The organism is Nitrospirillum guanabarense (assembly GCF_034653355.1).
Lineage (GTDB): Bacteria > Pseudomonadota > Alphaproteobacteria > Azospirillales > Azospirillaceae > Nitrospirillum.
Map to the genome: position 1 here is coordinate 1,372,501 of NZ_JAYEER010000001.1, position 57,671 is coordinate 1,430,171.

General features: G+C 68.4%; 47 protein-coding genes and 1 pseudogene. 15 read left to right on the forward strand and 33 right to left on the reverse strand.

Going from position 1 to position 57,671, the window contains the following annotated elements:
* The first annotated feature begins 320 nt into the window (after positions 1–320).
* From UAA55_RS05745 to UAA55_RS05770, 6 genes and pseudogenes are all read left to right on the forward strand, one after another.
* Positions 321–1,973, forward strand: a complete 1,653-nt coding sequence (locus UAA55_RS05745; RefSeq protein ID WP_322951688.1) for a ShlB/FhaC/HecB family hemolysin secretion/activation protein — start codon at positions 321–323, stop codon at positions 1,971–1,973.
* Positions 1,906–4,875 carry a filamentous hemagglutinin N-terminal domain-containing protein gene (locus UAA55_RS05750; RefSeq protein ID WP_322951689.1) on the forward strand — a complete coding sequence of 990 codons (2,970 nt, stop codon included), beginning with the start codon at positions 1,906–1,908 and terminating at the stop codon, positions 4,873–4,875. The genes UAA55_RS05745 and UAA55_RS05750 overlap by 68 nt, the downstream gene beginning before the upstream one ends.
* Complete coding sequence (locus UAA55_RS05755) at positions 4,764–11,552, forward strand: beta strand repeat-containing protein (RefSeq protein ID WP_322951690.1); 6,789 nt, start codon at positions 4,764–4,766, stop codon at positions 11,550–11,552. Before UAA55_RS05750 ends, UAA55_RS05755 begins: the two co-directional genes overlap by 112 nt.
* A gap of 23 nt (positions 11,553–11,575) precedes the next feature.
* Positions 11,576–12,892: pseudogene (locus UAA55_RS05760) on the forward strand (beta strand repeat-containing protein); the annotation flags it as partial.
* A gap of 118 nt (positions 12,893–13,010) precedes the next feature.
* Positions 13,011–15,719: a beta strand repeat-containing protein gene (locus UAA55_RS05765; RefSeq protein WP_322951691.1), complete on the forward strand. Its 2,709-nt coding sequence runs from the start codon at positions 13,011–13,013 to the stop codon at positions 15,717–15,719.
* The gene (locus UAA55_RS05770) at positions 15,703–17,532 is read left to right on the forward strand and encodes a tetratricopeptide repeat-containing glycosyltransferase family protein (protein ID WP_322951692.1); all 1,830 of its coding nucleotides are present in this window, start codon (positions 15,703–15,705) and stop codon (positions 17,530–17,532) included. Before UAA55_RS05765 ends, UAA55_RS05770 begins: the two co-directional genes overlap by 17 nt.
* A gap of 91 nt (positions 17,533–17,623) precedes the next feature.
* Here UAA55_RS05770 and UAA55_RS05775 read toward each other — a convergent pair whose 3' ends face one another.
* The 15 genes from UAA55_RS05775 to UAA55_RS05845 form a co-directional block, all read right to left on the reverse strand.
* The gene (locus tag UAA55_RS05775) at positions 17,624–18,250 is read right to left on the reverse strand and encodes a class I SAM-dependent methyltransferase (RefSeq protein WP_322951693.1); all 627 of its coding nucleotides are present in this window, start codon (positions 18,248–18,250) and stop codon (positions 17,624–17,626) included.
* 59 nt (positions 18,251–18,309) lie between these two features.
* Positions 18,310–19,041, reverse strand: coding sequence for a tetratricopeptide repeat protein (locus UAA55_RS05780; RefSeq protein WP_322951694.1), 732 nt, complete (start codon positions 19,039–19,041; stop codon positions 18,310–18,312).
* Positions 19,042–19,051: 10 nt separating this feature from the next.
* Positions 19,052–19,936: an SDR family NAD(P)-dependent oxidoreductase gene (locus UAA55_RS05785; RefSeq protein ID WP_322951695.1), complete on the reverse strand. Its 885-nt coding sequence runs from the start codon at positions 19,934–19,936 to the stop codon at positions 19,052–19,054.
* On the reverse strand, positions 19,926–20,624 hold the full coding sequence (locus UAA55_RS05790) for a TenA family transcriptional regulator (RefSeq protein ID WP_322951696.1): 699 nt from the start codon (positions 20,622–20,624) through the stop codon (positions 19,926–19,928). Before UAA55_RS05790 ends, UAA55_RS05785 begins: the two co-directional genes overlap by 11 nt.
* The gene (locus tag UAA55_RS05795; RefSeq protein WP_322951697.1) at positions 20,617–22,155 is read right to left on the reverse strand and encodes an AMP-binding protein; all 1,539 of its coding nucleotides are present in this window, start codon (positions 22,153–22,155) and stop codon (positions 20,617–20,619) included. Before UAA55_RS05795 ends, UAA55_RS05790 begins: the two co-directional genes overlap by 8 nt.
* The gene (locus UAA55_RS05800; RefSeq protein WP_322951935.1) at positions 22,148–22,795 is read right to left on the reverse strand and encodes a thermostable hemolysin; all 648 of its coding nucleotides are present in this window, start codon (positions 22,793–22,795) and stop codon (positions 22,148–22,150) included. Before UAA55_RS05800 ends, UAA55_RS05795 begins: the two co-directional genes overlap by 8 nt.
* Before the next feature lie 116 nt (positions 22,796–22,911).
* Complete coding sequence (locus UAA55_RS05805; protein ID WP_322951698.1) at positions 22,912–23,637, reverse strand: sensor histidine kinase; 726 nt, start codon at positions 23,635–23,637, stop codon at positions 22,912–22,914.
* A complete protein-coding gene (locus tag UAA55_RS05810) occupies positions 23,604–24,719 on the reverse strand; it encodes a HAMP domain-containing protein (protein WP_322951699.1) in 1,116 nt (371 codons plus the stop codon). The genes UAA55_RS05805 and UAA55_RS05810 overlap by 34 nt, the downstream gene beginning before the upstream one ends.
* On the reverse strand, positions 24,716–25,180 hold the full coding sequence (locus UAA55_RS05815) for a type 2 periplasmic-binding domain-containing protein (protein WP_322951700.1): 465 nt from the start codon (positions 25,178–25,180) through the stop codon (positions 24,716–24,718). The genes UAA55_RS05810 and UAA55_RS05815 overlap by 4 nt, the downstream gene beginning before the upstream one ends.
* On the reverse strand, positions 25,180–26,319 hold the full coding sequence (locus tag UAA55_RS05820; RefSeq protein WP_322951701.1) for a hypothetical protein: 1,140 nt from the start codon (positions 26,317–26,319) through the stop codon (positions 25,180–25,182). Before UAA55_RS05820 ends, UAA55_RS05815 begins: the two co-directional genes overlap by 1 nt.
* Positions 26,320–26,339: 20 nt before the next feature.
* Positions 26,340–27,032, reverse strand: coding sequence for a response regulator transcription factor (locus tag UAA55_RS05825; protein WP_322951702.1), 693 nt, complete (start codon positions 27,030–27,032; stop codon positions 26,340–26,342).
* 129 nt (positions 27,033–27,161) lie between these two features.
* Positions 27,162–27,362, reverse strand: a complete 201-nt coding sequence (locus UAA55_RS05830; protein WP_322951703.1) for a hypothetical protein — start codon at positions 27,360–27,362, stop codon at positions 27,162–27,164.
* 235 nt (positions 27,363–27,597) lie between these two features.
* Entirely contained in the window at positions 27,598–28,467 is an 870-nt protein-coding gene (gene cysE, locus UAA55_RS05835; RefSeq protein WP_322951704.1) for a serine O-acetyltransferase, read from the reverse strand.
* 200 nt (positions 28,468–28,667) lie between these two features.
* Positions 28,668–28,955 (reverse strand): hypothetical protein, encoded by a 288-nt coding sequence (locus UAA55_RS05840; protein ID WP_322951705.1) that lies wholly within the window; start codon positions 28,953–28,955, stop codon positions 28,668–28,670.
* Positions 28,956–29,068: 113 nt separating this feature from the next.
* The gene (locus UAA55_RS05845; RefSeq protein WP_322951936.1) at positions 29,069–30,175 is read right to left on the reverse strand and encodes an MFS transporter; all 1,107 of its coding nucleotides are present in this window, start codon (positions 30,173–30,175) and stop codon (positions 29,069–29,071) included.
* Positions 30,176–30,616: 441 nt separating this feature from the next.
* On the opposite strand from UAA55_RS05845, the gene UAA55_RS05850 reads away from it, so the two are divergent.
* Both UAA55_RS05850 and UAA55_RS05855 read left to right on the forward strand, forming a co-directional pair.
* Complete coding sequence (locus UAA55_RS05850) at positions 30,617–31,066, forward strand: DUF3775 domain-containing protein (RefSeq protein WP_322951706.1); 450 nt, start codon at positions 30,617–30,619, stop codon at positions 31,064–31,066.
* A gap of 131 nt (positions 31,067–31,197) precedes the next feature.
* On the forward strand, positions 31,198–31,704 hold the full coding sequence (locus UAA55_RS05855; RefSeq protein ID WP_322951707.1) for a YciE/YciF ferroxidase family protein: 507 nt from the start codon (positions 31,198–31,200) through the stop codon (positions 31,702–31,704).
* Between the two features lie 3 nt (positions 31,705–31,707).
* Here UAA55_RS05855 and UAA55_RS05860 read toward each other — a convergent pair whose 3' ends face one another.
* The 7 genes from UAA55_RS05860 to UAA55_RS05890 all read right to left on the reverse strand — a co-directional run bounded on the left by UAA55_RS05860 (position 31,708) and on the right by UAA55_RS05890 (position 40,339).
* Positions 31,708–33,207 carry an alpha,alpha-trehalose-phosphate synthase (UDP-forming) gene (locus tag UAA55_RS05860; protein ID WP_322951708.1) on the reverse strand — a complete coding sequence of 500 codons (1,500 nt, stop codon included), beginning with the start codon at positions 33,205–33,207 and terminating at the stop codon, positions 31,708–31,710.
* An 84-nt stretch (positions 33,208–33,291) separates the two neighbouring features.
* Positions 33,292–35,286: a membrane-bound PQQ-dependent dehydrogenase, glucose/quinate/shikimate family gene (locus UAA55_RS05865; protein WP_322951709.1), complete on the reverse strand. Its 1,995-nt coding sequence runs from the start codon at positions 35,284–35,286 to the stop codon at positions 33,292–33,294.
* Positions 35,223–35,858 (reverse strand): hypothetical protein, encoded by a 636-nt coding sequence (locus tag UAA55_RS05870; protein WP_322951710.1) that lies wholly within the window; start codon positions 35,856–35,858, stop codon positions 35,223–35,225. The genes UAA55_RS05865 and UAA55_RS05870 overlap by 64 nt, the downstream gene beginning before the upstream one ends.
* 56 nt (positions 35,859–35,914) lie before the next feature.
* Positions 35,915–37,447: an efflux transporter outer membrane subunit gene (locus UAA55_RS05875; RefSeq protein ID WP_322951711.1), complete on the reverse strand. Its 1,533-nt coding sequence runs from the start codon at positions 37,445–37,447 to the stop codon at positions 35,915–35,917.
* A gap of 2 nt (positions 37,448–37,449) precedes the next feature.
* A complete protein-coding gene (locus UAA55_RS05880; RefSeq protein ID WP_322951712.1) occupies positions 37,450–37,986 on the reverse strand; it encodes an MFS transporter in 537 nt (178 codons plus the stop codon).
* Complete coding sequence (locus UAA55_RS05885) at positions 37,962–39,032, reverse strand: DHA2 family efflux MFS transporter permease subunit (RefSeq protein ID WP_322951713.1); 1,071 nt, start codon at positions 39,030–39,032, stop codon at positions 37,962–37,964. Before UAA55_RS05885 ends, UAA55_RS05880 begins: the two co-directional genes overlap by 25 nt.
* On the reverse strand, positions 39,029–40,339 hold the full coding sequence (locus UAA55_RS05890) for an HlyD family secretion protein (protein ID WP_322951714.1): 1,311 nt from the start codon (positions 40,337–40,339) through the stop codon (positions 39,029–39,031). Before UAA55_RS05890 ends, UAA55_RS05885 begins: the two co-directional genes overlap by 4 nt.
* A 174-nt stretch (positions 40,340–40,513) precedes the next feature.
* Between UAA55_RS05890 and UAA55_RS05895 the strand changes: the two genes are divergently transcribed.
* The gene (locus UAA55_RS05895) at positions 40,514–41,056 is read left to right on the forward strand and encodes a TetR/AcrR family transcriptional regulator (protein WP_322951715.1); all 543 of its coding nucleotides are present in this window, start codon (positions 40,514–40,516) and stop codon (positions 41,054–41,056) included.
* A gap of 2 nt (positions 41,057–41,058) precedes the next feature.
* Here the strand turns inward: UAA55_RS05895 and UAA55_RS05900 are convergent, their stop codons facing one another.
* Positions 41,059–41,919 carry an alpha/beta fold hydrolase gene (locus tag UAA55_RS05900; protein WP_322951716.1) on the reverse strand — a complete coding sequence of 287 codons (861 nt, stop codon included), beginning with the start codon at positions 41,917–41,919 and terminating at the stop codon, positions 41,059–41,061.
* A 59-nt stretch (positions 41,920–41,978) separates the two neighbouring features.
* A complete protein-coding gene (locus UAA55_RS05905; protein ID WP_322951717.1) occupies positions 41,979–42,731 on the reverse strand; it encodes a FadR/GntR family transcriptional regulator in 753 nt (250 codons plus the stop codon).
* A 372-nt stretch (positions 42,732–43,103) separates the two neighbouring features.
* Between UAA55_RS05905 and UAA55_RS05910 the strand changes: the two genes are divergently transcribed.
* From UAA55_RS05910 to UAA55_RS05920, 3 genes are all read left to right on the forward strand, one after another.
* Entirely contained in the window at positions 43,104–43,889 is a 786-nt protein-coding gene (locus UAA55_RS05910) for an enoyl-CoA hydratase (RefSeq protein ID WP_322951718.1), read from the forward strand.
* Between the two features lie 66 nt (positions 43,890–43,955).
* On the forward strand, positions 43,956–44,354 hold the full coding sequence (locus UAA55_RS05915; RefSeq protein ID WP_322951719.1) for a hypothetical protein: 399 nt from the start codon (positions 43,956–43,958) through the stop codon (positions 44,352–44,354).
* A 50-nt stretch (positions 44,355–44,404) separates the two neighbouring features.
* On the forward strand, positions 44,405–44,635 hold the full coding sequence (locus tag UAA55_RS05920; protein WP_322951720.1) for a hypothetical protein: 231 nt from the start codon (positions 44,405–44,407) through the stop codon (positions 44,633–44,635).
* Here the strand turns inward: UAA55_RS05920 and mhpT are convergent.
* Positions 44,632–45,843, reverse strand: coding sequence for a 3-(3-hydroxy-phenyl)propionate transporter MhpT (gene mhpT, locus UAA55_RS05925; protein ID WP_322951721.1), 1,212 nt, complete (start codon positions 45,841–45,843; stop codon positions 44,632–44,634). The two genes, UAA55_RS05920 and mhpT, sit on opposite strands and share 4 nt — an antisense overlap.
* A gap of 175 nt (positions 45,844–46,018) precedes the next feature.
* Here mhpT and UAA55_RS05930 point away from each other — a divergent pair, with 175 nt between their 5' ends.
* Positions 46,019–47,098, forward strand: coding sequence for a branched-chain amino acid aminotransferase (locus tag UAA55_RS05930; RefSeq protein ID WP_322951722.1), 1,080 nt, complete (start codon positions 46,019–46,021; stop codon positions 47,096–47,098).
* A 38-nt stretch (positions 47,099–47,136) separates the two neighbouring features.
* Here the strand turns inward: UAA55_RS05930 and UAA55_RS05935 are convergent, their stop codons facing one another.
* Genes UAA55_RS05935 through UAA55_RS05970 form a run of 8 tightly spaced genes read right to left on the reverse strand, consistent with a single transcriptional unit; the run spans position 47,137 to position 55,074 of the window.
* A complete protein-coding gene (locus UAA55_RS05935) occupies positions 47,137–48,633 on the reverse strand; it encodes an FAD/NAD(P)-binding protein (protein ID WP_322951723.1) in 1,497 nt (498 codons plus the stop codon).
* 41 nt (positions 48,634–48,674) lie between these two features.
* Positions 48,675–49,457 carry an ABC transporter ATP-binding protein gene (locus UAA55_RS05940; RefSeq protein WP_322951724.1) on the reverse strand — a complete coding sequence of 261 codons (783 nt, stop codon included), beginning with the start codon at positions 49,455–49,457 and terminating at the stop codon, positions 48,675–48,677.
* 16 nt (positions 49,458–49,473) lie between these two features.
* Entirely contained in the window at positions 49,474–50,325 is an 852-nt protein-coding gene (locus UAA55_RS05945) for an ABC transporter permease (RefSeq protein ID WP_322951725.1), read from the reverse strand.
* A gap of 4 nt (positions 50,326–50,329) precedes the next feature.
* Complete coding sequence (locus UAA55_RS05950; protein ID WP_322951726.1) at positions 50,330–51,313, reverse strand: aliphatic sulfonate ABC transporter substrate-binding protein; 984 nt, start codon at positions 51,311–51,313, stop codon at positions 50,330–50,332.
* Positions 51,314–51,345: 32 nt separating this feature from the next.
* On the reverse strand, positions 51,346–52,116 hold the full coding sequence (locus UAA55_RS05955; protein WP_322951727.1) for an ATP-binding cassette domain-containing protein: 771 nt from the start codon (positions 52,114–52,116) through the stop codon (positions 51,346–51,348).
* On the reverse strand, positions 52,113–52,901 hold the full coding sequence (gene ssuC, locus UAA55_RS05960; protein WP_322951728.1) for an aliphatic sulfonate ABC transporter permease SsuC: 789 nt from the start codon (positions 52,899–52,901) through the stop codon (positions 52,113–52,115). The genes UAA55_RS05955 and ssuC overlap by 4 nt, the downstream gene beginning before the upstream one ends.
* On the reverse strand, positions 52,898–54,112 hold the full coding sequence (ssuD, locus tag UAA55_RS05965) for an FMNH2-dependent alkanesulfonate monooxygenase (protein ID WP_322951730.1): 1,215 nt from the start codon (positions 54,110–54,112) through the stop codon (positions 52,898–52,900). The genes ssuC and ssuD overlap by 4 nt, the downstream gene beginning before the upstream one ends.
* Positions 54,109–55,074 carry a sulfonate ABC transporter substrate-binding protein gene (locus UAA55_RS05970; protein ID WP_322951731.1) on the reverse strand — a complete coding sequence of 322 codons (966 nt, stop codon included), beginning with the start codon at positions 55,072–55,074 and terminating at the stop codon, positions 54,109–54,111. The genes ssuD and UAA55_RS05970 overlap by 4 nt, the downstream gene beginning before the upstream one ends.
* Before the next feature lie 352 nt (positions 55,075–55,426).
* Between UAA55_RS05970 and tyrS the strand changes: the two genes are divergently transcribed.
* Both tyrS and UAA55_RS05980 read left to right on the forward strand, forming a co-directional pair.
* Positions 55,427–56,686 (forward strand): tyrosine--tRNA ligase, encoded by a 1,260-nt coding sequence (tyrS, locus tag UAA55_RS05975; RefSeq protein ID WP_322951732.1) that lies wholly within the window; start codon positions 55,427–55,429, stop codon positions 56,684–56,686.
* Between the two features lie 168 nt (positions 56,687–56,854).
* The gene (locus UAA55_RS05980) at positions 56,855–57,595 is read left to right on the forward strand and encodes a hypothetical protein (protein ID WP_322951733.1); all 741 of its coding nucleotides are present in this window, start codon (positions 56,855–56,857) and stop codon (positions 57,593–57,595) included.
* Positions 57,596–57,671 lie beyond the last annotated feature (76 nt).

Genomic DNA, 57,671 nt, shown 5'->3' on the forward strand with positions numbered 1-57,671 from the left:
CCAAGATGTGTATTTATCCGTCAAGTCAAGAATAGTGAGACTCAGCTACGATTTTCCAGATCGGTTCCATGATTTCCCCATGGTCAATATCCGCCCATGGTCACTGACCTAACCCTATGGATAGGGGCGCGACGCCTGCTTGCGTCACCGCCATGCGCCATATAGTGGTAAGAATATAATAGTGGCTCCACGCCGTATACGTTTAAACCTTTGGTTAAGAACCTACTGACTATGCTTCTGGCCGATCGTCGCCATTGTAGCTTGGTGTCAACTTGCGGACGTTAAAGGCCCTCGTCGCCGCGATGGTGGTGGTTCCACCGATGGTCGCCAAGCGGGCTGACGCCCAGGATACCGGCCAGATTCTGCGGGATGTGGAGCGGAACATCCCCCGTGAGGCCCCTCGTGCCCCCACCTTGCCGGAGCTGGCGCCGCCGCCCCCCGAAGGGGAGTTCCTGAAGGCGGGTGAGACAGTGCACGTCACCGGCTTTCGCATCATCGCCACCCTGATTCCAGAGTCGGAACTGCGGGCGCAGCTTACGTCCTACGTGGGGCGCGACTGCACCCTGGGCGATTTGCGCGAGGCGGCCGCCCGCATCAGCCGTTATTACGCCCAGCATGACCTTTTGGCCCGTGCCATCCTGCCGCGCCAGGATTTGGAAGGCGGTGTGGTCACCATCCAGGTTATGGAAGCCCGCATGGGCCGCGTGCTCATCGACCCCTCCAGCAACGTCCGCCTGGACGCCGACCAAGCCCAGGACTTCATCTATGCCCAGAACGCCCCGGGTGATCCGCTGCGTCCCAGCGCCGTGGCCACCGGCGTCTCCAACCTGGGCCTGATCCCGGGCATGCAGGCGCTCGGCGTGCTCGACGCCGGCGCGGAAGAGGGGACGACCGACGTCCTCCTCAAAATGCGTGAACCGCCGCTGGTGACCGGCACGACCGTGATCGACAACAACGCGCCGCGCGAAATCGGCGGTGTGCGTGGTCTGATCCTCGCCACCATGACGGACGCGGTGGGGGTTGGTGATCAGGTCGCCTTCACCGGTCAGGTCAGCCAGTCGTCCAAATACGGCCAGGTGATGGTGGGGGGCCCCGTCTGGCATGAGGGACTGTGGCTGGAGGCCAGCGGCGCCGTCCTGCAATACGAGGTGCCCGCCGACATCAACGCCAGCGCGCCTTCGGGTGACGCGCAGACGGCGGCCCTGACCCTGCGCTGGCTGGCGCTCCGCAGTTCCGCGGCGCCTGTGAACCTGGCCTTTGGCCTGGAACACAAATGGACCAATGACAAGCTGGTGGACGTGGTGACGGCGTCCAATCGGTTGGGAGCCGTGATCCTGGCGGCACACCGCCTGATGCGGGACGACTGGCAGGGCGGCGGGGCCTTCACCCTGGATGCCCAGGTCAAGGCCGGCAACGTCGACCTGTCGCACAATGCGGCGAACCAGGCCATCGACCAGGCCACCGCCCGCACCGCCGGGCACTTCGTCAAGGCCACCGCCTCGATCAGCCGAGCGCAGGTGCTGTGGCGGGGCGGTGACGCGCTGGTCACCCTGGCGGCGCAGATCGCGTCAAAGAACCTGAACAGCTCGGAACAATTCTCGCTCGGTGGCCCCAGCGGCGTGCGGGCCTATCCCCTGAACCAAGGCGGCGGCGACCAGGGCGCCATGCTGAATATCGAGATCGGGCAGATGGTGTCCGACAGCGTCCGCTTTTCCGCCTTTTGGGACGGCGGCTGGGTCGAACAGCACAAGACCACTTGGGGCGGCTGGGAGGGCGTGGGTTCACCCCACAATCATTATGTCCTTCAAGGCGTGGGCGCCAGTGTGCAATGGACGCCGGCCAGCAACGTGCAAATGAAGGCCACCGTCGCCCGTCGTATCGGGTCCGACGCGGGCCGCAACGCCGATGGCCTGGATTTGGACGGCCGGCGGCGCGAATTGCGGGCCTGGATGCAGATGGTCTTGTCGGTTTAGGGGGCATCATGACCAGCCGCGCACCTCTCCCCCACCGTTCCTTCCTCCGGGCCCGACTGCTGGGCTGCACCGCCGTTCTGTCGGTGATGCAGGCGCTGACCTTGCCGGCCGTGGCCGCCACGCCCGCGCCGGGCGCGCTGCCCACGGGGGGCAGGTCCAGTCGGGCGCCGCCAGCATCGGCGCCAACGGTCCGGTCATGACGGTCACGCAGACGTCCGACAAGGCCATCATCAGTTGGCAGCAATTCAACGTTGGTGCCGGCGCCACCGTCAATTTCCAGCAGCCCAACAGTTCGGCCATGACGCTGAACCGCGTACGCGGTGGCGATCCCTCCCTGATCGAGGGCGCGATCAAGGCGCCCGGCACGGTCATCCTGGTCAATCCCGGCGGCGTGGTGTTCGGCGGCGGCGCCACGGTGGATGTGGGCGGCCTGGTCGCGTCGACCATGGACATCGCGGACGAGGATTTCCAGAAGGGTCGGCTTGTCTTCAACCGGGGCTCCGCCACCGGGACCGTGGTCAACGGGGGCACTATCACTGCCCATAACGGCTCGGTTGTCCTGTTGGCGGCGCAGATCCGCAATCAGGGCCTGATCCAGGCGCAGCTGGGGTCCGTGGTCCTGGCGGCGGGTGAGACCGTGACGCTGACGCCGGACGGCGGCGCCCCCCTCAAGGTGGATCCCGCCACGGTCGAGGCGCAGATCGAGGCGGGTGGCATCATCCGCGCGCCCGGCGGCACCGTCTACCTCACGGCCCAAGCCCTGAACATCGTGGCCGGCGGCGTCATCAAGGCCACCGGCGTCATCGAGGCCGACTCCCTCACCCGGGAGGGCGGCAAGCTGGTTTTGGACGCCAACGGCCCCATCACACTGCAGGGCGCCACGTTGAGCGCCAAGGGCGCCACCGGTGGCGGCACGGTCACGGTGGGAACGGCGGAGACGGCCTCCGTCACCATGGATGCCGCCAGCCGCATCGACGCCTCCGCCACGGAGACGGGCAAGGGCGGGTCGGTCACGGTCAACAGCCAGCACACCGCCGTGCACGGCTTGGTGCTGGCCCGAGGCGGGACCCTGTGGGGTGACGGCGGCGCCATTGAGACCTCCGGCCACACGTTGGCCTTCGACGGAGCGACGGTGGATGTGGGCGCCGCCCATGGCAAGGGCGGCACCTGGCTGCTGGACCCCGTCGACCTGACGGTGAACGCCGCCTATGCCGCCGCCATCCAGACGGCGCTGGCCAGCGGCAGCGTCACGTTGCAGACCACAAACACCAGCGTGGGGTACACCGGCGTCACCGCCGGCGGGGTCACCAAGGCCAGCGGCCTGGGCGATATCGCGGTCAATGCCGGCATCACCTGGACCTCGGCCAACAGCCTGACGTTGGACGCCTATCACGGCGTGTCCATCAACGCCGCACTGTCCGGCACCAGCCTGGTGGTCCTGACCAATGACGGCGGCAGCGGCGGGGTGTTCCGGGTCACCGCCCCGGTGTCGCTGACCACCGGCCTGACCGTCAACAGCACGGCCTATACCCTGGTCACGTCGGCGGCGGCCCTGGCCGCCATCAGTGGCAGCGGCAACTACGCGCTGACCAGCGACCTGGCGCTGACCGGCGCGTGGACGCCCATCGGCTACAGCGCCACGGGCAACAACGCGTCGCCCACCGCCTTCACCGGCACGCTGGAGGGGCTGGGACACACCATCACCGGCCTGACCGTCAATGCCGCCGGGGGCGGCGCGGGCAATCTGGGCCTGCTCAGCGTCATCGGCGGCGGCGGCCTGGTGCAGAACCTGACGCTGTCCGGCGGCAAGCTGTTTGGCGGCACGGGCGGCAACCTCGGCCTTCTGGCCGGCCAGAACCAGGGCACGGTGCGCAACGTCACCGCCTCCGGCACCGTCACCGCCGGTGATGGCGCCAGCGCCGTGGGCGGCCTGATCGGTAGCAACAGCGGCACGGTCACGGCTTCCTCCGCCGCCGTGGCCGTTTCCGTCGGCAGCGGCGTGTCCAACGTGGGCGGGCTGGTGGGCGCCCAGACGGCAGGCCTCATCGCCAACAGCTCTGTCACCGGGGCCGTCACGGCCGGTTCGGCCGCCACGGCGGTCGGCGGTTTGGCCGGCTGGGTTGGGGGTGGAACGGTATCCGCCAGCTACGCCGACAGCAGCCTGACCGTTGGCGACGGCGGCAACCGCGTCGGCGGCCTGGTCGGCTATGGCGATGCCGTCATTACCCAAAGCTATGCCAGTGAGACCATCTCCGCCGGCGGCGGGGTGCAGTACGTCGGCGGGCTGCTGGGATACGGCGACACCGCCAACACGGTCAGCGCCGTCTATGCCATCGGCCCCATTTCGGTTGGCACCGCGTCCGACAGCGTGGGAGGCCTGGCCGGCTATAACGCCGGCACCATCAGCGCTGCCTACGCCACGGGGTCCATCACCGCTGGCGCCGGCACCACCAATATCGGCGGCTTCGTCGGTTCCAATGCCGGCATGGTGACAGTCGGCTTCTGGGACACGGCGACCAGCGGCCTGTCCGTCGCCTATGGCAGCAATACCGGCACGGTGTCCGCTACGGCCATCGCCGCGAACACGCTGACCACTGCCACCTATGTCGGCTTTGATTTCACCAACGATTGGTATGAGGTCGACGGCCGCACCCGGCCGTTCCTGCGCAGCGAATACGCCACCACCATCACCAACAGCCATCAGCTGCAGCTGATGGGCATGGACCCGACGGCATCCTATGTCCTGGGTAAAAACCTGGACATGAGCGGCACCACGGTGCAGGGCGGCCTTTGGTCCACCAGCGGCTTCACCCCCATCGGGTTCACGACGGTGGGGGGCAACGCTTCCCCACCGTCTTCACCGGTTCGCTGGACGGCCAGGGCTACACCATCAGCAACCTGACCCTGAGGGCGACCACATCCCACGGCGTCGGCTTGTTCTCCAGCATCGGCCCCACCGGCTCGGTCGCCAACCTGGGGCTGGTGAACGGCACGATGATCAACGCCTCCGCGGGGACCCAGGTCACCGGCTGGGGCATGCTGGCCGGCAAGTTTTCCGGCACCGTCACCAACAGCTATGCCACCGGCTCGGTCTTGGTCTCCAAGACCACGGGCGTGGGGGGGCTGGTCGGCTATATGGCGGGCGGCACCATCCTGAACAGCTATACCGGTGTCAGCTTCCTAAATGGCCTCTCGGTGACGGCGGTCGGCGGCCTGGCGGGGCAGGTCTCGGCCCAGCCCTATATCAGCGGCAGCTATGCCACCGGTGGCTTCAGCCTCTCCTCCTTCAACCAGCGCATCGGCGGGTTGGTGGGCGACGCCAATACCATGACGCTGGTCAATTCCTATGCCACCGGCGGCGTCAGCACCGGCAGCAGCGGCGCGCAATATGTCGGCGGCCTGGTCGGCGTCAACACCTTTGGCTCAATCCTGGGCAGCTACGCCACCGGCAATCTGCTGCTGTCGAGTGCCGCGGCGCGCATCGGTGGCCTGGTCGGTTCCAATTCAGGGACCATCAGCGGTAGTTACGCCACCGGAACGATCACCGCCACCGGCACCGGCAACATGTATTTCGGCGGCCTGGTCGGGGTGAACTCCCAAACCACGGCCGGTTCGGCGTCCGCGCTCATCGCCGACAGCTACGCCACGGGCAACCTGTCGGTCGGGGCGGCCACGGGCGTCAGCACGACCACGGCGCAGTATATCGGCGGGCTGCTCGGGCACGAGCAGAATGGCATCATCAGCGGCAGCTATGCCACCGGCACGGTGTCGGTTGGCCGGACCGCCTTCTACGTCGGCGGCTTGGTCGGGGCGTCGGAGGCATTCAACCTCACATCCTCATCGGTGCTGGGCAGCTATGCCACCGGCACGGTCATCGCCGGCACGGCGGGCAACGATATCGGCGGTCTCGCCGGGCGCAACTTTGGCAGCCTGATCAGGGGCGCCTACGCGACGGGGGCCGTCAGGGCCGGCACCCTGTCCAACGGCGTTGGTGGCCTGGCGGGCGAGAACGCCGTCAGCGGCACCGTCATCCCCACGATCGCCCAGAGCTGGGCCAGCGGGTCGGTGTCAGCGGCAGCGGGCGTGAGCGTGGGCGGCCTAGTCGGCAAGATGACCTCCGGCACGGTGATGACCAGCTTCTGGGACACGGTCGCCACCAACCAGACGAACGCCTATGGGACCAGTTCGGCCGGCTCCTTTTCCGCCACCGGCGTCAGTGGCACCGCCGCCTATGCCTCCGCCACGTACAGCGGCTTCGACTTCACGTCCACCTGGTACATGGTGGACGGCTATACCCGGCCCTTCCTGAAGGCGGAAGCCCGGACCACCATCATCAACGCCCACCAGCTTGAACTGATGGGCGCCAACCCGGGCGGAAGCTACGTCCTGGGCGCCAACATCACGATGGCGGAGTTGGCGCTGACCTCGGGCTTGTGGAACACGGCCACCGGCTTCGCCCCCATCGGCATCACCTCCGCCGGCGGCAACGCCAGCCCCACCGCCTTCACCGGCACGTTGAACGGGCGGAGCTACAGCATCAGCGGCATGACCATCGTCAGTGCCGCCAGCGATAACATCGGCCTGTTCAGCGACATCGGCGCCGGCGGCACGGTCGCCAACTTGACGCTGACGAACGCCAGGATCAGCGTCGGCGCCGTCAGCGGCGTCGGCCTGGTCGCCGGGCAGAACAGCGGCACCATCAGCGGCGTTCAGACCAACGGCACGATTCTGGCGGCGTCGGGCGCCCAGCGCCTCGGCGGGGTCGCCGGCGTGAATGCCGGCCTCATCACGGCGGCGTACACGGGCGGCACCGTATCGGCCGTGGCGGCCCAGAGCGTGGGCGGCATCGTTGGCTACAACAGCGCCACCGTCGCCAACAGCCACGCCATCAGCGCTGTCATTGTCGGTGATGGCGCGCAGTCCGTCGGCGGCGCCGTGGGCTATGACGCCGGCACCATCAGCGCCAGCGACGGTATCGGCATCGTCCAGGTGGGCAGCGGGGCGCAGGCCGTCGGTGGCCTGGTCGGGTATGAGGCGGGGTTGGTCACGGCCAGTTATGGCGGCGGCACGGTCACGGTGGGCAGTGCCGCGCAATATGTAGGCGGTCTTGCCGGGACCGTCACTTCAGCGGGCGTCGTCAACGGCGGCTATGGCGCCGCCTCGATCATCGCCGGCGCCGGCGCGGTGGATGTCGGCGGCCTGGTCGGCGCCAACGCCGGCCAAGTGACCGGCGCCTACGCCATTGGCGGCATCCTGGCCGGCAGCGCCGGCACCGCCGTGGGCGGCCTGGCGGGCGCCAACACCGGGACCATCACCGCGGCCTATGCCACCGGAAGCGTCCTCGCGGGCCAGGGCGCCACCGTGATGGGCGGCCTGGTGGGGCAGAACGACGGCGCGGTGTCGGGCTATTGGGACACGGGGACCACCGGCCTGACCGTGGGCTATGGCGCCAATACCGGCAGCGCCTCGGTCACGGGCATCAGCGGCTCCTCGGTCTATCTCAGCGCCACCTACGCGGCCTTCGACTTCACCAGCGTCTGGTACATGGTCGATGGCTACACCCGGCCCTTCCTGCGGGCGGAGTACAACACCACCGTCGTGAATGCCCATCAGTTGGAACTGGTGAACCTGAACCTGACGGCGACCTACACGCTGGGGCGCGATATTGACGTCAGTGAAGCCACTAGCACGGCCGGCTTGTGGGCGACGGCCACCGGCTTCCTGCCCATCGGCTTCAGCACCGCCGGCAACAATGCCAGCCCAGGCAGCTTCACGGGCACGCTGAACGGCCAGGGCCATGCCGTCAACAACCTGGTCATGGCCAACGCTGCGGCCAGCAACATGGCGCTGTTCAGCGCCATCGGCACTGGCGGCGTCGTGCAAAGCGTGGGTGTCTACAACGGCACGGTGGTGGGCGGCGGCGGCAACGTCGCGCTACTGGCCGGCAGCAACGCCGGCACCATCCTCAGCGCCTATGCCACCGGCACCGTCACGGCCGGCAGCGGTGCCCAGTACGTGGGCGGGCTGGTCGGCGGGAACACCGGCACCATCAGCGTGGCCTATGCCACGGCCGACGTCACCGCCGGCGCCAACGCGGCCGACGTGGGCGGGCTGGTGGGCTACAATGCCGGCCGGGTCACCGTGGCCTATGCCAGCGGCGTGGTGACGGCGGGTGCCGGCGTGGGGTCCATCGGGGCCTTCGCCGGCGGCAATGACGGTGTAATCGCGGGCGCCTATTGGGATGGTGGCAGCAGCGGCCAGACGGTGGGGTATGGCGGCGGGACGGGGACGTTCAGCGCCACAAACGTCAGCGGCACGGCGGCCTATGCCTCCGCCACTTACACCAGCTTCGACCTCACCAACACCTGGTACATGATCAGCGGCTACACCCGCCCGCTGCTGCGCATGGAATATGGCACGGTCATCGGTAACGCCCACGAGTTGCAGCTGGTCAACCTGGCCATGACGGCCAACTATGTCCTGGGCGCCAACGTCACGATGAGCGAGCTGGCGCAGGCCGGTGGTCTGTGGAGTTCCGCCGGCTTCGTGCCCCTGGGCCTCAATACCGCCAACTCGAACAACAGCCCGGCCTTGTTCAACGGCACGTTCGATGGCTTTGGCCACAGCATCGTCGGCCTCACCATCAACAACACCGTTTCCAACAATGTCGGCCTGATCAGCTACAACAACGGCACCATCCGCAATTTGAGCGTACTAGGCGCCCGCATCAACGTCGACGCCCCCAACGACGTCGGCATCGTCGCGGGCGAAAGCGTCGCGACCGTCAGCAACGTTTACGCCAGTGGCACCCTCATCGCCTCCGGGGCGGTCTCCTACATGGGCGGCCTGTTCGGATTCATGAGCGGCACCGTGGTGAACAGCGGTGCCGCCGTCACCCTTCAGGTGGGATTCGCCGCGCAACAGGTGGGCGGCCTGGTCGGCATCGATTCCGGCTTTCTGTCCGGCAGCTTCGCCACCGGCACCATCTCCGCCGGCAGCGGTGTGCTGAACATCGGCGGCTTGGTGGGCCAGGTCGCGGGCACCGTCAGCAACAGCTACGCCATGGTCAACGTTTCCGTGGCCAGCGGCACCGCCGGCGGCACGGCCATTGGTGGGTTGGCGGGCGTCAACCAGGGGTTGATCGCCAACAGCTATTCCACCGGCAGTGTCACGGCGGGCCCGTCCGCGGTTTCCGTCGGGGCCTTCCTGGGCGACAATCAGAACGCCGTGACCACCAGCTATTGGGACACGACCACGTCGGGCATGACGGTGGGCATCGGTGGCGGCACGGGCACGGCCGCCGACGCCACCGGCTTGGCCACCACCGCCTGGCTGACCAGCGGGCCCATAGCGCAGTCCGTGTTCAGCACGACGGATTGGTTCAACGGCTCACCCTATCCGCTGCTGAAGTCGCTGCCCTATATCGTGATCACCGGTTCGGGCAGTGGCGTCTATGGCGCCACCACCGTCACGGCGACCACCACCAGCGCCTATGATCAGTTGGGCCGCAGCGTGGGCAGCGGCCTATCCACCTCCGGCATGGTCTGGACCACGAGCGAGGCTCGCTCCGCCGTTGGCTCCTACAGCCTGCTTGGCCTGGGTGGCGCCAGCTATTCCGGCGGTGTCTACCAGTTCTCATCCTCCGGCACGCTGACGGTGACCCCGGCGGCACTGACCATCACGGCCAGCGGTGCGACCAAGACCTACGGGACCAGCGCCAGCCTGACGGGCTACAGCAGCAGCGGGCTGGTGAACGGCGACAGCATCAGCGCCGTAACGCTGGCCAGCAGCGGCAGCGGCACGGCGGCGTCGGTGGGCAGCTACAGCGTTGTGGCCTCGGGCGCCACGGGCACGGGGCTCAGCAACTACTCGGTGAGCTATGCCGACGGCACGCTGACGGTGAACCCGGCGGCGCTGACGATCACGGCCAGCGGTGCGACCAAGACCTATGGCGCCAGCGCCAGCCTGACGGGCTACAGCAGCAGCGGGCTGGTGAACGGCGACAGCATCAGCGCCGTGACGCTTGCGTCCAGTGGTTCTGGCACGGCGGCGTCGGTGGGCAGCTACGGCATCACCGCCAGCGGCGCCACGGGCACGGGGCTGAGCAATTACTCGGTGAGCTATGCCGCCGGCACGCTGACGGTGAACCCTGCCGCGCTGACGATCACGGCCAGCGGCGCCACCAAGACCTACGGCACCAGCGCCAGCTTGACGGGGTACAGCAGCAGCGGCCTGGTGAACGGCGATAGCATCAGCGGCGTGACGCTTGCGTCCAGTGGTTCTGGCACGGCGGCGTCGGTGGGCAGCTACAGCGTCACCGCCAGCGGCGCCACGGGCACGGGGCTCAGCAATTATTCGGTGAGCTACGCCGACGGCACGCTGACGGTGAACCCCGCGGCGCTGACGATCACGGCCAGCGGTGTAACCAAGGCCTATGGCACCAGCGCCAGCCTGACGGGCTACAGCAGCAGCGGGCTGGTGAACGGCGACAGCATTGCGGCCGTGACGCTGGCCAGCAGCGGCAGCGGCACGGCCGCGTCGGTGGGCAGCTACAGCGTTGTGGCCAGCGGGGCGTCGGGCACGGGTCTGAGCAACTACTCGGTGAGCTATGCCGCTGGTACGCTGACGGTGACCCCGGCGGCGCTGACGATCACGGCCAGTGGGGCGAGCAAGACCTACGGCGCCAGCGCCAGCCTGACGGGCTACAGCAGCAGCGGGCTGGTGAACGGCGACAGCATCAGCGCCGTGACGCTTGCGTCCAGTGGTTCTGGCACGGCGGCGTCGGTGGGCAGCTACAGCGTTGTGGCCTCGGGCGCCACGGGGACGGGGCTGAGCAATTACTCGGTGAGCTACACCGACGGCACGCTGACGGTGAACCCGGCGGCACTGACCATCACGGCCAGTGGCGCGACCAAGACTTACGGCGCCAGCGCCAGCCTGACGGGGTACAGCAGCAGTGGCCTGGTGAACGGCGATACCATCAGCGCCGTGACCCTGGCCAGCAGCGGCAGCGGCACGGCGGCGTCGGTGGGCAGCTACGGCGTTGTGGCCAGCGGGGCCACGGGCACGGGTCTCAGCAACTACTCGGTGAGCTACGCCGACGGCACGCTGACGGTGAACCCTGCGGCGTTGACCATCACGGCCAGTGGCGCGACCAAGACTTACGGCGCCAGCGCCAGCCTGACGGGGTACAGCAGCAGCGGCCTGGTGAATGGCGATAGCATCAGCGCGGTGACGCTCGCGTCCAGTGGTTCTGGCACCGCGGCGTCGGTGGGCAGCTACAGCATCACCGCCAGCGGCGCGACGGGCACGGGTCTGAGCAACTACTCGGTGAGCTACGCCGACGGCACGCTGACGGTGACCCCAGCGGCGCTGACGATCACGGCCAGCGGGGCGACCAAGACCTACGGCGACCAGCGCCAGCCTGACGGGCTACAGCAGCAGCGGTCTGGTGAATGGCGACAGCATCAGCGGCGTGACCCTGGCATCCAGCGGCAGCTGGCACGGCGGCGTCGGTGGGCAGCTACAGCGTTGTGGCCAGCGGGGCCACGGGCACGGGGCTCAGCAACTACTCGGTGAGCTATGCCGACGGCACGCTGACGGTGAACCCGGCGGCACTGACGATCACGGCCAGCGGGGCAACCAAGACCTACGGGACCAGCGCCAGCCTGACGGGGTACAGCAGCAGCGGCCTGGTGAACGGCGACAGCATCAGCGCGGTGACGCTCGCGTCCAGTGGTTCTGGCACCGCGGCGTCGGTGGGCAGCTACGGCGTCACCGCCAGCGGCGCCACGGGCACGGGTCTCAGCAACTACTCGGTGAGCTACGCCGACGGCACGCTGACGGTGACCCCGGCGGCACTGACGATCACGGCCAGCGGGGCGACCAAGACCTATGGCGCCAGCGCCAGCCTGACGGGGTACAGCAGCAGCGGCCTGGTGAACGGCGACAGCATCAGCGGCCGTGACGCTGGCCAGCCACCGGCAGCGGCACGGCGGCGTCGGTGGGCAGCTACGGCGTCACCGCCAGCGGGCGCCACGGGCACGGGTCTGAGCAACTACTCGGTGAGCTACGCCGCCGGCACGCTGACGGTGACCCCGGCGGCGCTGACGATCACGGCCAGCGGTGCGACCAAGACCTATGGCACCAGCGCCAGCCTGACGGGGTACAGCAGCAGCGGCCTGGTGAACGGCGATAGCATCAGCGCGGTGACGCTTGCGTCCAGTGGTTCTGGCACGGCGGCGTCGGTGGGCAGCTACAGCGTTGTGGCCAGCGGGGCCACGGGCACGGGGCTGAGCAATTACTCGGTGAGCTACGCCGACGGCACGCTGACGGTGACCCCGGCGGCGCTGACGATCACGGCCAGCGGCGCCACCAAGACCTACGGCGCCAGCGCCAGCCTGACGGGGTACAACAGCAGCGGCCTGGTGAACGGCGACAGCATCAGCGCTGTCACCCTGGCCAGCACCGGCAGCGGCACGGCGGCGTCGGTGGGTAGCTACAGCATTGTGGCGAGCGGTGCCACGGGCACGGGTCTCAGCAACTACTCGGTGAGCTATGCCGCTGGTACGCTGACGGTGAACCCGGCGGCGCTGACGATCACGGCCAGCGGTGCGAGCAAGACCTATGGCACCAGCGCCAGCCTGACGGGTTACAGCAGCAGCGGCCTGGTGAACGGCGATAGCATCAGCGCGGTGACGCTGGCCAGCACGGGCAGCGGCACCGCGGCGTCGGTGGGCAGCTACAGTGTTGTGGTGAGCGGTGCCACGGGCACGGGTCTCAGCAACTACTCGGTGAGCTACGCCGACGGCACGCTGACGGTGAACCCCGCGGCGCTGACGATCACGGCCAGCGGGGCGACCAAGACCTACGGCACCAGCGCCAGCCTGACGGGGTACAGCAGCAGCGGGCTGGTGAACGGCGACAGCATCAGCGCCGTGACGCTGGCCAGCCAGCGGCAGCGGCACGGCCGCGTCGGTGGGCAGCTACAGCGTTGTGGCCAGCGGGGCGTCGGGCACGGGTCTGAGCAACTACTCGGTGAGCTATGCCGCTGGTACGCTGACGGTGACCCCGGCGGCGCTGACGATCACGGCCAGCGGGGCGAGCAAGACCTACGGGACCAGCGCCAGCCTGACGGGCTACAGCAGCAGCGGGCTGGTGAACGGCGACAGCATCAGCGCCGTGACGCTTGCGTCCAGTGGTTCTGGCACGGCGGCGTCGGTGGGCAGCTACAGCGTTGTGGCTTCCGGCGCCACGGGCACGGGGCTGAGCAATTACTCGGTGAGCTACACCGCCGGCACGCTGACGGTGAACCCGGCGGCGCTGACGATCACGGCCAGCGGTGCCACCAAGACCTATGGCGCCAGCGCCAGCCTGACAGGCTACAGCAGCAGCGGGCTGGTGAATGGTGACAGCATCAGCGCCGTGACCTTGGCGTCCAGTGGTTCTGGCACGGCGGCGTCGGTGGGCAGCTACAGCGTTGTGGCCTCGGGCGCCACAGGCACGGGTCTCAGCAACTACTCGGTGAGCTACGCCGACGGCACGCTGACGGTGAACCCTGCCGCGCTGACGATCACGGCCAGCGGGGCGACCAAGACCTATGGCACCAGCGCCAGCCTGACAGGCTACAGCAGCAGCGGGCTGGTGAATGGTGACAGCATCAGCGCCGTGACGCTGACCAGTACTGGCAGCGGCACGGCGGCGTCGGTGGGCAGCTACAGCGTTGTGGCCAGCGGGGCCACGGGCACGGGGCTCAGCAACTACTCGGTGAGCTACGCCGACGGCACGCTGACGGTGACCCCGGCAGCGCTGACGATCACGGCCAGCGGTGCCACCAAGACCTACGGGACCAGCGCCAGCCTGACGGGCTACAGCAGCAGCGGCCTGGTCAATGGCGACAGCATCAGTGCGGTGACGCTCGCCAGCACGGGCAGCGGCACGGCCGCCTCGGTGGGCAGCTATAGCATCAACGCGAGCGGCGCCACGGGCACGGGGCTGAGCAACTACTCGGTGAGCTACGCCGATGGCACGCTGACGGTGAACCCTGCGGCGCTGACCATCACGGCCAGCGGGGCGAGCAAGACCTACGGGACCAGCGCCAGTCTGACGGGCTACAGCAGCAGCGGCCTGGTCAATGGCGACAGCATCAGTGCGGTGACGCTGGCCAGCACGGGCAGCGGCACGGCCGCCTCGGTGGGCAGCTACAGCGTTGTGGCCTCGGGCGCCACGGGCACGGGTCTCAGCAACTACTCGGTGAGCTACGCCGATGGCACGCTGACGGTGAACCCGGCGGCGCTGACGATCACGGCCAGCGGTGCGAGCAAGACCTATGGCACCAGCGCCAGCCTGACGGGGTACAGCAGCAGCGGCCTGGTGAACGGCGATAGCATCAGCGCGGTGACGCTTGCGTCCAGTGGTTCCAGCACGGCGGCGTCGGTGGGCAGCTACAGCGTTGTGGCGAGTGGCGCCACGGGCACGGGTCTGAGCAACTACTCGGTGAGCTACGCCGCCGGCACGCTGACGGTGAACCCGGCGGCGCTGACCATCACGGCCAGGGGTGCGAGCAAGACCTACGGCGCCAGCGCCAGCCTGACGGGGTATAGCAGCAGCGGCTTGGTGAATGGCGATAGCATCAGCGCGGTGACCCTGGCCAGCAGCGGCAGCGGCACGGCCGCTTCGGTGGGCAGCTACAGCATCACCGCCAGCGGTGCCACGGGCACGGGTCTCAGCAACTACTCGGTGAGCTATGCCGCTGGTACGCTGACGGTGAACCCCGCGGCGCTGACGATCACGGCCAGCGGGGCAACCAAGACCTATGGCACCAGCGCCAGCCTGACGGGGTACAGCAGCAGCGGCCTGGTGAACGGCGATAGCATTGCGGCCGTGACCCTGGCCAGCAGCGGGTCCGGCACGGCCGCCTCGGTGGGCAGCTACAGCATCACCGCCAGCGGCGCCACGGGCACGGGGTTGAGCAACTACTCGGTGAGCTATGCCGACGGCACGCTGACGGTGAACCCGGCGGCGCTGACCATCACGGCTAATGACGCGACCAAGACGGCGGGCCTGGAGTTGATTTTGGCGGGCTATGGCATCAGCGGACTGCTGAACAGCGATAGCGTGACGCAGGTAACGTTGAGCAGCCCGGGTGCCACGGCATCGGCGGCCCCCGGTAATTACACCGTGACCCCCAGCGGTGCGGTCGGCACAGGGCTCAGCAACTATGACATCCGCTACCAGAGCGCGGTGCTGAGCGTCACGGCTTCCGCCGTGCTGACCACCAGCACGTTGCAGCGTCAGGTGGTGGCCGCTGTGGTGCCGACCGCCAGCCTTGCGGCGGTTACCCCGATTGTGGCCACCACCTCAAGCCTGGGCAGCACCACGTCGCTGACCAGCACCAACGTCGGGACCACCACGGCGGCGACCACGTCCACCGCCGGCGCGTCAACTAGCACCACCACCGCAACGCAGAGCACGTCGGGGCAGAGCACGTCAGGAACGTCGTCCAGCGGATCGGGGACGAGCGGAACGTCATCCAGTGACAGCGGCTCCTCCTCGTCGTCTGGCACCGCTGTTTCCTCCAGCACCTCGTCCCGCGGCGGAGAGGGGGGCGGGAGCAGCGGTGACGGCCAGGCGGTGGCGCAGACCTTCGCGGTTTCTTCCTCCGGCACCGAGGGCGGTGTCTATAATCAACTGCAAATGACATCGGCCCCCATTCAAGGCACGAAGCAGGATGAGCGTAAGCAATAACGGCGATTTTTCCATTCCCGTGGTGGAACGCAGCGGCGATGTGTTGATGGAGATCGGGCGCCGCGTTCCCGCGTTCGCACAGGGCCTGCATTTGCAATCGTCCGGGCGGACGGCGGAGGCCCGGCAGGTGTTCCTGCAACTGACGGAGCGCCCGGAACTCACCGCACCCAGCCTGCATCAGTTGGGCGTAATGGCGGCCTATGAGGGCGACAACCTGCGGGCCGCCGGACTGTTCGAGCATGCCCTGAAGATAGAGCCGGCGGAGACGCTGTATTACTGCTCCCTGGGCATGGTGTTCGAGCGCATGGGCGATCTGCCCCGCGCGGCGAGCATCATGGTGAATCTGGCCGTGATGTTGCAAACACGGGGCCAGCATGCCGATGCCATTCCGCTTTACCGCCGTATCCTGGCGCTTTCCCCGTTGAACTATTCCGCCTGGGTCAACATGGGTACGGGGCTGGCCTGGATGGGGCAGTCCCGCGAGGCTGTCGTCCCTTTGATCGTGGGTGTCATCCTGTTCGGCCGCGTCTTGCCGGAGGCCCGGGACCTTGGAAAGCTTTTGGTCGAAGAGATTGGTGACCGCCTGCCGGAGCTGACGGCCGCGCTGGCCACCCTGCCGGAGGGGATGCCGGATGGCCGGCTGGAGCGTCTGGAGGAAGTCTTGCAGACCCTGGACAAGGCCCTGCGCACCGCCGGCTTCATCGACGCCACGGTGATGGCGCTGGATGTGGCGCTGAAGCTGGCGCCCGGCAATGCGCTGGCCCGCTGGAACCACTCCTTGGCCTGCCTCGCCCGTGGCGACTTCGCCACCGGCTGGGCGGATTACGAGTGGCGCTGGGTGTGGGACCAGTTCCCCGAGCCCCGGCGCATCCTGGCCGCGTCGCAGTGGCGCGGGGAAGAGCTGGCGGGCAAACGCATCTATGTCTGGGGGGAGCAAGGGTTCGGCGACATCCTGCAATTCGCCCCCCTCGCGCGCATCCTGATGGATCGCCATGCCCCGGCGGAGGTGGTGCTGGAGGTGTCCTCCCCCTTGGTGGGCATCCTCGCCATCGCCCTGGCGCGGCTCGGCATCCGTGTCGTGTCACGGCCCGATAACCCACACCGGTTCGGGGTGGAAGAGGCGTTCGACTACCACATTCCGCTCCTGAGCCTGCCCCATATGCTGTCGCTGCGTGTGCCGGACCTGCCATTGATGCCCGGCTGGCTGGTCCTGCCGGAGGAGCAGGTGGCGCGCGGTCGCGACTTGCTGCCCCCGCCCAGTGGCAAGCGCCGTGTCGGCGTGGTCTGGGCCGGACGGCCGCAGCATTCGGAGGATGCGCGCCGGTCCTTGCCCCTGGCGCATCTGGGCGCCGTGCTCGACGCCATTCCCGACGCCGAGTGGTTTTCCCTGCAGGTGGGCCCGCGCGCCGGCGACGCCCTGGCGTTCAAGGGCCGCCTGCGCGACCTCAGCCCGCAGTTGAAGGACTTCATCGACACCGCCGCCATCATCGCCAATCTTGACCACGTGGTCGCGGTGGACACGGGCGTCGCCCACTTGGCGGGCTCAATGGGCAAGCCGGTGTCGCTGCTGCTGGCCCATTCCGTCGATTGGCGGTGGGGCATCGGCGACACCACGTCCCCCTGGTATCCCAACCACAGCATCCATCGCCAGCCCGCCTTGGGCGATTGGCCCGGGGTCATCGCCTCCCTGCGGGAGGAGCACGCGCAGCTCGCCGCTTCGCCGCATGCCGCCGATGTCCCCCTTCCGGCGGAAACCAAGCGCCGGGAGCGGTCCCGCCGCCGGGCGGCTGTGAAGGAAGCTGCGGAAAGCTGATCCCCCGGCATTGACGATTGAGCCCTGGGGAGGGGCAGGTCCAGCCACCAGTGATAGCCGGGCGCCAGCCCGGCGGAACGGCCCCAAGGCTTCAAGGAGCGGTATTCTCGGCGATGGCGATCAGGCCGATCATTCCATGCCCCAGCGAGACGGATTGGATGGACAGGGCGTGGCCGGGAAAGCCCCCGGCCAGCAGCATGGACGTCAGGTCGATGGGCGTGAACAGGCGGTGGGTGCCGGTCCCGGCGAACGGCCAGCGCCGCATGGTGGCCGCATCGGTCACATAGACCGCCAACCGTCCACCGGGGCGCAGCACGCGCCTCGCCTCGCGCAGGACGCCGGCCGAATTCCGCCAAAAATAGGCGACGTTGACCGCGAGTATCCCGTCCACCGAGGCGGTCGGCAACGGCAGCGTGTCAAAGCGGCCAAGATGCAGATGGAGCCGCCCCCGTTGCTGGGACCGGCGGTTAAGCCGGGCCGCCTGCCGCAGCATGACGGCCGACTGGTCGATCCCATGGACAACACCGGCCGATCCCACCGCTTTCATGGCCAGGGCAAGCCCATGACCGGGCCCGGAACCAAGTTCCAGGACCGTGTCGCCAGGACGTGGCGCCAAGGCGTCGACCGTTGCCCGGTTGGGCAGGGCGTTCACGCGGTTCATGACCAGGCCGAGCAAAAATCCCGCAACGCCGGTGGGATGGCGCAGTTGGTTTCCCACCCCATGCCAAACCGCCTGGAGCCGGGCCGGCGGAACCGCAAGTCGCTTGAAGGTTCCCATCAGCCGGCCGCCAATTTTTGCTGCGCGTGTCTCAGCAGGACGCGGATTTCAGCACGACGCCCCGCGTCCCAGACCGGCCTGTCCTGAATGGGAGGTGCCGCCAGACCATGCGCCAGCACCTCCGCCGCTTTGCGGTAATCCCCCCGCTGAAAAAGGAAGTCGCCATAGAAATAGTTGGCATCCAGCCCGTCGGGATTGATGGCCAGCCCTTCCTCCAGATAGCGGCGGGCTTTGTCGTCATCGCCAAAGCTCAGGGGAAAGCCAGGCACTTTGTAGTAGAGGGAGCCAAGGCTGGTGGGCACGGCGCCCCCCACCGCGTGGTAGTCCAGGCGTCCGGCCATTTCCAGCAGCGCGCGGGCCTCGCGAGCCAGGGACAGGGCGCCCATGCCCCCCTTCAGGCCCGCTTGGCTGCTGAGGGCCAGGGCTTGCCAGATCAGGGGCTCCGCATGGCCGGGATATCGCGATGCCAACTGGCCCGCCTGTTCAGCCAGCGCCGCCATGGCTTGGATGCGGGTGTCGCGATCCGTCAACTCGAAGGAAATATGGGACCATTCCCGCTCCACCGCGACCAGGGCCGCCAGCATCGCGGATGTCGCGGGGTCGGTCGCGACGTTCTGGCCGGTGGGCACGTCATCCATGGGCGACGCGTAGCCGGCGGTCGGGAGGGGAAGGAAGGCGATCATCGTGACGAAGGCCAACTGGCGCAGCGTGGGCACGCGGGCACGATCCATGGGTGGCTCCTCAGACCAGGGGCAGGTAATCGACACGGGGGCCGGCGGCATCGGGGCTGGGCTGTCGCACCGCTTCCGGCGGTAACGGCGCGCCGAGTGGACCTCGCCGCAACTGGTGCCTTACCGCCGCGTCGACCAACCGGGGGAAAAGGCGCTGGATCAGGACGAATAGACGTTCGGGGCCGGCGGGATAGGCGGTGTTGGCCCCGGCCTGGGCAGCGGTCCATATCCGCTTCGCTATGTCCGCGGTCGGGTCCGTCGGCATGTCCAGCAACGCCAGGAGTGGTTCAAGAGCGTCCGTTGCCGGTGTGCGCGCACCGCGCGGCGCGGCGTAGGTGACACCCACGCCACAGCCCCGCAACTCCCGCCGCAGGGCGTCGGACAGGCCGCGCAAACCATACTTGGAGGCACAGTAGGCCGCAAACAGCGGATAGGGGATGTCCCCCAGCAGGGAGCCGATGTTGACCACCCGACCCGCGGCGGCGGTCAGCAGGGGGAGGAAGTCCCGTGTCAGGGCCAGGGGCGCCATCAAGTTGGTGGCCATCACCGCCGCCAGCGTCTGATCGTCCATGGCTGACAGGGTCCCCGCCCACACCAGGCCGGCGTTGTTCACCAGGAAGTCCAGGCCGCCGGCATGATCTTGGACAGCGCGCGTCAAGGCTTGACGGTCCTGGGCCAGGGTCACGTCGGCTGGCAGGACAAGGCATGGAGCGCCGGGGCGCAACATCGCTTTGGTGGCCTCCAGCGGGGAGCGTCGCCGTCCGACCAAAACCAGGCCCATTCCCCGCTGCGATGCCTCGATGGCGAGCGCCTGGCCTATACCTGAACCGGCACCGGTGATCAGCGCGACCATGCCGTGGGCGCCCAAATCATGTTGCCCCACGTCATGCGGCATGGCACGCACTCCCCTGCGCGCTTTCCAAGCCCCGGCTCAGGTCGCGGAAGATGTCGCCATAAAGTCGGTAGACCATGATGGCGGTGTCGATGATGACCGGCAGCGCTTCCGGGGCGCGCAGGCTGTCGACCAGTTGCTGGAAGAAGGCGACGTGTTCCTCATCCAACGCCCCATGGGAGGTCAGGTAACGGAAGCCGTCCGCGCCATCAGGGCGATAGGCCCGCCGCAGGGCGTCGGCGACGCGGGAGGCCAGCAGCGTCGACATGCTTTCCAGGACATGGACCATGCCCATCAGGGCGTAGGGACTGACACGTTCTATGGTGTCGTAGACACAGGCCAGCATGGCCCGGCAGGCGTGGCCCGGCATGGACGCGGCCACTTGCGCGGCGTCACCGCCCACCGCATCGATATCGTCGAGGATCCATTGTTCATGCCCCTGTTCCTCATTGATGTAGTCGAACAGCGCGGCCCGGTAATCCTCATCTTCGGTTCGCGCGGCCGCAAGGGCCAGCAGCCGGCAGGTATGGCGAACGTGATGATAGGCCTGCGCCAGGAAGTCACGGTAGAGCGGCAGTGGCACGGCGCCATCCATTGCCATGCTCAGTATGGGAATGGACAGGAAGGCGCCACGGGCATGGGCGGTATCCGCCAGCAGGCGCTGATAGGGTGTCGGCATGGCGTCAGTCACGGGCGGTCTCCGTCAGGCGATTAGGGACTGCATCCGCCGGTGGCGCCAGCGGATGAAGCCGGGAGTGGTAGGCGGCTGCGGTCTCGCGCCGACGCAGCCGGCCGTTGACGGTGAAAAGGCCTCGCGCCGCCAGGTCACGCGGGAGGACCACATGGTGGCGGTGCGGCCTGGCATAGGGGGGTAGGCTGGCGGCGGCCTCCGCGACCAAGGCGCCGATGGTTCCGCTGTCGGCTGCCTGGAACCAGGCTTCCGCCCCGGGGGAAGGAACCAGCAGAATCGCCAGCCCGTCCATGCCGCCATCGCTGAGCAGGCAGTGCGACAGACGGCTATCATTCAGGAAATGCGCCTCCACCCATTCGGGGCTGATGTTGCGTCCCCAGGGCGTCACGATCAGCGCGTCCCGGCGTCCGTGGATGGTCAGGTGGCCGTCGCTATCGACGGATCCCAGGTCACCGGTGTACCAGTTTGCCGGCCGGGCGGGCGCATCAATGGATGGCCGGCCAACGTATCCCGACATGATCGAAGGACCGGCAACGACGATTTCCCCCTGGTCAAGGGTGACGCGCAAGCCGGGCAGGGGCCGCCCCACCGTGCCCGCTCGTCGCTCGCCTGGTCGGTTCAAGGTCACTACCGAGCAACACTCGGACAAGCCATAGCCTTCATGCACGGGAATGCCGAGGGCCCAGGCCCTTTCCGCCAAGGCGGTGGGAACGGCGGCCCCGCCCACGGCCACGAGGCGCAGGCTGGGCGGGACCACGCCGCCCCGCTGCTCAAGTTCCGTCACCCAGGCGGACAGGAGTTGGGGGACCAGCATCAGGCAGGTGGGGGCGGCGGCGGCGATGGCTCGGGCCAGCCCCGGCGGTGGTGGGCCGCCAATGCGCGACGCCAGCTCGGGCATCAGCGTCACCCGCGCCCCGGCGCGAAGCGGCATGGTCACCGCGCAAAGGGTTTCCAGCAGCAGGGCCATGGGTAGAAGGCTGAGATAGTGATCGTCAGGCCGCGCGCCGATGGCTTCGGTCAGCGCCATGGTGCTCCAGGAAAGCTGGCGCCCCTCCAGTATTACGCCTTTGGGCGTGCCCGTGCTGCCCGATGTGTAAATGATCTGCCGCGCCGTTCCCGCGTGGTCCAAGGCCGCCGTCGTCGCCGTCACGTCCGGTATCCGCAGGATGGGCACACCCAGGTCCGCTATCAGGTCGGGGTCGACGTCGGGCCCGTGAATGACATGGGTGATGCCGGCATCGACGGCGATGTGACGCCATTGATCGGGCGAGAAGAAGGGGGGTAACGGAACGGCGGTATAACCCGCGTGCCAGATGGCCAGTTGGGCCACCGTCCATTCCACGCGGTTGCCGCCGACAAGGCCGATGACCGGCCGTGCGCGCCCCCTTTCCACCGTCGTCAGCGCCCCGGCCGTGCCCGCGACGCGGGCTGCCAGGTCGGCATAGTCCAGGAATGAGGTGCCGTCGGTGACCGCAGGTCGGTGGGGCGTGAGGGCCGCATGCCGGCGGATGGAACGCAGAAGCTCACGCATCAGCCGAAACCTCCGTTCGCGTCAGGGCTGGACTGAGGAATGGCCAGTCATCGGCCGCGCAGACGGCCGGGGCGCTTTCATAGTAGCGCCCCCAGGCGGCGGCATCGGGCCGGCGGGCGGGATCCGCCTGGGCCAGGACCAGCAATGGCGGATAAAAACGCCGTAAAAGCTGCCGCAGCCGCGACGTGGCGGTGAAGAAGCACCAGTCATATCCGTCAAGTGCCCCGCGGCAGGCCAGGCCGTGGAAGAAGCCGGCGGACAAATTGGCACGGCGGCTGACCATGGTGGTGATCTCGAACACCCGCGCGCGGTGCACGTGGCGTCCGCTCCGCCGCCCGAGGAGACGCTCTATCGGTTGATCGAGATAGGCTTCCGAAAAGAAGCCGTCGGCGGTAGTCCGCACGCCGGCGGCACAGGCGGGATTTCCGTCTTGGTCCAGCGCCGCCATCATCAGGCGCGGAAAGTGGGTGATGGACGCCCCGTAGGCTTGCGCATAGGTGTCGCTGACCAACTGCTCCACGGCCGGCCGCAACGGGTGGCCGACGGGCAGGACCACGACATCGGAAGGTCTGTCCCGGGCGGACACGGACGTGCAGTCGTCTTGCGCGGACACAGGCCGGGGATGGGATGCCGCATTCATGGGGACGCGCCTTCGCTGATGGAACCGCGCCTCGGCCGCCGTCAAAGCGGTGAAGCGATGGGGCCATGCTAGGGCCGTGTGTCGTGGAGTAGTGTGGACTTGCCCACCAGCAATTTTCAGTTCTGTGGCGTCGTGGGTGCGACAGGGAGGGCGATTTTCACCATCAGCCCGTTGGGGTGGTTGTGCATCGCCGCCACGGTTCCACCGTGCAGTTCCACCACGCGCTTGCAGATGGTCAAACCGATGCCGGTGCCGCCGGTGTCGCGGGCCCGGGCGGGATCAGCCCGGTAAAAGGGATCGAACAGCTGCCCGATGGCTTCATCGGAAACCCCTGGCCCCCTGTCGGCCACCGTCAGGTCCAGGACGGTGGTGGTGTCCGCCGCGGGCCCCACCAGGGTCACCGTCACCGGCACTCCGGAGGTCGTATAGAAAAGCGCGTTGCGGATGACGTTTTCGATGGCGCGGCGTAACAGGTCGGCATTGCCGGCGATGACGCCGCGGCCCGGCAGGTCTGACGCCACGGTCAGCGTCAGGTCGGGCTGCCTGTCGGGGCGCTCATAGGCGGCGTCGACGATGATGGCGCGCAACAACCCCGGCAGGTCGACCGGCATACGCTGCAGTTCCACGGCCGCCCCTTCCAGTCGGGCCAGCGTCAGGAGTTCGGAGGCCAGGGCGGCGACGGCGGCGATCTCCCGCTCCATCCTGTCAAAATGCCGGGGGGCCTGGGGTTCCACTTGGCGCCGCGCCAGACCCAAGGCCATGCTGAGCCGGGCCAGCGGGGACTTGATCTCATGGGAGATATCGCTGATCAGCCGACGCTGGGCGGTGATCGCGGCTTCCAATTCGGCTGTCCGTTCGCCACCTTGCCTTCCAGCGTGAGGTTCAGGTGTTCCAGGTCCCTCATGCTGCGGTCGCGTTCCTCCCGGGCATTCCGCAGGCCGACCGTCATGTGATTGAACGATCGGGCCAGAAAGCCGAGTTCATCCCGGCTGGTGACGGGTACCTGGATGTCCAGGCGATCCGTGTCGGCGATGACGCGCACGGCCCGGGTCAGTTCCATGATGGGCGCCGTCAGCCGCCGCCCCATCCAGCGCACGAAGGCGAAGATGGGCGCCGCGAGAAGGATGCCGAGCAGGGTCAGTTCCAGCGCCACCTGGCGCAGGGGACGGGTCACGACCGACACTGGCTGGGAAACCACCACCTGCCAGGATCGCAGCAAGCCGTCCCGTCGCACGGAACGCCCGATGATGCGGCTTTCCGGTTCCGGGCTTGGATCGGCGGCGCTGGACAGGACCATCGAATCCGGGGGCAGGCGCACCAGCATGGTGCGGGCCTCCACGCCGTTCAGCAAGGTTTCGACGGTGCTCCATGGCAGGGCGATGACCAGGGTGCCCACATGGTAGTCGGGGGCGAAGCTGCCGAAGACCGGAATGGCGAGGGCAATGACATCCCCCGCGCCCAACGGGTTCCGATGCTTGTCGAAGAAGGTGGCGCTGCGGGCCGTCACGGTCCAGGCCGCTGGCAGATGGGTGCCGGGCGGAGGGGAACCGCCGTTGCCGTCGGCATCGGCGATCAGGGCGCCGGCGGCATCGAAGGCGTAGATTTCGCCCGTCAGTCCATACAGGCGCTGCAGCGCCTCCAGCGTTGTCCCGATCCGGCGGTCGACATCGCCTGACACAAGGTCGTTCATGACCTCCAACTGGGCCCAGGCGGTCAAATCCGTCGCCAGTTCGTCCATGCGGTTGCTTAGACGCTGGTACTTCAGGTCCGCGACCTGGGCCAAGCCGCCTTCGGCGAACTCAAGCAGCGACCGGCGCACGCCGGTATAGACCACCACCGCCGTCAATCCGTAGGTCAGCAGATATATGGCCAGCAGGGCGCTGACAATCTTGCGCCCGATGGAACTGCCGATGACCGCCTTCATTGGCCGCCCCCGCCTGAGCCGGCCGCGATCGACAGCTTGGCCAGGACCACGACGCCGTCCGGCACGCCGCCACCGCCGCCGCTGATGTAGCCGACCGAGCCGGGAACCTTACGAATGAAGGTGAGTAGCGCCTGCTCGGATTCCTGGACGACCGGCGGCGACTTGCCCTTGAAGTGCATCTCGTTCCAGTAAACGATCAGGCTGGCATTGTCCTGGTGCAGGACGCCGACCGTGAAGCGGGCGCGGACATCGCTGGAGATTTCGCGGTTGACGGGGATGATCGCGCTGCCGTCGGGCCACAAGGTGATCCGCAGCAGGTAGATGGCGGCGATGTCGCCGGCGTTCAACGGGCGGCCTAGGGACACCGACGGGTTGGCGACCACCAGGATATCCTCCCCCCGGGCGATGTCCGACAGGAACAGTCCTATCAGCGCCGCCAGCAGGGAACGTCGCCGTCCCATCAGAACAGCACGGACCAGGAGGCGAACAGACCGGTGGGGTTGACCGGCGGTCCGCCGACATTCAGCAGATATTCCAGCCGGAAGACCATGGCCGGCTGCGGGCGGAAAGCGAAGCCGGCCAGGATGTCCTGCGCTGTCCGGTCGCTTGCGGGACCTGCCGCCTGCGCGGGGGCGATGGACGCGGCGCCGCGCCCATCGTAAATCTCGTACCAGCCGTAGACGGACCATTGGTCGTCAAGCGCGTAGGACGGTGCCACGTATCCGCTCCACTCCAGGCTCCGCGTCGCGTGCACGCCAGCCGGTTGGGACAGGGTCGAGACCACCCCTTCGCCCTGCAGCGTCACCGGGCCCATGGTATACCGGAAGTCCACCCCCGCCAGATGCTGTTCCACCCCTAGTCGGTCGATGGTGCGCTGAACCGAAAAACCGACCTTGTCCAGCAATGCCAGGGGAAAGCTGACATGCAGGCCTTCAACCAGGCGGTAATGGTCGTCGACGATGCTGTCCGGCCGCGCGGAGAACTCGTCCATGGGTTGCCAATAGACCTGGACGTCCGGCCAACGGGTCTTAGGGTCGTTGTACAGCACTGACAAGCCGGTGGCGTACTGGCTGAAGCCGCGATAGGTCGCCGCTGGCCGAACGGTCGACAGGACCAGGGGCGCCGCGTGGATTTGGTTCCAGTCCCCCACCGGCGCCAGCATCTTGCCGAAACGGACCGTGAAGCCGTCAGGCAGCTGGATATCGTTGTAAAGGCGTTCCAGCACCACATAGCCGCCACCTTTTCCGTTGTCGCCGCCGCCATCCTTCCCCCAGGGCACGAGGTTGAGCCCTGTCAATTCCGCTTCCATGAAAGGGTTGATGAAGGCACCGACATGCGCGCTGGCGTAGAGGCTGAGGTCCTCCAGGCTCAAGGCCTTGCGGCCCTGGTCGGGCAGCGTCGCCACCAGGCTGGAATAACCCGCGAGATTGATGGAACCGACGTTGATCCCTTGGCCCAACACGTAGCTGTCCGCAGGGTCGTCCGCTGAAACGTTGGCTTGGCCGCAGGCGGCATTCGCCACCAGGAAGGCCATCACGGTCGCGGCGAATACCATGGCGGCAGGATGGCGGGGAAGCAGGCGTGGGAAGGTCATAGCCATCGGAACCGCGTCACGTCCGGTCACGAGGGGGGCAAGGCGTAAAGATAGCCGACATTACGGATGGTCTTGATCGGTTGTTCACCATCGCCAGCGGCGGCATCCAATTTGCGCCGGACCTTGCTCACAAGCGTGTCGACGTTGCGGTCGGCGCCGGCCACATGGTGTCGGCCGAATGCCGCGGCCGAAAGTTCGTCCCGCGAAATGATACGGCCAGCGCCGCGTAACATGTGTTCAAGCAGGCTGAATTCCGCCGAAGTCAGCTCCAACCGCCACTCCCCGCTCCAAGCGATGCGGGCGGTTGGGTTGAGCCGGACATGGCCTACCTGCAACTCCGCCGGCGCCTTGGCCGCGCCACTGTTGACACGACGCAGGACGGCGCGAATTCGGCTCACCAGTTCCCGGGGATTGACGGGCTTGGGCACGTAGTCATCCGCGCCGATTTCAAAACCCACGATACGATCGACGTCGTCATCACGGGCTGTCAGCATGATGACGGGCACATCGGACCGCTGGCGAAGGCGCTTCAGCACGTCGAAGCCGGAAAGCTTCGGCAGCATGACGTCAAGGACGATGAGGTCCTGCCCCTCAGGCGCGTGGTCGAAGCACGCGCCGCCGTCATGGGCCACGTCGACCAGGAACCCATCCTGTTCCAGAAACTCGCGCAGCATATCCGCCAGCGCGACGTCGTCATCAACGAGCAGTATTCGGTCCATGCCTGATTATTGGCGAAGAGCGGAAGCAAGTCGACAGTCGGCTCACGGCGGATGAGCACGGCGGCGTGGTGTGGTCGGCGGCAGGGCATCCCTGGCGGGCGCTCGCCGCCGGCCGTGGCGTGATCTCAATCAAGCCTTGATGTTGATGTTGTTGCCGCGGTCCTTGTCGACGGGGCCTGTATCCACATCACCGTCGCCGTCCCGATCGAGACTGGCGGGCTGCTGGGGAGCGGCTTGGGCTGAAGCGGTATCGGTCGTCGCCGAGTTGGAGGTCGGACGGTATTGTGCGGCGATGGAACTGGCGTACCCGCCGATGGAAGAAATACTCATGATCGTGGCTCCACGGAAGTATCAGGTCGGTTCGGTTGCGTTGTCGCTTCGACGCCAATATACCCCGCGGCCCGAAGGCCGATTGTGGAGTTTTGTCGAGTACCACGGAATTAGATACCGTCATCGCCCGCTGCGACGCTTTCCCCCGTCCCATACCGCGGCGGACTGCAAATCGGCACTAACGTTGGAGCCCGATCGTAGGCGCCCGCCGTTATTCCGAGAGGGGAGGTGTCGTCTATATCGAGTAATTGAATGAGTTGTAGGCCAGGTCGCTCAGCACCTGGTCCAACTGCTGGGCCGCCTGCCGTCCGGCCTCATCGACCTTCACCACCTTGGCCGGGATGCCGGCGACGGTCGAGTAGGGTTCTGTCGGCCGCAGCACGACGGAGCCGGCGGCGACGCGGGTGTACGCCCCGATCTCGATATTGCCCAGGATCTTGGCGCCGGCGCCGATGATGGTGCCCTTGCGCACCTTGGGGTGGCGGTCAGTCGTGTTCTTGCCGGTGCCGCCCAGGGTCACGTCCTGCAACAGCGACACGTCATCCTCGATCACCGCCGTCTCGCCCACCACCAAGCCCGTGGCGTGGTCGAGGAAGACGCCCTGGCCGATGGTGGCCGCCGGGTGGATGTCGGTCTGGAACACCTCCGACGAGCGACTTTGCAGGTACAGCGCGAAATCCCGCGCGCCATTGATCCACAGCCAATGGGCCAGCCGGTGGGTCTGGATGGCATGGAAGCCCTTGAAATAGAGGAAGGGCTCGATCAACCGCTCGCAGGCCGGGTCGCGATCCAGCACGGCGGTGATATCGGCGCGCAGGGCCGCGGCCAGGGTGATATCGTCAGCCGCCGCCTGGTTGAAGGTGTCGACGATCAGCGGCTGGGACACCACGTCGTTCTTCAGCCGCGCAGCGATGCGGTGGAACAGCGCCGTCTCGAACGAGGACTGGTTGATGATGGAATCCAGAAACAGGGGCGCCAACATGGGCGCGCCGGCCAGGGCCTCTTCCGCCTCGGTCCGGATGCGATCCCACAGACCGTCCCCGGTCAGCTGGGCTGCTGCTTTTTCACGGCGCACCAAAGCCAACCGTCCCCCGAGCACCGGCATCGCCATCCCTCCGCCCACGCGTCCACGCGACAGCGAAGGCTGCGCCCGGAAGCTATAAAGCCCCCATCGGGGCGTCAACAATTTGACAATGCTCAAGCGACCGCGGCGGTTCCTTGAGCCAGCCTCATGAAACAGGCCCCATGAGGGCAGAAACGGCCGCGACGATAGCCACGGCCGTTCCATGTGTGAAATGACGGGTGTCACATGGTGATACGCACGACATTCGCGCCGTAGCCCTCCACCGAGACATAAGCGCCGTAGCGATCCAGCACCGCGATGGGACCGGCCTTGGCCCCAGCGTCCAAGGTCGTCAGGGCCAGGCGGAAACGAAACCGGCCAGTGCCGCCCGCAGGAACGGCTTCCCCTTTCTTGAACTCAGCATTTCGGGCCGATTTCCTCCGGGGTCCGATACCCCGCTGGAGGGGGCCGGCCTTATCAGATATTAATAATACAAAATCCTCCTTCGCATGTCGCCACCCCAGATCCAAGACTGAATCCAGGGTCCAGAATCGGATGAAAACCGTCGCCACGGCATGTTGAAATGGATTTCATGCGGCGGTTTCGATGGAAGCGCCGTCCGATCGGGGGTGACGGCCGGCGGTCATGCGTGTGCCGCCTTGGCGATGCGGCCGGCCAGCACCGGGACCAGGGCCATCAGCAAGGCCAGTAGCCAGAAGGCTGTCGGCAGGCCGACGGCGTGGGCGACGAAGCCGATGCCCGCCGGCCCGGCCAGGATGCCGGCATAGCCGGTGGTGGTCAGGGCGGCGACGGCCAGGCCGACCGGCATGACGCTCTGGTTGCCCGCCAGGCGGAACAGCACCGGCACGATGTTGGACGCGCCCAAGCCGATCATCAGGAAACCGGCGGAGGCCGCCAGCACCGTGGGCGCCGTCAGCAGCAAGGCCAGCCCCAGGATGGCGCCGGCGCCGCCGCAGGTCAGCACCCAGCGGTCGCCAAAGCGCGCCACGATGCGGTCACCCGTCAAGCGGCCCACGGTCATGGCGATGGAAAACACCATATAGCCGAAACCGGCTCGCCCGGTGTCGGCCAAGCCCGCGCCGATGAGCAGCAGCGCGCTCCAGTCCAGGATGGCGCCCTCCACCAGGAAACAGACCGCCGCCAATCCCGCCAGCAGCAGCACGATGCCGTGCGGTGCCACCAGGGGCGTGGGCTCCCCCCGCGCCGGCAGCAGGCGGGGCAGAGCCGCCAGGACGGCGGCCAGCACCAGCCCGCCACCGAGCAGCGTGGCGACCAGGGGGGCGGTTCCGGCGGACAGCAGCAAGGTCATGCCGCCGGACCCCAGGAAGCCGCCGACGCTGAACATGGCGTGGAAGCCGGACATCAGCGGCCGGCCGGCCCCACGCTCCACCTCCACCGCGTGGACGTTCATGGCCACGTCGATGGTGCCCAGCGCGGCGCCGAAGCCCAGCAGGGTGGCGGCCAGGGTGGGCACCCGTCCCGTCACGGACAACAGTGGCAGCAGCAAGGCCAGGGCGGCGCCGCCCGCCAGGATCATGGGCTTGCTGCCCCAGCGGGCGCTGAGCCAGCCGGTCAGCGGCATGGCCAGGATGGAGCCTATGCCGAGGCACAACAGGATCAGGCCCAATTGCCCATCGTCGGCGCCGACACGGGCCTTGGCCAGCGGCACCAGGGGCGCCCAGCAAGCCATGGCGAAGCCGGCGGCCAGGAAGGCGAGCCGGGTGGCCAGGCGCGCGCCGGCGGAGGCGGAAAGAGGAACTCATGACTTTTTCCGATCAGAAGAGGAGAGTTTCACGCCCGTGACGTTGGTGGCGACCCGCCAACGCCTCCGTCCCGGCAGGGGTGAGCCGGCGGCGAAGCGGCTTTGTAAATGATGCTTTACATCTGAGGGCCAAACGACTTCACACAGTGTCCTTCCCGTTCGTCCGCCTCCCGCTATGTCGAGGAGGACGACCGGTGAACCATGGCGACCGATTTGGTCCTAAAGGATTTATCGTTAAACCAAAAGCCTGAATTGGGGTGCCCTCCGACGCCCTTGCCGGGAACGCGGCGCCATCGGCACCAATGGAAGGCCCGGTTTGGAACCATCCGGCTGGGCTTCGGGCTTACTGGGAACTTTGCCCATCCGCGGCCGGTTTTTCCCGGCGTTCAGATAGGAGGATCGCACACCATGTCCAACACCCAGGAAATGACCGGTGATGGCACCCCGGCGGCGGAACTGAACATAAGCCTGGAAAAGGTCTGCTTCATCATCGTCAAGGCGCGGGAATTCGATGTGAAGGTCGACCCGGTGGAACCGGATCCGGCGTCGAACCCCGCCGATGATGGCGAGCGCGGCGTGCTGGAGGACTACGACGACGATCCCACCCGGGCGGAACTGGTCGGCGCCATCACATCGCTGAACGAGGATGAGGTGGTGGACCTGATCGCCCTGACCTGGATCGGACGTGGCGACTACACCGCGGCGGAGTGGAACGAGGCCCGCGCCCTGGCGTTCGAGCGTCATCGGGAAAGGTCCGCCCGCTACCTGATCGGCATCCCCACCCTGGGCGATTTCCTGGAGGAGGGCTTGGCCGCCCTGGGCCATTCCTGTGAGGAGTTCGAGGTCGACCGCCTCTGACGGCGGCGGAAGGGGGGTGTTCGAAAAGTCCGGGAACCAGGGCGTGGCTGGGGAATTGATTGCTGGCCGGCAGCCGATACCGGCGCCGGCCCAATAAAGACATCCCGCGTCCAATCCCCAGGAGGAACACCATGGGTTTGTTCACCAAGGACATTGAGACCATGAACGACCTGTTCGTTCATCAGCTGAAGGACATCTATTACGCGGAGAAGCGCATCCTGAAGGCGCTGCCCGACATGATCGAAAAAGCCACCAACCCGGAGCTGAAGCAGGGCTTCCAGACCCATCTGCGGGAAACCGAAGGCCAGATCCAGCGGCTGGAGCAGGTGTTCCGCCAGCACGGCGTGGAGCCGGAGGCGGTGAAGTGCCCCGCCATCGACGGCATCATCGATGAGGCCGACGACATCGCCGGCGACGTTGACGACAAGCAGGTGCTGGACGCCGCCCTGGTCGCCGCCGGCCAGGCGGTGGAGCATTACGAGATCTCCCGCTACGGCACGCTGGTGACCTGGGCCAAGCTGCTGGGCCGCGAGGACTGCGCGGCGCTGCTGCACCAGAACCTGGAAGAGGAAAAGGCCACGGACGAGAAGCTGACGATGCTGGCCAAGGCCCACATCAACGTCCTGGCGGCGGAATAGGCGTCAGCCGGTCCGGGCCTGGACATCCGGTTCCCCGCCCTTCCGGTCCCCCAATTTTGAGGCCGCCCCTTTCGCCGCCGCGCGGGGGGCGGCCTTCCTCGTTCCCGTCCCCCCTTTTGAAGTCCGGGCGCCGCCCGCCTTGCGGCTGGCCAGGGCGTCGGCGAAGGCCTCACCCCAGGCCAGCGCGGACTTGTCCTTGATGGCGTTCCACAGGCCCTGCCAGCGCTCCCGGCGTTCCGCCAGCGGCATGAACAGGGCGCGGCGCAGGGCCTCCTCTATCTGGTCGGGATCATAGGGGTTGACCTGCAGGGCGGTGTCCAGCTGGGTGGCGGCGCCCGCGAAGCGCGACAGCACGAGCACGCCCGGGTCCTCCGGATTCTGCGCCGCCACGAACTCCTTGGCCACCAGGTTCATGCCGTCACGCAGCGGGGTGACCAGGCCCACCCGGGCGTGGCGCATATAGCTGGCCACGGTGGTGCGGGTGCTGCTCTGCGTCACCAGTTTGAGCGGCGTCCAGTCGGGCTCGGCGTAGGCGCCGTTGGTGGCGCCGGCGATCTTTTCCAGGTCCCGCAGCAGGCTGCGATAAGCTGGCACCCCCTCGCGCGACTTGGCGGCGATCTGCAGGAAGCTGACCCGGCGGTGCCAATCCGGCTCGGCGGCCAGGAACTGGCGAAAGGCGGTCAGCCGCTCGGGCAGGCCCTTGCTGGGGTCCAGCCGATCGATGCCCAGCACCAGGGCGCGGTCGCGCAGGTTGTGGGCGAGGTCACGGGCGGGGCGGCGTTCCATGGCCGCCTCGGTCACGCGCGCGAACTCCCGCGCGTCGATCTCCACTGGGAAGACGCCCAGCCGCACGGCGCGGTCGCCCAGTCTAAGCCCCAGCTTGCCCACCCGTCGGGCGCCGGCGTACTGCGCCGCCGTCTGCGCGAAGTGTTCCGCGTCCGTCGACGTCTGGAAGCCGATGAGGTCGGCGGCCAGCACGTCACGCACCAAGCCCAACAACCCTTCGGAGATGGCCGCCACCACCGGCGGCGGGAAAGGGATGTGCAGGAAGAAGCCGATGGGGTTGCGGACCTTCAGATCGCGCAGCGCCGCCGGCACGGCCAAGAGCTGGTAATCCTGCACCCAGATCAGGTCATCCTTCTTCAGCAGGCCCTTCAATGCCGTGGCGAAGCGGACGTTCACGGCGCGATAGGTCTCCAACTCGTTCCGGTGGAAGCTCACCACACCCGGCAGGATGTGCATGAGCGGCCACAGCACGCCGTTGGCGAAGCCGAGGTAGTATTTGCGGTGTTCATCCGGCGTCAGGTCGATCATGGCACAGCTGACGCCCTGGCGCTCCACGACGCGCGGTTCGGGATCTGGCCGCTCCGCCAGCGCGTCACTCCACCCGAACCACAGGCCCTTATGCCGGCGCAGCAGGTCGGTCAGCGCCACGACCAAGCCCCCGGCCTGCGGGGTGCCGGCGGCCGGAACACGGTTGGAAACGATGACCAGGCGCTTCATGGATGCCCCCTTGGATGTCTGCCCATCCAGGCAACCTCCACGGACGGCGCTGGTTCCCGGCCTCCAGTGAAAGATGTCTATGCTTCAATGACTTCCCGATTGGTCCCCCATCCCCACCACGCTCGCGCCCGGGGTGGGCAGGGCGTAGGCCATGATGTAGTCGCCGTTGCGCGTGCGCAGGCCGCCGTGTCCGCCGGCGGCGATGACGACGTACTGCCGCCCGTCCTTGCCCTGGTAGGTCATGGGGTTCGCCTGGCCGCCCGCCGGGAGGCGGGCCTTCCACAATTCCCGGCCCGTCTGTTCGTCGAAGGCCCGCAGATACTGGTCGGCGGTGGCGCCGATGAAGATGACGCCGCTGGCCGTCACCAGGTTGCCGCCGATGTTGAAGATGCCCGTGGGCAGGGGCGCGTTCGTCCGCGTGTTGAACAGGTTGGTGTCGCGCGTGGTGCCCAGGGGTCGCTGCCAGGCGATGGTGCGGCTCTGCAGGTCGATGGCCACCAGCTTGCCCCAGGGCGGGGCGTGGCACGGGGCGCCGAACGCGCCCAGCCAGGGCTGGACCACGGCGGCATAGGGCGTGCCGTATTGCGGCCCTATGCTGAAGTCCTTGGGCTTGGGATAGGGTTCGCTCCAGCCTTTCCACGGCTTGATCAAGCCCTTCTTCATCGCCTCCTCGCGCGGCAGGATGTCGACGGTGAAGGGGATGTAGCTGGCGTTGGCGATCAGCAGGTGGCGGCTGGGGTCGATGCTGGCGCCGTGCCAATCGACCACGCCGTCAAAGGCGGGATAGGCGATCGTGCCACGATCCAGCGTGGGCGGGGTGTAGAGCCCATCGTAGCGCCGGCGCTGGAAATCCAGTCGGCACAGCAGCTGGTCGATGGGGGTGGCGCCCCAGGCGTCGGTGGCCTTCAACGGCGGCGGGGTCAGCGAGGGCATGCCGATGGAAAAGGGCTGGGTCGGTGACAGGCGCTCGCCCGGCAGGCCCCGGCCCGGCACCGCCTTCTCCTCCACCCGCGCCAGCGGACGGCCGTCGCGCCGGTCCAGCAGGTAAAGCTCACCCATCTTGGTGGTCTGCACCAGGGCCGGGACGACGCCGTCCGGCGTCGACACCTCCACCAGCGACGGGCCCACGGGCAGGTCGAAGTCCCAGACGTCATGGTGCACGGTCTGGAAGTGCCAGCGTTCCTGCCCGGTGGCGATGTCCAGCGCCACCAGGGCGCTGGAATAGGCGTCGTCGAACGGCCGGCGGTCGGCGCCATAATAGTCCGGCGTGGCGTTGCCCAGGGGGATGTAGACCAGGCCCAGCGCCGGGTCGGCGGTGTAGGTGCCCCAGCCGTTGGGCGTGCCGCGGGTGTAGACCTCCCCCGGCTTCAAGGGCGCCGTGGGGTCGGGCCGGCCCATGTCCCAGGCCCAGGCCAGCGCGCCGCTGACGGGATCATAGGCGCGCACCACGCCCGAGGGTTCGCCCTTGGACTGGTTGTCGTAGATCCATCCGCCCAGGATGACGCGATTGTTCACCACCAGCGGCTGGGAGGTGATGAAATGGAAGCCCGGCGGCACTGGGCCCATGGCATCCGTCAGGCTGACGTAGCCGTTGCTGCCAAAATCGGGACAGGGCTGTCCGGTGTCGGCATCCAGGGCCATCAGCCGGGCGTCTGCCGTGGTGGCGATGATGCGCCGGGGGCAGGCGGCGGCCGTGGGGTTGCCCGGGGGGGCAAGAGGCGTGGGTGCCGCCTCGGCCGGTTTCTCGTAATAGGCCACGCCCCGGCAGGCCAGGTACTCGTTGGCCGATGTGTCGTTGTGGGGATCGTATTTCCACTTCACGGTGCCGGCGGTGGCGTCCAGGGCGATGACCTGGCGGTGCGGGGTGCAGAAATAGAGGGTGTCGTTCACCTTGATGGGTGTCGCCTCGAAATTGAATTCCCGCCCGTTCTTGTTCTCGAAATCGCTGGGCATGTCGCCGGTGCGGTAATACCAGGCCAGCTCCAGCTGATTGACATTGTCCGGCCGGATTTGGCTCAAGGGCGAGAAGCGGTCGCCATCGGCGGTGCGGCCGTAGTATCGCCAGCCGTCCTGGGGCACCGGCGGATTGGGCGCCGGTTCGGTAATGGGCTTGCCACCTGCCAGGGGGCCGCCCCCACCGTTCGGATGGCGGAGACGCGGTAGCCCAACGCCACGACCACCAACACGGCCAGCGCGTAGACACCCACGCCCAGCCAGGGACGGTAGGTCAGGGGCCCGGGTCGGACGCTGTGCGTGGCCAAGGGATCCTCTTCCGGCGGTCCCGGCGGGCGCGGCGCCCCGTGCAGGGGACGCACCACCCACGGCAGGCTGAGCCACATGCCCAGCAGCGCTGGCGTCAGCAGTCGGGGAACCAGCTGCCACCCGTCCAGCCCCACCTCCCAATAGGCCCACAGCGCCGTGGCCAGGAACAGCAGGGCGTACAGCCATAAGGCTTCCCACCGGCCCCGGCCCAGCAGCGCGCCCACCACCACCAGCGTCAGGCCGGCCAGCAGGTAGTACCAACTGCCGCCCGCCACGATCAGCCAGCCGCCGGGGATGATCAGCGCCAGGCCGAGAAGGATGACGACGACGCCTGTCAGGCCTGGCCAGGACAGCCAGGGGAAGCGGCGGGAATTCTGGGGCGTAGGCATGCGATCCCACCTCCGTTCGTCATCGCACAACACAGCAGCTTGAGCCTGGTTCCGCCTCAGAAGTCCGGCGGGTCGGGCAACTGCGCCGGATCCACCGGCCGCCAGCCCAGGCCCAGACTTTTCTGCAGGGCGATGTAGTCGTTGCTGGTCTGCGCCTGGGCCTGCGCCAGGCTTTGCTCCACCGTCAGGCGCTGGCGCTCGGCGTCCAGCGCCTCCAGCGCCGTGGCGGTGCCGCCCCGATAGCGGGCGTCGACCAGCCGCTGGGCCCGGGCGGCGACGTCCAGGGCGCCGGCCAGCTGGAAGGCGGCCTCGCGCTGGTGGCCGTAGCGGGACAGGCCGCTCTCCGCGTCCTGCAGGGCCTGCAGCACCGTGTTCTCATACTGCGCCAGGCTTTCCTGGTTGGCGGCGCCAGCCTGGCGGATCTGGGCGCGCACCCGGCCCCAGTCCAGCACGTTCCAGCTCAGCATGGGGGCGCCGATCATGCTGAGGCTGCTGCTGCGGAACAGCGTGTCCACCTTGTTGGAACCGAAGCCGATGCTGCCGAACAGGCTGACGCTGGGAAACAGCTGGGCCACGGCCTGGCCGATCTGCGCATTGCTGGCGGCCAGCTGGCGTTCGGCGGCGCGGATGTCCGGCCGGCGCCGCAGCAGGGCGGCGGGGTCGGCCACCGGCACCACCGCCGGCGGCAGGGGCAGGGGACGGATGGGCGCCAGCTCGGCATCCAGGGCGCCGGGCTCCTGTCCCACCAGCAGGGCCAGCTGGTCCATGGCCTGTTCCACCTGGCCTTCCAGCGGCGGGATCTGCGCGTCGGTCTGCCGGACCTGGGTTTCCATGCGGGCCACGTCGGCGTCCGTGGCCGTGCCCAGGCGACGCTTATCCACGGTCAGGTCCAGCATGCGGTGTTCAGCCGCCGCCGAGGCGCGGGTGAGGTCCAGCCGGTGCTGGGCGTCGCGCAGGCCGACATAGGCCTGTCCCACCTCCGCCGCCAGTTGCACCTGGGCGTCCTCAACCTTGGCGGCGGCCGCGTCGGTCTGGGCCGCCGCCGCCTCGATCTCCCGCCGCGTGCCGCCGAACAGGTCCAGTTCCCAGCGCGCGTCGAAGCCCAAATTGTACAGCTCCGTCGTCACATGGTTGGGAATGTCGACATGGGGTGGTGTGCCACCGGGGAACAGGCCGGGGTTGGTGATCGCCTCCCGCGCCAGGGCGGCGTTGATCTGGTTGTCGGCCGTGGACAGGGCCCCGGTGGGGATGCGCGCCTTGGCCGCCAGCGCGGTGGCGTTGCCCTGGGGGAACAGGGCGGCACGCTGCTGCGCCACCAGCGCGCGCGCCTCCAGCACGCGCGCTTCCGCCGCCTTCAGCGTGGGGCTGGCGGCCAGTGCCGTGTCCACCAGGCGTGCCAGCTCCGGATCACCCATGCCGTCCCACCAGCGCGCCGGCGGGGTGGCGATGTCCACCGGCGCGCTGCCGGCCCGGTGGAACTGGCCGGCGGCCTCGGACGTGGGCGCGACGTCAGGCGGGCCCTTGTAGTCGGGCCCCACCGTGCAGGCAGCCAATAACGAGAGCAGGGGCAGCAGGGCCGGGCGCCGCATCGTCAATGCCCCCCGCCGGGGGCGCCGCCCTTGGGCAGCGGCCGCATCATGAGTACCAGGGGGATGGAGCCGAACAGGATCATACCGAACAGCCAGAACAGGTCGCTGAAGGTCAGGACGTTGGCCTGGTGGGCCACCTGCTGGCTGAACACCGCCAGGCCGCGCAGCCGCCCACCCTGCGGGTCGCCATTGGCGAAGGCCTGGGTCAACTGGGCGATGTAGGCTTGGCCCTCGGGCGAGTTGTAGGTGACGCTTTCACCGATGCGGTTGATATGCAGGGTGTCGCGTTGGTCCAACAGGGTGGAGATGACGGCCAGGCCGAAGGAACCGCCCAGGTTGCGCGCGGCGTTGAACAGGCAGGACGCATCCTCGGCATGGTCCTTGCCGGCGGACGCGGTCGCCGCCTGGTTCAGGAACAACATGGAGAAAAACTGCCCCACGCCGCGCAGCAGTTGCGGCCCCACCAGCTCCGGCCCGGCGATGTCCGGTGTCAGGTGGCTGTTCAGCATGCAGCTCACGCCATAGAAGCCCAGGCCCATGGCGACCGCCAGGCGCACGTCGATGAGGCGGACCGCGAGGGGAAGAAGGGCATCAGCATCAGCGTGGGCACGCCGCTGATCATGGCGATGTAGCCCGACTGTTCCGGATTGTAGCCCTGGACGTTGGCCAGATACTGCGGGATCAGGTACAGCAGGCCGTACAGCGCACCGCCCACCACCAAGCTCATGGCGAAGACGGCGGCGAAGCTGTGGTTGCCGACCAGGATACTGAGGCGGATGACCGGCCGGCGGGCCACGAACTGCCCCGCGATCAGCAGCACGAAGCCGAGGATGGAGACGCCGGTCAGGGTGTTGATCATGTCGGATTCGAACCACCGCTCCCGCTGGCCTTCCTCCAGCAGGGTGGTCAGGCAACCCAGGCCCAGGGCCAGCCCCAGGATGCCCAGCCAGTCGGCGTTAGCCAGTTGGCCCGTATCGCCCTTTTCGGACGGCAAGCCCAGGATCAGCAGGCCCAGCAGCACCAGGCCGATGGGCAGGTTCAGGAAGAAGGCGTAGTGCCAACTGACGTTCTCCGCCAGATAGCCGCCGATGACGGGCCCCAGCACGGGGCCCAGCACGGCGGTGGCGCCGAACAGGGCGATGCCCACCGGTTGCTGGCTGGGTGGTAGGCGGGTGGAGACGATGGTCATGGCGGTGGGGATCATGGCGCCACCCGTCATGCCCTGGCCCACGCGGCCCATGATCATCTGCACCAGGTTGCCGGAGATGCCGCAGGCCATGGACGACAGGACGAAGCCGGTGGTGACGATCAGCAGGAAGGTGCGCAGGCCCAGCATGCGCACGAACCAGCCGGCCAGGGCGATCATGATGATCTCCGCCACCAGGTAGGCGGTGGAGATCCAGGTGCCCTCGCTGCCGCTGGCGCCCACCTCGCCCTGGATGAGGGGCAGGGCGGCGTTGACGATGGAGACGTCCAGGGTCGCCATCAGGGCGCCGATGGTGCCGGCCGCCACGGCCAGCCAGGCGCCACTGTCGGCCTTCGACGCATTTCCCTTCGGGGCCGCTGCCGCGGCGGCGGCGCTCATTTCCCGGCCCCGTTCTGCGGCTGGTTGGTCTCCTCCGCCTCCCGATTGCGCTGGACAGCGTCGTCATGCTCGCGCTGGCGCCGCTCCTCCGTGCGCTTGGCCTCCTCTTTGATACGGCGCTGCTCCTCCTTGGCGCCAATGGTGTCGACGGTGACGATGACCGACAGCCCCGGCACCAGCACCTTGCGCGCCTCCGGCCCCGCCTCGATGCGGATGCGCACCGGCACGCGCTGCACGATCTTGGTGAAGTTGCCGGTGGCGTTTTGCGGCGGCAGCAGGGCGAACTGGGCGCCGGTGCCGGGGGCGAAGCTGTCCACCGTGCCGTGGAACTCCCCGCCGCTGACGGCATCGACGGTGAAGGTGGCGGGCTGGCCGATGCGCATCAGGCCGATCTGCGTCTCCTTGTAGTTGGCGACCAGGTAGACGCCCTCCAGCGGCACGATGGACATCAGGCGCGTGCCCGTCTGCACGTACTGGCCGACGCGCACGGAGCGGTCGCCCACCCGGCCCCTGATGCTGCTGCGCACCAAAGTGCTGCGCAAATCCACGTCCGCCTGGTCCACCTGGGCCTGGGCTTGCTCCACCTGGGCCTGGGCGCTCTGGATCTGGGCGTTCAGCACGTCGATCTGGCGCCGCGCGCTTTCCACCTGCGCCTCATCGGCGACGGCCTCGGCCCTGGCCTGGTCGCGGGTCTGGCGCATCTGGTCCAGCTGTTCCGCCGTCTGGGCGCCGCTGGCGGCGAGCGGTGTGTAGCGGTCGACCTGGCGCTGGGCATACAGGGCGGTGCTGCGGGCGCCGGCCAGTTGGGCCTGGGCGCGCACAATCTCCGTCTCCTGCCGGCGGATCTGGGCCTGGTACTCCACGATGGCGGCCTTGCCCTGGGCCACCTGGGCCACGGCCTGGTCGTGGCGGGCCTTGGTCTCCCGCTCATCAATCTTCACCAGGGGCTGGCCGGGCTCCACCAACTGGTTGTCCTCGATCAGCACCTGCTCGACATAACCGCCCACCTTGGGCGCGACGGTCACCATGTCGGCTTGCAGATAGGCGTCGTTGGTCTCCTGCTCGTATTGGCCGGTGGTCCAGTAGTAGACGCCCCAGGCGATCAGGGCCGCGACGACCGCCACGGCCGCGATGATCAGGCCGATGCGCACCCGCGGGTTGGCGAGGGGGGAGGGTTTCTTCTCCTCCTTGCCGTCCTTGCCCCGGCCGTCCTCGTCCCGCTTCTTGTCGTCCTGTCGCTTGTCGTCGCCCTGATGACGATCGCCCTGGGGCTGCTGGTCCTCGCGTGGCGTCTCGTCATCACTCATGGGGCAGGCCTGCTCAGGTAGGGGGCGGCTGGGGCGAACGGCCGCAGTAAACGGACAGGCCTGTCCAGATGTTCCGTGACAATCGTCATGGCGGGAAATTTTTGAGCCCTTGCAACCGGATACGGCGCCACGGCGTTTCGGTTGAAGTATTTCCCCAGGGAAGGAGCGGCCCCCGTGCGTCGGGATGCGCAGGACCGTCGGGAACGGCTGATCACGGCGGCGGCGGCGCTGTTCCAGTGCCACGGCTATCATGTCGCGCTGGAGGCCATCGCGGCGGAGGCCGGGGTGGGCCGCGCCACCCTTTACCGCAACTTCGCCGACCGGCGCGCGCTGGCCCTGGCGGTGTTCGAGCGGCAACTGGCGGCCTCGGCCCAGGACTGGGCGGGCACCGGCGGCGACCCGGCGGCCTTCTATCCCTTCCTGTGCCGCATCGCCCGCCAGGCCGTGCTGCACAGCCCCCTGATCGCCAGCTTGGAGGCGGATGAGGACGGGCCTGCCCTCATCCAGGGGCTACACCGGCTGCTGGACGCCGTGCTGGCCCCGCCGCTGGCTTCGGCGCAGGCGGCCGGCCTGGTGCGCGCGGACCTGACGGTGGTGGAGCTGCACCGCGCGGCCAAGATGCTGGTAGGCGCCGCCGAGCGCTTGGCGGTAGAGGCTCAGGAGCAAGCCCTGGCCGAGGCCTTGGCCCTGCTGGTCGAGGGCTTGCGGCCGCGATAGGGTCAGCCCGCCAGGAAGGGGCGCGTGATCGCCATGAACTCGTCAAGGCGGTCGTGATGCGGCCAATGACCGGCGTCCGCGATCATGGCTGTTCGCCCTTGCGGGAACAAGGCGGCGGCACCATTGGCCACCGGATCCTCCACCCAGCTTTTCCCGCCGTTGATCAGCAAGGTGGGGCAGGTGACCGCCGACCAAAGGTCCCGCAGCTCATCCAGGCTGATACGGAAGGGATAGGCAGTGCGGATGTAGTTGTCGAACTTCCAGCTGTAGGTGCCGTCCTCATTCTGGTGCAGGCCGTGGACCGTCAGGTGATGCGCCTGGTCGGTCGACAGGAAACTGTTCTCCGCCTGCATGCGGGCCACGGCCTCCTCCAGTGTCTGGTATTTGCGGGGGCCCCGGGCCGACAGTTCGTGCACCTTGTCCACCCAGTCGCGGAAACGGTCGGCCAGGGGCTTCTGCGTCCGCAGTTCCTGCCAGGGCCAAGTGCCCTCCACCACCGCCAGCCGCTCCACCAGCTCGGGGTACAGGCTGGCCAGGAACAGGGCCGCCGCCCCGCCGTAGGAATGGCCCATGACCACGACCTTGCGGCCGGCGCGCTGGCGCAGCAGCTGCACCAGGTCGGCCACCACCTCCGCCAGGGTATAGGCGCCCCCTTGCGACCAGGCGGAGTCGCCGTGGCCGCGCAGGTCGGGCGCCAGGATGTGGAAGTCGCGCGCCAACTCCTGCGCCACCCAATCCCAGCTGCGGCAATGGTCGCGGCCGCCGTGGACCAGCAGCAGGGTGGGCTTGTCCTCCCGGCCCCACTCGACATAGTGCAGGCGCAGGCGGTCGGAGAAATAGAAGCGTGAGACGGGCCCGTTCATCGACGTTATCCCTTTAACGTTACGGGGACGGAATGACGGGCCGTCCCCTTCTTGTTGGTTCAGTCGCGGGGGGCGATGGACTCCCGCTCCACCTCCGGCGACACCCAGTCCAGCATCAGGCGGTTCTGCCGCCGCGCCAGCAGCACGGCCATCTCCGGGTCGCGGGCCAGGATGGCGTCCACGATGCGCAGGCGGCCCGTGCGCCAGTGGGCGCAGCGGTCGGGATGGCCCTGGAAGACGCGCAGGTTGGCGTCGCGCTGGCCGAATTCGAACAGCGTGCGGTGGAACAGTTCCAGCGCCGGGTTGCCCGCCATGCGCATGAGGATGGCGTACAGCGCCACCTCGTCCCGCACCACGTCGGCTGCCAGGTAGGTCGCGTCCTTGCGGTCCATCAGGTGCTGGCGGAATTCCGCCAGATCCAGCCGGGCATCCATGGCATCGGTCGCGGCAGCCAGGTGCGCGGCCTCCACATTCACCAGCTGGAAGGCGTCCAGCACATCGCGCACCGTGGTCTGGCGCAGGCGCAGGTAGAGCGCCGCGGCCTGGGTGACGGCGCCGATGTCGGGCCGCCGGCCGTAATAGCCGCCGCCGTTGCCCCGGCGAACGACCAGCAGCTGTTCCTGCTCCAGGATGCGGGCGGTCTGGCGCAAGGTCGGGCGGCTCAGGCCATAGCGGGCCAGGAGTTCCTCCTCCGAGCCCAGGGGCGCGCCATCGGGCAGGGCCAGGATCTCATCGCGCATCCGCCGCGCCGCCTGGGCCGGCGCCCCGCCCCGGGCGGGAACCACGGGCGTCTTTGCAGTCTGGGTCGTCACGGTGTTTGTGTCACGGCGGCAGGTTCATAGGTACCGGTTTGGGGCCGCGAGGCCCGCGCGTCGCGGCGGATCATTCCAGGATTGCCCGTAACAGGCAACCTTTCGGGCTTGGACGCTGGGGCGGCACTGGGGCGCGGCAGCCGCGCGCCGGCAGTTCCTTCACAAACTTCGCAAGCCCCCTTTCCAGCCTTCACCCCCTTTTCCTAGTCAGACCGGTCCGATCGCTGAATAATCCCGGGAACTTCGGTATTTGCCTGCCCTTTCCTTGATATCGGGCAGGTTGCGGGAACCGGTCGGGCTGCGGCGCGGCGCCAGTTCCCACCCGGCGTCGGCGAGACGACGCCCGCGGCAATCATCCTGGAGAGGACCTTCATGTCCGAGTTCACCTACGAGAACATCCTGGTCGAGGCGCGGGGCCCCGTGGGCCTGATCCGCCTGAACCGTCCCAAGGCGCTGAACGCCCTGTCCGACGGTCTGGTCACGGACCTGGAGGATGCGCTGAACCGCCTGGAAGCGGACGATTCCATCGGCGCCATCGTCGTGACGGGCAGCGAGAAGGCCTTCGCCGCCGGTGCCGACATCAAAGAGATGCAGTCCAAGACCTATATGGACGCCTACCTGGGGGACTTCATCACCAAGAAATGGGGGCGTCTCGCCACCTGCCGCAAGCCGACCATCGCGGCGGTGGCGGGCTATGCCCTGGGCGGCGGCTGTGAACTGGCCATGATGGCCGACATCCTGCTGGCGGCCGACACCGCCAAGTTCGGCCAGCCGGAAATCACCATCGGCACCATCCCCGGCGCGGGCGGCACCCAGCGCCTGACCCGCGCCATCGGCAAGGCCAAGGCCATGGAACTGGTGCTGACCGGCCGTATGATGGACGCGGTGGAGGCCGAGCGGGCGGGGCTGGTGGCGCGCATCATCCCGGCGGCGGAACTGGTGGATGAGGCGATCAAGGTGGCGGAGAAGATCTGCGGCTACTCCCGCCCCGCCGTGATGATGGCGAAGGAGGCGGTGGACCGCGCGTTCGAGCTGACGCTGGCCGAAGGCCTGCGGTTCGAGCGCCGGCTGTTCCACTCCACCTTCGCGCTGGAGGACCAGAAAGAAGGCATGAGCGCGTTCGCCGAGAAGCGTCCGCCCCAGTTCAAGGGACGGTAGGCGTTTCCATTCGACATCAGGCAACGGCGACGCGGGACGGGAGACGACCAACCCAGGGAGGACGGCATGGCGGCGGCGGATGGGCCTGGGCCCGGGCAATGGGGCGACCGGTGGGTCGGCACGCAGCGGATAGCGGCGGCCCTGCTGGCCCTGGTCGATGCCCTGCATCCCTGGCGCATCTACCTCCTGGTTCCGTCGCCGATGCGGGGCGAGGGCGGCGCCGGCCACTTCCTCATCGTCATCGATGACGAGGCGCCGCTGCCCTGCTGGGACGGCAATCTGGCGCTGACCGCCCTGGGCCGGCTGGATTTGCCCGCCGCCGTTTCCGTCCTGTGCATGGGCGATTTCCGCAGCGCCCTGCAGGTCGAGGGCTCCATCGCCCAGCGCATGGTGGAGGAGGGGGAACTGCTGTTCGCCGCCCGGGCGCCCCGGAAAGAGGGCGAAGTCCGCCTGATGACCCTGTAGCGTTTTGAGTTAAGCCTTTGTATGCCGTTCCAGACATTTAAGGTGAGAATATGCGTAGTGCCGTCAAAGCGGGCCCGGCGCGGTCCTGGGATGAGGAGAGCCTGGCCCGACTGGTCGCCATGAACGCGGCCGGCCACGGGGACCGGGAAATCGCGCAGGCCTTGGGCCGCACCGTGGCCTCCGTCCAGCACAAGCGGCACCTGTTGCGCCTGGCGACACCGGTGGACCACCGCCGCGGCCGGCGCATGCAACTGGACGGCGAAGCTGGAATTTCCGCCTAAACGGGCCGGCGGGTCACCAGGACGAAGGTGGCGATTCCGCTCAGCACCGCCACCGGGATGATGCCTGTCAGCACGTCGGCGCTGCTGTTGCCGCTGGCGATCAGCTGGCCGGCCAGCAGGGGCCCGGCGACGGAACCCAGGCGGCCGGCGGCCACCACCGCCCCCACGCCCAGGCCGCGCACTTCCGCCGGGTAATAGCTGGGCGCCAGGCCGTAGATCAGGGCCTGGGCGGCCAGTACCGCCGCGCCGGCGACGGCGGCCACGGCCATGAGGAAGTTGGCCTCCGCCCCGGCCAGGCCGGCCAGGGCCAGCGCCAAGGCCAGGAAGATGACGATCACGGCCAGGCGGCGGTCCACCCGATCCATAAGTTGGCCGGCGATGCCGGAGCCGCAGGCACCGCCCATGTTGAAGACGATCTGCACGCCCAGCACCAGGGTGCGGGGCAGGCCCCGGGACAGCAACAGCACGGGCAGCCAGTTCAGCAGCAGGTACAGGACCAGCAGGGCGAAAAAGGACCCCAGCCAGAGGGCGCCCGTGTCCACGCGTCGTCCTGGCGCGAACAGGGCCTGCACGATGCCCTGGCGCGGCGCGTCGCCGGCCGTCACGACGCGGAACGCGGGCAGGGCCACGGCCAGGACCGGCAGCAGCATCAGGGGGGCGACCCCGCCCACCCAGAATACCGTCTGCCAGTCGCCATGGCCGCCACGCAGCGCCATGACGGCGGCCAGCGCCCCGCCCAGCGGCATGCCGGCATAGATGAGGGCGACGGCCCCGGCCTTGCCCCGCTCCGTGCTTTCCGAGGCGATGGCGATCAGGTTGGGGAAGGCGCCGCCCAGGCCCAGGCCGGTCAGGAAACGCGCGGCCAGCAGGCTGGGATAATCCCAGGTCAGGGCAGTGAGGCAGGAGAACAGGCCGAAGACGCCCAGTGACAGCATCAGCGCCACCTTGCGCCCCTTAAGGTCGGAGACGCGGCCGCCCACCAGGGCGCCCACGATCAGGCCGGCGATGGCGGCGCTGAACACCAGGCTCATCTGCGTGGGGTTCAGCTGGAAGGCCGGACCCAGCCGGGGGGCGGCAACGCCGGCCGACTGCAGGTCGAACCCCTCGATGGCGGCGGCCAGGAAGCACAGGCCCATGGTCAGGCGCTGCACGCCGGCCGGCATCCCCACGGGGCCGGCCGGCCCGCTCATCGGCAATGTCTCGCCCATCCCGTCCTCCGCCGTTGTTCTTTAATGGCGTTTCGCATCAGATTTAGCTTCGATCTGATCCGTCCGCTAGGCAGCTTTGAAAATCCGCCGTACCACCTGCGACCAAAAATGCATGACCGTATGCGGCCGGCCGATCGGTTAGGCTACCGGCATGGGGACACGAAGGCTTGAGATCATGACGTTCACGATAGACCGCACTTCCAATCCGACCGATGCCGCCACCCTGGCCCGCATCCTGGAAAACCCCGGCTTCGGCAAGGTGTTCACCGACCACATGGTGACGATCCGCTGGACGGAAGGCCAGGGCTGGCATGACGCGAAGGTGACGGCGCGGGTACCGTTCGCGCTCGATCCGGCCGCCGCCGTGCTGCACTACGCCCAGGAAGTCTTCGAGGGCATGAAGGCCTATCGCGCGGCGGACGGCGGTGTGACGCTGTTCCGGCCCGACGCCAATGCCAAGCGCTTCCGGGACTCAGCCGAACGCATGGCCATGCCGCTGATCCCGGAGGAGCTGTTCCTGGAGGCGGTGGAGCAGCTGGTGCGCATCGACCAGGCCTGGATCCCCGGCGGGGACGGCAGCCTGTACATCCGCCCCTTCATGTTCGCCAACGAGGCCTTCTTAGGAGTCAGGCCGGCCTCGGAATACATCTTCTGCGTCATCGCCTGCCCGGTGGGCGCCTATTTCAAGGGCGGGGCCAAGGCCATCACCATCTGGGCGCCGGAGAACTACACCCGCGCCGCCCCCGGCGGCACCGGTGCGGCCAAGTGCGGCGGCAACTACGCCGCCAGCCTGATCGCCCAGCTGGAGGCCAGCAAGCACGGCTGCGACCAGGTGGTGTTCCTGGACGCGGCGGAGCATCGCTGGATCGAGGAGCTGGGCGGCATGAACGTCTTCTTCGTCCGCGACGACGGCAGTCTGCTGACCCCGCCGCTCAGCGGCACCATCCTGCCCGGCATCACCCGCGACAGCATCATCCAGCTGGCGCGCAGCCTGGGCCACACGGTGGTGGAGCAGCCGTATACCCTGGCGCAGTGGAAGGAGGATGCCGCCACCGGCCGGGTGCGTGAGGCCTTCGCCTGCGGCACCGCCGCCGTGCTGGCGCCCATCGGCACCGTGCGCACGGCCGAGGGCGATTTCGTCATCGGCAATGGCGAGGGCGGGGCGACCACCGCCGACCTGCGCGAGCGTCTGGTCGGCATGCAGCGCGGCAGCCTGGCCCCGCTGGTGGACGGCTGGGTGCGCCGCGTCATCTGACGCGTAAGGTGCGCCGCGTCATCCAAGTCTGAGGCTGATCAGGCAGGCATCCGGCTGCGGATGCCTGCCTTCGGCTTTTCCGGGACCACTTGGCCCGGCAGGCGCTGGGCCACGGCCCGCGCCACCTCCTCCGCATGGGTCAGCACCTGGGGCAATCCCATCAGTTCGCCGAAGGTGGCGCGGGCGAGGGGGCCCGCCACCCACAGCGTCTCATCCGGAACACCACGCACGTCGATGACGCGGCTCTGCTCGTCCACCGCGATGCCCAGGCCCAGCGCGTCGGGATGAAGCCGTCCGGCCGATACCAGCGGGGCCAGGGCCGGCACGGCGTCGATCAGACGGTCGTGCGCGGGGCCGGTGGCCACCACCACCGCGTCCACCGTGCGGGTCAGGGCGGGGCCACCCCGGCGGGGACGCAGGGTGACATGTACGCCATTGGCGTCGGCCCGGATGTCGGCCAGGCTGGCCGCCAGGATCTCCAGCTGTCCCCGCGCTTCCATCCCCTGGATCGTCGCCTCCGGCTGCGGGGCGATGCGGTAGCGGTGCGCGTCCCAGAAGGGGCGCAGGTGGCGCAGCACCTTGCGCTTCTCGTTCAGGGGCAGGGCCTGCCAGATGGTGCGGGCATCGCGGCGCACGGCGTCCAGCACCACCTGCCACGGCCGGCCCCCTCCATCCGCCGCCGTCACCGTGGCGCGGATGCGGCGCAGCAGGGCCAGGGCCGTCACCTCCGGCCGGGTGGTGAAGTCCCCCACCAGGTCGCCCGCGTCCAGGGCATGGCCCCGGGGCGTCAGCCCGCGTCGGGAGAAGACGGTGACAGGGCCTTTGTGGCCGCTGGCGTCCAGCGTGGCCAGGATGTCCGCCATGGTCAGGCCGGAGCCCACCACCAGCACCCGGGCGTTGGTGTCCAGCCCCTCCAGCGCGCCGGGCGCCCAAGGGTTGGCGATCAGGCGCGGGTCGTCGCCCAAGGCCCGCGCCAAATTGCGGGGTGGGGCTGGTGGCGGATGGCTGGTGGCGATGACCACCACGTCGGCCACCAGCCGCGCGCCGTTCTCCAGCGCCACGGCATACCCGAAGGACTGGCCCGGCGGCGCGTCGCGCGGGATGGGGGTGATGGCGGTGGCGCGCTGCTGCACATGGCGGATGTGGGCGGGCCCGTCCGATGCCGCCTGTTCCCGCACCAGCCCGTCAAGATAGCGCCCGAACTCCAGCCGGCCGGAGAAGATGTGCCCGCCCTTTACCAGGGCCTGCGGGTCGGTGGCCAGCACGCCGGAACGGCGCAGCCAGCGGTCGAAATGGCCCATGTCGGCGGAAAAGGCGCTCATGCGCGCGGCCGGCACGTTGATGCGATGCTGCGGATCGGGGGTGGAATAGGCGACGCCGCCGCCCAACAGCAGGCGCGGCTCCACGATGTCGATGTCCACCGGAACGGGCGTGGCCCGGGCCAGGTGCAGGGCGGCGATGGCCCCGCTGAACCCGCCGCCCAGGATGACGACGCGGGGAGCTGTTCTTTGTTGGAGCGCGTCACCCAGGGACATGTGGAACCCGATCAAGTGATACCGGTTACGGCGATACCCGGCTACAGGGCGGCGGCGGTCAGGCTGTCGGGTGCCAGAGTGTCAGGGGCCAGCGATTGGTTCAAGGCGGCACGTAGTTGCCTTTTATGAACTTCAAAATTGTGGGCGTCCCGGTCGCGGGGACGGGACATGGCCACGGCCTGGACGTTGTCGACGCGGCCGGGGCGGGGGCGCAGGGTCACCACCCGGTCGGCCAGCACCAGCGCCTCCTCGATGTCGTGGGTCACCAGCACCAGGGTGGGCCGCTCAAACGCCCATAGCTCCAGCAGATGGTCCTGCAGGGCCGTGCGGGTCAGGGCGTCCAGGGCGGAGAACGGTTCGTCCAGCAGCAGCACCTGAGGCCGGGTGACCAGGGCGCGGGCCAGCGCCGCGCGCTGCGCCTGGCCGCCCGACAGCTCGCGCGGCCAGGCTTGGGCATGGGCGGTCAGGCCCACCCGTTCCAGGGCCGTCGCCACGCGCACGGCCCGTTCGCCGGCGGGCAGGGCCGCCAGGCCGAAGCCCACATTGTCGGCGACGGTCAGCCAAGGCAGCAGGCGGGGTTCCTGGAACACCAGGCCCACAGCCGGGTGGGGGCCGCCGACCAGGTCGCCACCCACCCGCACCGATCCGGCGCTGGGCGTCTCCAGCCCCGCGATCAGGCGCAGCAGCGTGCTCTTGCCGCAGCCCGAGCCGCCGACGATGGCCAGGATCTCGCCCGCCGGCACGCCGAGGTCGACGCCGCCCAAGGCCCTCAGGCCGTTGGGGTAGGTCTTGGCGAGCCCTGAGATTTGCAGCGCCACGCTCATCAGTGTCTCCCGGGCATCACCGGCCCCCCTCATAGGCGTCCTGCCAGCGCAGGGCCGGGGCGGCCAGGGCCACAATGCCCGCGTCCGCCGCTTTGCCCAGCAGGGCGAAGACCAGGATGGCGGCGATGATCTGGTCGGGCTTGCCCAGCTGCTGGCCGTCCACCAGCAGATAGCCGATGCCCTCCGACGCGCCCATGTATTCGGCCGCCACCACGAACATCCAGCCCAGGCCCAGGCCGGTGCGCAGGGCCACCACCAGGGCCGGCAGGATGGCGGGCAGCAGGATGCGGCGGGCGAGCTGCAGGCCGGACAGGCGGTAGATACGCCCCACCTCCACGATCTTGCGGTCCACGCCCAGCACGGCGCCCATGACGCCCAGATAGACCGGGAAGAACACGCCCACGGCGATCAGCGCGATCTTGGACGTCTCGAAGATGCCCAGCCACAGCAGGAACAAGGGCACCCAGGCCAGGGACGGGATGGCCCGCAGGCCTTGCAGCGCCGGATCCACCAGACGGCGGAACAAGGGGGAATAGCTGGCGGCCAGGCCGGACAGGATGCCGGCGGCACCACCCAGGACGAAGCCCGCGCCCACGCGCGCCGCCGTGGCGCCGACATGGGGCCACAGCTCCCCCGACCGGGCCAGTTTCCACAGCGCGACGGCCACGCGGCTGGGCGGCGGCACCAGGCGGCCGGTGGCCAGGCCCGACCGCACCGTCGCCTCCCATGCCAGGGCCGCCAGCAACGGCAAGGCCAGGCCCAGCAGCAGGGGGCGCCAGTCCGGCAACGGCACGCGCCAGGGGCGGGGGCCAGCGGCGGCGATGGCCAACGTGCCGTTCTCCAACCCCGCCGTCGCCTCGACACTCATGGTGTCAGCCCACGGCGTAGCGGCTGTCGACCAGCTCGGCCGTTATCTTGCGCACGTCCACCCCGGCCTCGATCAGGCCCACCTGCTGCATGGCAAGGCCGGAGGCCACCACGCTGTCGGCCTGCGCCGGCTTCAGATGACCCTGGCTGAGGTCGGTGCGTTGTAGCTGCCTGGCCACCACCGCGTCCGGCAGCTTGGTCTGGGCGATCAGGCTGGCGGCCAGGGCGTCGGGATGGGCCTGGGCGAAGGTGCGCGCCTTCTCATAGGCCGCCAGCACCTTCTGCACCAGGGCCGGGTTCTGGGCCGCGAATTCCTCGCGCACGTTCAGGGCGCCCCAGCTGTTGAAGGCCGGGTTGCGGTACAGCAGGCGGGCGCCGTTCTCGATCTCCGCCGCCGCCATCAGCGGATCCAGGCCGGCCCAGGCGTCGACGTCGCCGCGCAACAGCGCCTGCTTGCCATCCGGATGTTGCAGCAGCACCAGCTTGACATCGTCCTGGGTGAGGCCGGCGCCCGCCAAGGCGCGCACCAGGAAGATGTGCGGGTCGGTTCCCCGCGTGACGGCGATGCGTTTGCCCTTCAGGTCGGCGATGGCCTTGGCCGGGCTGTCCGCCGGCACCACCAGGGCCGTCCATTCCGGCTTGGAATAGACGTAGACGGAGTGGATGGGGTTGCCGCCGATGCGGCCCAGCAGGGCCGCGGCGCTGGCGGTGGACCCGAAGTCCAGGCTGCCGGCGTTCAGGAACTCCAGCGCCTTGTTGCTGCCTAGCGACTGCACCCAGCGGACGCTGACGCCATCCGCCTTCAGATCCTCCTCCAGCCAGCCCTTGTCCTTCAGCAGCAAGCTGACGGGGCTGTAGGTGGCGTAGTCCAGGCGCAATTCGGTGGTCTTGGCGAACGCGCGGGTCGGGCATAGCAGCGGGGCGGCCGCCACGGCCAGGCCCCCGGCCAGCAGGGCGCGGCGGGAGGGCGTGAAGGTGTTCGTCGTCATGGGGGCGCTTTCCTTCTTTTGACTTTCGGCTTCTAGACGGCGTTCAGGATGCGGCGCTCCAGCTCCGCCAGGCGGGGGGTGCCGGCGGCACGGGCGCTGCGGGGGATGTCGATGGCCACGTCGTCGGCGACGACGCCGTCGCGCAGCACCAGCACGCGGTCGGCCAGGGCCACGGCTTCGGCCACGTCGTGAGTGATGAGGATGGCGGTGAAGCCGTGCTGGCGCCAAACCCGGGTCAGCAGGCGGTGCATGTCGGCCCGGGTCAGGGCGTCCAAGGCGCCGAAGGGTTCATCCAGCAGCAAGATGCCGGGCTCTGTCACCAGGGCGCGGGCCAGGGCCACACGCTGCTTCTGCCCGCCGGAGAGGACATAGGGCCAGTCGCCGGCGCGGTCGGCCAACCCGACCTCGGCCAGCAAGGCCTGGGCGCGCGCCTTCCAGCCGGGGCCACGGGCGATGCCGACATTGCTCAGCACCCGCTGCCAGGGCAGCAGGCGGGCGTCCTGGAACAGCAGGCGCACGTCCGGCTGCAGGCCCCGGCGGGCCGTGCCGTCGATGCGGATGGCGCCTGTGGTCGGGCTGTCCAGCCCGGCGATCAGGCGCATCAGCGTGGTCTTGCCGCCGCCTGAGCGGCCAACGACGGCCACGAACTGCCCGGCCGGGATGGTCAGGTCAAGGCCCCGCAGCACGCCCACGTCGCCGAAGGCCTTGGTGACGCCGTCGAAGGCCAGCTCCAGGCCCTTGCCGGCAACGGGGGTGTCGTCGTGGGCTTCGGGCGAGGGTACGGCGCGTAGGGGGACCATCATGCCGCCTCCAGCCCGGTATGGAAGGACGGGTTCCACTCCAGCGCCCTGCGCTCCAGCCAGCGCGACGCGATGTCGGCCAGCTTGCCCAGCAGGGCGTAGACGATGATGCCCAGCAGCACCATGTCGGTCTGCAGGAACTCCCGCGCGTTCATGGTCATGTAGCCGATGCCGGAGGAGGCGGAGATGGTCTCCGCCACGATCAGGGTCAGCCACATGATGCCCAGGGCGTAGCGCAGGCCCACCAGGATGGCGGGCAGGGCGCCCGGCAGGATGACGCGCAGGTACAGGGCCACGGGCCCCAGGCCATAGACGCGCCCCATCTCCACCAGGCCCCGGTCCACCGACCGGATGCCGTGGAAGGTGTTCAGGTACATGGGGAACAGCACGCCCACGGCCACCAGGAAGACCTTGGCCTCCTCCCCGATGCCGAACCACAGGATGACCATGGGGATGATGGCCAGGTGCGGCACGTTGCGCAGCATCTGCAGGCTGCTGTCCAGAATGTCCTCGGCCAGGGGCAGGGCGCCGTTGATCAGGCCCAGGGCGAAGCCCAGGCCGCCGCCGATGACCAGGCCCAGCACGGCGCGCTCCGCGCTGATACCGACATGGTGGGGCAGGCTGCCGTCCTTCAGCGTGGTCCAGAAGGCGACGGCGATGTCGCTGGGCGCCGGCAGCACGCGGGCCGACAGCCATCCGGCCTTGGCCGCCGCTTCCCATGCCGCCAGCAGGGCGATGGGCAGCAGCCAGGGGACCAGCCCCCGGCGCAAGGCCGTGGCCCTGGTCATGATGCCGACGCCTGACGCAGGGCCACGGTTTCCTTGGGCGCGGGGGGCAGCGTGTTGGCGATGCGCTCGCCGAAGGGGCCGTGGTTGGTGGCCTCGCCCTTGTCCCGGCCGTTGCCGGGGGCCAGCGGCAGCAGGGGGAAGACCAGCTCGGCGAAGCGGTAGGCTTCCTCCAGGTGCGGATAGCCGGACAGGATGAAGCTGTCGATGCCGACGGCCATGTATTCCTTCATGCGCTGGGCCACCGTTTCCGGATCGCCCACCAAGGCGGTGCCGGCACCGCCCCGCACCAGACCCACGCCGGCCCACAGGTTGGGGCTGACCTCCAGCTGGTCGCGCCGGCCACCGTGCAGCGCCTGCATGCGGGCCTGGCCCACGCTGTCCATGCGGGCGAAGGTCTTCTGCGCCTGGGCGATGGTGGCGTCGTCCACGTGCTGGATCAGCTCATCGGCGGCACGCCAGGCGGCCTCGTTGGTTTCGCGCACGATGACGTGCAGGCGGATGCCGAAGGTCACCTTGCGGCCTTTCGCGGCGGCGGCGGCACGGACGACGGCCACCTTCTCCGCCACTTGCGCCGGCGGTTCGCCCCAGGTCAGGTATTTGTCGACCGTCTCCGCCGCCACGTCGATGCCGGCGGTCGATGATCCGCCGAAATACAGGGGCGGGTAGGGCCGTTGCAGGGAAGGGAAGAACAGCCGCCCATCCTCGATGCGGATGTGCTTGCCTTCATAATGCACCGTCTCGCCGGCGATCAGGCGGGTCCAGACCGACAGGAATTCCCGCGTCACCTCATAGCGCTCGGTATGCGACAGGAAGATGCCGTCGCCGGCGTTCTCCACCGGGTCGCCGCCGGTGACGACATTGATCAGCAGCCGGCCGTTGGACACCCGGTCCAGGGTCGCCGCCATGCGGGCCGAGACGGTGGGCGACTGCAAGCCGGGCCGTACCGCCACCAGATAGCGCAAGCGCTCCGTCAGCGGCGCCAAGGCCGAGGCGATGACCCAGCTGTCCTCGCAACTGCGGCCGGTGGGCAGCAGCACGCCGTAATAGCCCAGGCTGTCGGCGGCCTGCGCGATCTGCTTCAGGTAATCGAAGCTGACGGCGCGGGCGCCGTGGGTGGTACCCAGGTAACGGCCATCGCCATGGGTGGGGATGAACCAGAAGACGTTCGCTTCGGTCACGGGTTCGGCGGGGGGAAGGGTGGTGTCGCTCATGACTTCGATCCAGGAATGGCGTCGGAGACGGTGATGGGCTTGGGGATCAGCCCCAGCTGGTGGAAGGTGTCGGCGATCTTCTGCTGGGCGGCCACGACATCGGGCGTGATGGGCTGCACGCCGTAGCCCATGCGGGCCAGGGCCGTTTCCAGCACCGGTGCCGGGATGCCCACCTGCGGGCTGAGGCGCTGGGCCACGCCCTTCTGATCGCCGCGCGAGGCGGCATCGACATCCCTCAGCGCTGCCAGGATGGCCTGCACCACCTGGGGCCGCGCCTCGTTGAAGCCGCGTTCGGCCAGGTAGAACTGGTGGTTGGACACCAGGTTGCTGCCGTCGGGGCGCACGCCGTCCACCAACACCCGCGCCTGCGTCGCGGCCGCCGCGGCGGCGTAATAGGGGTCCCAGATGACCCAGGCGTCCACGCTGCCCTGCTCGAACGCGGCGCGGGCGTCGGCCGGGGCCAGGTAGGTCGGCTGGATATCGCTGTATTTCAGGCCCGCGTCCTCCAGCGCCTTCACCAACAGGTAATGGACGTTGGAGCCCTTGTTGAGCGCCACCTTCTTGCCCTTCAGGTCGGCCACGCTTTTCAGCGGACTGTCCTTGGGTACCAGGATGGCCTCGCCCTTGGGCGCCGCCGGTTCCACGCCGACATAGACCAGGGGGGCGCCGGCGGCCTGTGCGAAGATGGGCGGTGCCTCACCCGTGGTGCCGAAGTCCAGCGCGCCGACGTTCAACGCCTCCAGCAACTGCGGGCCGCCGGGGAATTCACGCCATTCCACGGCGATGCCTTGGGCTTTCAGCTGCTCGTCCAGCTTGCCGCTTTCCTTCAGCAGCAGCAGCGTGCCGTATTTCTGATAGCCGATGCGCACCGGCTTTTCCGCCGCGTGGGCAGCGCTGATACCCAAGCTCAGGGCTGCGGCCAGGGCCAGGCGGCAAAGGACGGAAAAGGTTTTACCCATCATGGTCTCCGGCAAATCCACACTTCGTGATATGCTATTTAACGGTCAATGAGCATTATTTTACGATCTGTGTTGAGGCTAAATTAACGATATGTTGAGAGTCAATCCGCATAATTAGCTATAAAATTCTGTTAAATATGAGGCCACGCGTCATCGCGGCTTGACAGGATGGAGGCGGGATGATCACCATCCGCCCATGGTCACGACGCTGCCCCTCTGCTGCACGTATTACGCGCCCTCCTCATAGGAGCGGCGTTGTTCGACCTTGTTGAAACGATGCCGCCGCCAAGGCGGCAATCGTTTCCCAAAAGCGGTCTCCTTCTTGGTGGCGGTCCCACCTTAGGAACACCGCTTCATGGATACCTTGGATCTTCCCCGACATGACGTCCGTTCCGCCGCCCTGCAGGTGTTGCGGGCGCGCGGCTTCATCCACCAGTGCACCAACCTGGAGGGGCTGGACGCGGCCTTCGCCGCCGGCGTGGTGCCAGTTTACATCGGCTTCGACGCCACGGCCGACAGCCTGCACGTCGGCCACCTGTTGCCCATCATGACCCTGCGTCGCCTGCAACGGGCGGGGCACAAGCCCATCGTGCTGATCGGCGGCGGCACCACCCGGGTGGGCGATCCCAGCTTCCGCGCCACCGAGCGCCCGCTGCTGAGCGATGACCAGATCGCCGCCAACATCCAAGGCATCCGCCGGGTTTTCGAACGTTTCCTGACCTTCGGGTCGGGGCCCATCGATGCCGTCATGGTCAACAACGCCGACTGGCTGGACCGCCTGGGTTACATCGACCTGTTGCGCGACATCGGCCGCCATTTCTCCGTCAACCGCATGCTGTCCTTCGACAGCGTGAAGGCGCGGCTGGAGCGGCAGGACCCCATGAGCTTCCTGGAATTCAACTACATGATCCTCCAGGCCTTCGATTTCCTGGAACTGCACCGCCGCGCCGGCTGCCTGGCGCAGATGGGCGGGTCGGACCAATGGGGCAATATCGTCAACGGCATCGACCTGGTGCGCCGGCTTGAGGGGCGGGAGGTCTTCGGCCTGACCACCCCGCTGCTGACCACCGCGTCCGGTGCCAAGATGGGCAAGACCGCAGGTGGTGCCGTCTGGCTGAACGCCGACCGGCTGCCGCCCTACGACTACTGGCAGTTCTGGCGCAACACGGAGGATGCCGACGTCGGCCGCTTCCTGCGCCTGTTCACCGATCTGCCGCTGGAGCGCATCGCGGAGTTGGAGGCGCTGCCGGGGGCGGAGATCAACCAGGCCAAGGAGGTGCTGGCCAACGCCGCGACCGCCCTGGCCCACGGGCCAGAGACCGCCCAGGCCGCCAATGAGACCGCCCGCCGGGCTTTCACCGGCGCCAACGCCGAAGGCCTGCCGGCGGTGGCGCTGACGGGAGACGAGGTGCCGGACGGCGCCTTGTTGATCGACCTGCTGGTGCGCGGCGGCCTGGCGGCCTCGAAAGGGGAGGCGCGGCGCCTGATCGCCGGGGGCGGCGTGCGGGTCGATGGGGTGGTGGTGGCAGAGTTGGACGCCCGCATCGTGGCGCGGGCCCTGCCGGTGCGCTTGACGGCGGGGCGCAAGCGCCACGTCCTGGTGCGCGGTGGGTAGAGCGCAAAACGGTGGGTGCCCAGGCGATCCCTTGCGCCCACCGTTACCCTTGGGCACAGTTCACCCGGGTAAGCATGAGGCATTGGGGGCGTCATGGGCAAGCGGGCGATCATCATTTTTTTGGCGGCTGTGCTGGGAAGCGGCGGGGCGGTTGCTGCGGAGGCGCCCGTGCCCGGTCTCACGCCGGCGGACTGCCAGGCGCCCACCTCCGCCTCTGTCCAGGCCTTGTGCACCGACCCCGGGCTGCGCCAACTGGTGGACAGCGTGCAGGACGTGCCCTATGTCCGCCTGGGCCGTGCCTGGACGGTGGATGAGGCGATGTTCCGACGCTGTGACGCCACGCTGGACGCCCGCGCCTGCCTGGACCGGGAATACCGGATAAAGATCAAGGCGGTGCAGGCGGAATCAGCCAAGCGCGCCATGGCCTACGCCCCCGATGGCAGCAAGGCTGATGCCAAGGCCCTGCTGGCCCGCATCGCCGGGGTTTATCGGCACCCGGTCAAGACCGCCGACGGCGCGCACGGGGCGGAGGACGTGCTGCAGGTCACGCCGGTGGCGGATGGTGCCGCCTACCTGGACATGCGCCTGTCCTTCCATAACGGGCAGAGTTGCACCCTGACCGGCATCGCGGAATACAAAAAGATCGGCAGCTTCGTCTTCCAGGATCCGGCGCCCACACAGCGGTGCCTGCTGACCATGACCCTTAGCGGGGATGAGGTGGGCTTCAGCGATCCCACCGGCGCCTGCGCCAAGTTCTGTGGGGAGCATGCCAGCCTGACGGCGGAAACCTTTGTGCTGAAGCAGAAAAAGAAGTTACGCACCCTGCCGGCCGTGCAGCAATCTCCGGCGTACCAGGAAGCCCTGCAAGCCTATCAGGCACGCCACGCCACGGCCAAGGCCACCCCTTGACGGCCAGTCCCCGCATAAAATTTGCCGGCACCCGCCCGGTGGGCGGGATAACGCAAAAACATTCCGCTGCCAGCCG

Bases quoted from the DNA above. Each gene is read 5' to 3' on its own strand.
- UAA55_RS05880 (WP_322951712.1), bottom strand. From the start codon at position 37,986: ATGGGCCTGGGCTTCTATGGCGTGAGCTGCATGCTGAACAGCCACCTG.
- UAA55_RS05855 (WP_322951707.1), top strand. From the start codon at position 31,198: ATGGGTTTGTTCACCAAGGACATTGAGACCATGAACGACCTGTTCGTT.
- UAA55_RS05940 (WP_322951724.1), bottom strand. From the start codon at position 49,457: ATGAGCGTGGCGCTGCAAATCTCAGGGCTCGCCAAGACCTACCCCAAC.
- mhpT (WP_322951721.1), bottom strand. From the start codon at position 45,843: ATGGGCGAGACATTGCCGATGAGCGGGCCGGCCGGCCCCGTGGGGATG.
- ssuC (WP_322951728.1), bottom strand. From the start codon at position 52,901: ATGACCAGGGCCACGGCCTTGCGCCGGGGGCTGGTCCCCTGGCTGCTG.
- UAA55_RS05915 (WP_322951719.1), top strand. From the start codon at position 43,956: ATGGCGGCGGCGGATGGGCCTGGGCCCGGGCAATGGGGCGACCGGTGG.
- UAA55_RS05770 (WP_322951692.1), top strand. From the start codon at position 15,703: ATGAGCGTAAGCAATAACGGCGATTTTTCCATTCCCGTGGTGGAACGC.
- UAA55_RS05825 (WP_322951702.1), bottom strand. From the start codon at position 27,032: ATGGACCGAATACTGCTCGTTGATGACGACGTCGCGCTGGCGGATATG.
- UAA55_RS05930 (WP_322951722.1), top strand. From the start codon at position 46,019: ATGACGTTCACGATAGACCGCACTTCCAATCCGACCGATGCCGCCACC.
- UAA55_RS05875 (WP_322951711.1), bottom strand. From the start codon at position 37,447: ATGCGGCGCCCGGCCCTGCTGCCCCTGCTCTCGTTATTGGCTGCCTGC.
- UAA55_RS05870 (WP_322951710.1), bottom strand. From the start codon at position 35,858: ATGCCTACGCCCCAGAATTCCCGCCGCTTCCCCTGGCTGTCCTGGCCA.
- UAA55_RS05850 (WP_322951706.1), top strand. From the start codon at position 30,617: ATGTCCAACACCCAGGAAATGACCGGTGATGGCACCCCGGCGGCGGAA.
- UAA55_RS05800 (WP_322951935.1), bottom strand. From the start codon at position 22,795: ATGAATGCGGCATCCCATCCCCGGCCTGTGTCCGCGCAAGACGACTGC.
- UAA55_RS05950 (WP_322951726.1), bottom strand. From the start codon at position 51,313: ATGACGACGAACACCTTCACGCCCTCCCGCCGCGCCCTGCTGGCCGGG.
- UAA55_RS05750 (WP_322951689.1), top strand. From the start codon at position 1,906: ATGGCCTGGATTTGGACGGCCGGCGGCGCGAATTGCGGGCCTGGATGC.
- UAA55_RS05745 (WP_322951688.1), top strand. From the start codon at position 321: ATGGTCGCCAAGCGGGCTGACGCCCAGGATACCGGCCAGATTCTGCGG.
- UAA55_RS05970 (WP_322951731.1), bottom strand. From the start codon at position 55,074: ATGATGGGTAAAACCTTTTCCGTCCTTTGCCGCCTGGCCCTGGCCGCA.
- tyrS (WP_322951732.1), top strand. From the start codon at position 55,427: ATGGATACCTTGGATCTTCCCCGACATGACGTCCGTTCCGCCGCCCTG.
- UAA55_RS05900 (WP_322951716.1), bottom strand. From the start codon at position 41,919: ATGAACGGGCCCGTCTCACGCTTCTATTTCTCCGACCGCCTGCGCCTG.
- UAA55_RS05810 (WP_322951699.1), bottom strand. From the start codon at position 24,719: ATGAAGGCGGTCATCGGCAGTTCCATCGGGCGCAAGATTGTCAGCGCC.
- UAA55_RS05795 (WP_322951697.1), bottom strand. From the start codon at position 22,155: ATGCGTGAGCTTCTGCGTTCCATCCGCCGGCATGCGGCCCTCACGCCC.
- UAA55_RS05820 (WP_322951701.1), bottom strand. From the start codon at position 26,319: ATGGCTATGACCTTCCCACGCCTGCTTCCCCGCCATCCTGCCGCCATG.
- UAA55_RS05815 (WP_322951700.1), bottom strand. From the start codon at position 25,180: ATGGGACGGCGACGTTCCCTGCTGGCGGCGCTGATAGGACTGTTCCTG.
- UAA55_RS05920 (WP_322951720.1), top strand. From the start codon at position 44,405: ATGCGTAGTGCCGTCAAAGCGGGCCCGGCGCGGTCCTGGGATGAGGAG.
- UAA55_RS05785 (WP_322951695.1), bottom strand. From the start codon at position 19,936: ATGCCGCATGACGTGGGGCAACATGATTTGGGCGCCCACGGCATGGTC.
- ssuD (WP_322951730.1), bottom strand. From the start codon at position 54,112: ATGAGCGACACCACCCTTCCCCCCGCCGAACCCGTGACCGAAGCGAAC.
- UAA55_RS05830 (WP_322951703.1), bottom strand. From the start codon at position 27,362: ATGAGTATTTCTTCCATCGGCGGGTACGCCAGTTCCATCGCCGCACAA.
- UAA55_RS05890 (WP_322951714.1), bottom strand. From the start codon at position 40,339: ATGAGTGATGACGAGACGCCACGCGAGGACCAGCAGCCCCAGGGCGAT.
- UAA55_RS05955 (WP_322951727.1), bottom strand. From the start codon at position 52,116: ATGATGGTCCCCCTACGCGCCGTACCCTCGCCCGAAGCCCACGACGAC.
- UAA55_RS05945 (WP_322951725.1), bottom strand. From the start codon at position 50,325: ATGAGTGTCGAGGCGACGGCGGGGTTGGAGAACGGCACGTTGGCCATC.
- UAA55_RS05910 (WP_322951718.1), top strand. From the start codon at position 43,104: ATGTCCGAGTTCACCTACGAGAACATCCTGGTCGAGGCGCGGGGCCCC.
- UAA55_RS05885 (WP_322951713.1), bottom strand. From the start codon at position 39,032: ATGAGCGCCGCCGCCGCGGCAGCGGCCCCGAAGGGAAATGCGTCGAAG.
- UAA55_RS05935 (WP_322951723.1), bottom strand. From the start codon at position 48,633: ATGTCCCTGGGTGACGCGCTCCAACAAAGAACAGCTCCCCGCGTCGTC.
- UAA55_RS05860 (WP_322951708.1), bottom strand. From the start codon at position 33,207: ATGAAGCGCCTGGTCATCGTTTCCAACCGTGTTCCGGCCGCCGGCACC.
- cysE (WP_322951704.1), bottom strand. From the start codon at position 28,467: ATGCCGGTGCTCGGGGGACGGTTGGCTTTGGTGCGCCGTGAAAAAGCA.
- UAA55_RS05780 (WP_322951694.1), bottom strand. From the start codon at position 19,041: ATGGATCGTGCCCGCGTGCCCACGCTGCGCCAGTTGGCCTTCGTCACG.